General features: G+C 46.6%; 38 protein-coding genes (1 of these 38 only partly in view). 19 read left to right on the top strand and 19 right to left on the bottom strand.

Going from position 1 to position 50332, the window contains the following annotated elements:
- Nucleotides 1–320 precede the first annotated feature (320 nt).
- The gene (locus tag M3629_RS15655; protein ID WP_251508089.1) at nucleotides 321–1826 is read right to left on the bottom strand and encodes an alpha-N-arabinofuranosidase; all 1506 of its coding nucleotides are present in this window, start codon (nucleotides 1824–1826) and stop codon (nucleotides 321–323) included.
- A gap of 181 nt (nucleotides 1827–2007) precedes the next feature.
- Here M3629_RS15655 and M3629_RS15650 point away from each other — a divergent pair, with 181 nt between their 5' ends.
- Nucleotides 2008–2928, top strand: a complete 921-nt coding sequence (locus tag M3629_RS15650) for an ArsR/SmtB family transcription factor (RefSeq protein WP_373323223.1) — start codon at nucleotides 2008–2010, stop codon at nucleotides 2926–2928.
- Nucleotides 2929–3005: 77 nt separating this feature from the next.
- Here M3629_RS15650 and M3629_RS15645 read toward each other — a convergent pair whose 3' ends face one another.
- The 4 genes from M3629_RS15645 to M3629_RS15630 form a co-directional block, all read right to left on the bottom strand.
- Nucleotides 3006–3833 carry a C40 family peptidase gene (locus tag M3629_RS15645; RefSeq protein WP_251508087.1) on the bottom strand — a complete coding sequence of 276 codons (828 nt, stop codon included), beginning with the start codon at nucleotides 3831–3833 and terminating at the stop codon, nucleotides 3006–3008.
- A gap of 542 nt (nucleotides 3834–4375) precedes the next feature.
- Complete coding sequence (locus M3629_RS15640; protein WP_251508085.1) at nucleotides 4376–7651, bottom strand: glycoside hydrolase family 48 protein; 3276 nt, start codon at nucleotides 7649–7651, stop codon at nucleotides 4376–4378.
- Nucleotides 7652–7747: 96 nt separating this feature from the next.
- Nucleotides 7748–10669 carry a glycoside hydrolase family 9 protein gene (locus M3629_RS15635; protein WP_251508083.1) on the bottom strand — a complete coding sequence of 974 codons (2922 nt, stop codon included), beginning with the start codon at nucleotides 10667–10669 and terminating at the stop codon, nucleotides 7748–7750.
- 338 nt (nucleotides 10670–11007) lie between these two features.
- Nucleotides 11008–12744: a methyl-accepting chemotaxis protein gene (locus M3629_RS15630; protein WP_251508081.1), complete on the bottom strand. Its 1737-nt coding sequence runs from the start codon at nucleotides 12742–12744 to the stop codon at nucleotides 11008–11010.
- 367 nt (nucleotides 12745–13111) lie between these two features.
- Between M3629_RS15630 and M3629_RS15625 the strand changes: the two genes are divergently transcribed.
- Nucleotides 13112–14137: an LCP family protein gene (locus M3629_RS15625; RefSeq protein WP_251508079.1), complete on the top strand. Its 1026-nt coding sequence runs from the start codon at nucleotides 13112–13114 to the stop codon at nucleotides 14135–14137.
- A 116-nt stretch (nucleotides 14138–14253) separates the two neighbouring features.
- Nucleotides 14254–15495, top strand: a complete 1242-nt coding sequence (locus M3629_RS15620) for an acyltransferase (RefSeq protein ID WP_251508077.1) — start codon at nucleotides 14254–14256, stop codon at nucleotides 15493–15495.
- 95 nt (nucleotides 15496–15590) lie between these two features.
- Here M3629_RS15620 and M3629_RS15615 read toward each other — a convergent pair whose 3' ends face one another.
- Entirely contained in the window at nucleotides 15591–16325 is a 735-nt protein-coding gene (locus tag M3629_RS15615; protein ID WP_251508075.1) for a hypothetical protein, read from the bottom strand.
- A gap of 215 nt (nucleotides 16326–16540) precedes the next feature.
- Here M3629_RS15615 and M3629_RS15610 point away from each other — a divergent pair, with 215 nt between their 5' ends.
- Together M3629_RS15610 and M3629_RS15605 are read left to right on the top strand one after the other, a co-directional pair.
- On the top strand, nucleotides 16541–17518 hold the full coding sequence (locus M3629_RS15610; RefSeq protein ID WP_251508073.1) for a hypothetical protein: 978 nt from the start codon (nucleotides 16541–16543) through the stop codon (nucleotides 17516–17518).
- Between the two features lie 25 nt (nucleotides 17519–17543).
- A complete protein-coding gene (locus M3629_RS15605) occupies nucleotides 17544–17789 on the top strand; it encodes an NHLP leader peptide family RiPP precursor (RefSeq protein ID WP_251508071.1) in 246 nt (81 codons plus the stop codon).
- 58 nt (nucleotides 17790–17847) lie between these two features.
- On the opposite strand, the gene M3629_RS15600 is transcribed toward M3629_RS15605, so the two are convergent.
- Both M3629_RS15600 and M3629_RS15595 read right to left on the bottom strand, forming a co-directional pair.
- Nucleotides 17848–19749, bottom strand: a complete 1902-nt coding sequence (locus M3629_RS15600; RefSeq protein ID WP_251508069.1) for a sensor histidine kinase — start codon at nucleotides 19747–19749, stop codon at nucleotides 17848–17850.
- A 153-nt stretch (nucleotides 19750–19902) separates the two neighbouring features.
- Nucleotides 19903–20184 carry a hypothetical protein gene (locus M3629_RS15595; protein ID WP_251508067.1) on the bottom strand — a complete coding sequence of 94 codons (282 nt, stop codon included), beginning with the start codon at nucleotides 20182–20184 and terminating at the stop codon, nucleotides 19903–19905.
- Nucleotides 20185–20329: 145 nt separating this feature from the next.
- Here M3629_RS15595 and M3629_RS15590 point away from each other — a divergent pair, with 145 nt between their 5' ends.
- The 3 genes from M3629_RS15590 (at nucleotide 20330) to M3629_RS15580 (ending at nucleotide 21244) form a co-directional block, all read left to right on the top strand.
- Nucleotides 20330–20491 (top strand): hypothetical protein, encoded by a 162-nt coding sequence (locus M3629_RS15590; RefSeq protein WP_017690239.1) that lies wholly within the window; start codon nucleotides 20330–20332, stop codon nucleotides 20489–20491.
- 131 nt (nucleotides 20492–20622) lie between these two features.
- Nucleotides 20623–21003 carry a hypothetical protein gene (locus M3629_RS15585; protein ID WP_139168866.1) on the top strand — a complete coding sequence of 127 codons (381 nt, stop codon included), beginning with the start codon at nucleotides 20623–20625 and terminating at the stop codon, nucleotides 21001–21003.
- A 43-nt stretch (nucleotides 21004–21046) separates the two neighbouring features.
- Nucleotides 21047–21244 (top strand): hypothetical protein, encoded by a 198-nt coding sequence (locus tag M3629_RS15580; RefSeq protein WP_251508065.1) that lies wholly within the window; start codon nucleotides 21047–21049, stop codon nucleotides 21242–21244.
- A 201-nt stretch (nucleotides 21245–21445) separates the two neighbouring features.
- Here the strand turns inward: M3629_RS15580 and M3629_RS15575 are convergent, their stop codons facing one another.
- Nucleotides 21446–22657, bottom strand: a complete 1212-nt coding sequence (locus M3629_RS15575; protein WP_251508064.1) for an MFS transporter — start codon at nucleotides 22655–22657, stop codon at nucleotides 21446–21448.
- A gap of 257 nt (nucleotides 22658–22914) precedes the next feature.
- Here M3629_RS15575 and M3629_RS15570 point away from each other — a divergent pair, with 257 nt between their 5' ends.
- The 3 genes from M3629_RS15570 (at nucleotide 22915) to M3629_RS15560 (ending at nucleotide 25300) form a co-directional block, all read left to right on the top strand.
- A complete protein-coding gene (locus M3629_RS15570; protein ID WP_251508062.1) occupies nucleotides 22915–23574 on the top strand; it encodes a peptidylprolyl isomerase in 660 nt (219 codons plus the stop codon).
- A gap of 433 nt (nucleotides 23575–24007) precedes the next feature.
- Entirely contained in the window at nucleotides 24008–24268 is a 261-nt protein-coding gene (locus tag M3629_RS15565; protein WP_251508042.1) for a YqkE family protein, read from the top strand.
- A gap of 237 nt (nucleotides 24269–24505) precedes the next feature.
- Complete coding sequence (locus M3629_RS15560; protein WP_251508028.1) at nucleotides 24506–25300, top strand: SDR family oxidoreductase; 795 nt, start codon at nucleotides 24506–24508, stop codon at nucleotides 25298–25300.
- Between the two features lie 112 nt (nucleotides 25301–25412).
- Here M3629_RS15560 and M3629_RS15555 read toward each other — a convergent pair whose 3' ends face one another.
- A complete protein-coding gene (locus tag M3629_RS15555; RefSeq protein ID WP_251508026.1) occupies nucleotides 25413–26192 on the bottom strand; it encodes a YwaF family protein in 780 nt (259 codons plus the stop codon).
- 297 nt (nucleotides 26193–26489) lie between these two features.
- Here M3629_RS15555 and M3629_RS15550 point away from each other — a divergent pair, with 297 nt between their 5' ends.
- Entirely contained in the window at nucleotides 26490–27464 is a 975-nt protein-coding gene (locus tag M3629_RS15550; RefSeq protein ID WP_251508024.1) for a ring-cleaving dioxygenase, read from the top strand.
- Nucleotides 27465–27637: 173 nt separating this feature from the next.
- Here M3629_RS15550 and M3629_RS15545 read toward each other — a convergent pair whose 3' ends face one another.
- The 3 genes from M3629_RS15545 to M3629_RS15535 form a co-directional block, all read right to left on the bottom strand.
- Nucleotides 27638–28345 (bottom strand): stalk domain-containing protein, encoded by a 708-nt coding sequence (locus M3629_RS15545; RefSeq protein WP_251508021.1) that lies wholly within the window; start codon nucleotides 28343–28345, stop codon nucleotides 27638–27640.
- Nucleotides 28346–28588: 243 nt separating this feature from the next.
- Nucleotides 28589–29434 carry a hypothetical protein gene (locus M3629_RS15540; protein ID WP_251508018.1) on the bottom strand — a complete coding sequence of 282 codons (846 nt, stop codon included), beginning with the start codon at nucleotides 29432–29434 and terminating at the stop codon, nucleotides 28589–28591.
- A 222-nt stretch (nucleotides 29435–29656) separates the two neighbouring features.
- The gene (locus M3629_RS15535) at nucleotides 29657–30934 is read right to left on the bottom strand and encodes a methyl-accepting chemotaxis protein (protein WP_251508017.1); all 1278 of its coding nucleotides are present in this window, start codon (nucleotides 30932–30934) and stop codon (nucleotides 29657–29659) included.
- Nucleotides 30935–31268: 334 nt separating this feature from the next.
- Between M3629_RS15535 and M3629_RS15530 the strand changes: the two genes are divergently transcribed.
- Nucleotides 31269–32702, top strand: coding sequence for an aspartate ammonia-lyase (locus M3629_RS15530; RefSeq protein WP_154960566.1), 1434 nt, complete (start codon nucleotides 31269–31271; stop codon nucleotides 32700–32702).
- 155 nt (nucleotides 32703–32857) lie between these two features.
- Here the strand turns inward: M3629_RS15530 and rpoN are convergent, their stop codons facing one another.
- A complete protein-coding gene (rpoN, locus tag M3629_RS15525; protein ID WP_251508015.1) occupies nucleotides 32858–34162 on the bottom strand; it encodes an RNA polymerase factor sigma-54 in 1305 nt (434 codons plus the stop codon).
- A gap of 122 nt (nucleotides 34163–34284) precedes the next feature.
- On the bottom strand, nucleotides 34285–35832 hold the full coding sequence (gene pruA, locus M3629_RS15520) for an L-glutamate gamma-semialdehyde dehydrogenase (protein ID WP_251508013.1): 1548 nt from the start codon (nucleotides 35830–35832) through the stop codon (nucleotides 34285–34287).
- Nucleotides 35833–36271: 439 nt separating this feature from the next.
- Here pruA and M3629_RS15515 point away from each other — a divergent pair, with 439 nt between their 5' ends.
- On the top strand, nucleotides 36272–37195 hold the full coding sequence (locus M3629_RS15515) for a proline dehydrogenase family protein (RefSeq protein ID WP_090917839.1): 924 nt from the start codon (nucleotides 36272–36274) through the stop codon (nucleotides 37193–37195).
- A gap of 510 nt (nucleotides 37196–37705) precedes the next feature.
- Nucleotides 37706–39646: a sigma-54 interaction domain-containing protein gene (locus M3629_RS15510; protein WP_251508012.1), complete on the top strand. Its 1941-nt coding sequence runs from the start codon at nucleotides 37706–37708 to the stop codon at nucleotides 39644–39646.
- A gap of 601 nt (nucleotides 39647–40247) precedes the next feature.
- Here the strand turns inward: M3629_RS15510 and M3629_RS15505 are convergent.
- Entirely contained in the window at nucleotides 40248–42320 is a 2073-nt protein-coding gene (locus M3629_RS15505) for an ATP-binding protein (protein WP_251508010.1), read from the bottom strand.
- Nucleotides 42321–42622: 302 nt separating this feature from the next.
- Here M3629_RS15505 and M3629_RS15500 point away from each other — a divergent pair, with 302 nt between their 5' ends.
- Nucleotides 42623–42910 (top strand): hypothetical protein, encoded by a 288-nt coding sequence (locus tag M3629_RS15500; RefSeq protein ID WP_139168865.1) that lies wholly within the window; start codon nucleotides 42623–42625, stop codon nucleotides 42908–42910.
- Nucleotides 42911–42965: 55 nt separating this feature from the next.
- Here M3629_RS15500 and M3629_RS15495 read toward each other — a convergent pair whose 3' ends face one another.
- On the bottom strand, nucleotides 42966–44636 hold the full coding sequence (locus M3629_RS15495) for a PucR family transcriptional regulator (protein ID WP_251508008.1): 1671 nt from the start codon (nucleotides 44634–44636) through the stop codon (nucleotides 42966–42968).
- A 189-nt stretch (nucleotides 44637–44825) separates the two neighbouring features.
- On the opposite strand from M3629_RS15495, the gene ald reads away from it, so the two are divergent.
- Nucleotides 44826–45959, top strand: coding sequence for an alanine dehydrogenase (ald, locus tag M3629_RS15490; protein WP_251508006.1), 1134 nt, complete (start codon nucleotides 44826–44828; stop codon nucleotides 45957–45959).
- A gap of 157 nt (nucleotides 45960–46116) precedes the next feature.
- Here the strand turns inward: ald and M3629_RS15485 are convergent, their stop codons facing one another.
- Nucleotides 46117–47034 (bottom strand): RecB family exonuclease, encoded by a 918-nt coding sequence (locus M3629_RS15485; RefSeq protein WP_090917829.1) that lies wholly within the window; start codon nucleotides 47032–47034, stop codon nucleotides 46117–46119.
- A gap of 601 nt (nucleotides 47035–47635) precedes the next feature.
- Here M3629_RS15485 and M3629_RS15480 point away from each other — a divergent pair.
- On the top strand, nucleotides 47636–48319 hold the full coding sequence (locus M3629_RS15480; RefSeq protein WP_251508004.1) for a serine/threonine protein kinase: 684 nt from the start codon (nucleotides 47636–47638) through the stop codon (nucleotides 48317–48319).
- Nucleotides 48320–48470: 151 nt separating this feature from the next.
- On the opposite strand, the gene M3629_RS15475 is transcribed toward M3629_RS15480, so the two are convergent.
- Nucleotides 48471–49367, bottom strand: coding sequence for a helix-turn-helix transcriptional regulator (locus tag M3629_RS15475; protein WP_251508002.1), 897 nt, complete (start codon nucleotides 49365–49367; stop codon nucleotides 48471–48473).
- A gap of 129 nt (nucleotides 49368–49496) precedes the next feature.
- Between M3629_RS15475 and M3629_RS15470 the strand changes: the two genes are divergently transcribed.
- A protein-coding gene (locus M3629_RS15470; protein ID WP_251508000.1) for a sugar phosphate isomerase/epimerase family protein crosses the window boundary here: on the top strand, nucleotides 49497–50332 show its 5' portion. The gene runs 52 nt beyond the window's last position; only the first 836 of its 888 coding nucleotides appear in the window; its start codon is at nucleotides 49497–49499; its stop codon lies off the right edge, out of view.

Below are 50332 nucleotides of genomic sequence, written 5' to 3'. Positions count from 1 at the left end.
ACTGGGGCACTCTACTGGGGCACTCTACTGGGGCACTCTACTGGGGCACTCTACTGGGGCACTCTACTGGGGCACTCTACTGGGGCACTCTACTGGGGCACTCTACTGGGGCACTCTACTGGGGCACAAAAAAACGGTATGCGAGTAGTCGCATACCGTTTTTTATTAAACATCGGCCTTACTTACCAACTTTAAACTCACCCTATTTCAGGTTGAGCCTACTTAAACGCTCGTGTTACTCCAACCTTATCTCACCAATATCTTACGATCTCGAAGCGCTACAGTGGTTTCTATGGCCTCTCAAAGCCACCGCAAGCCTCTTATTGCACCTTTAAACGAATCACGTTCCAGGATGCTTTCGCCAGACTCGCGGTGATGAGCGTATCGGATACTACTGCTCCTCCGCGATTATGTGGAACAACATTGTTAGGCTGTGCAGCGGTATTGACTGCTTTGAGGTCATCTGCTTCCAGAACGATGTGCTCGATCAGGCTGCATTTGCCGAAACTGCGCAGATCCACTTCAAGCGGCAGAGACTCTTGCAAGTGACGATTCACTGCGAATACGGTTACTTCTTCCTGCTCCTCGTTATGCACCGCGATCCCTTCCAGATAAGGAACATCCGTAATTTGTTTCGTATCGTATTTCGGTGACTGAATCAAAGGTACAAGTGCCGTACCACGGCCATATACAGATGCATGCATGAATGGATAGAAGATCGTCTGTCTCCAAGATGCTCCGCCCGTTTCCGTCATAATCGGAGCAATGACGTTGACAAGTTGCGCCAGACAAGCCATTTTGACCCGATCCGCATGTTTGAGCATACTAATCAACATACAACCCACCAAGAGTGCATCTTCATGATTATAAATATCCTCCAGCTGCGGGGGAGCAATCTGCCATGCGTCCATTTTGGAGTCATTCTCATGGGAGTGATACCAGACATTCCACTCATCAAAGGACAGATACATCGTCTTTTTGCTACGTTTCTTCGCTTTGATATAATCACATGTCGCTTTCACCGTATCGATGAAACGATCCATCTCCAACGAGCGTGCCAGGAAGGTTGGCGTATCATTATCCGGATTACCGTAATACTGGTGCAGAGACAGATACTCCACATGATCATACGTATGATCCAGGACCGTTGCTTCCCAGTCCGGGAATGATGGCATGCCCAGGTTCGAGCTTCCGCACGCGACGAGTTCAATCGTTGGATCCGTCCATTTCATGACTTTGGCTGCCTCCACGGCTGTACGTCCATATTCTTCCGCGGTCTTATGCCCAATCTGCCAAGGGCCATCCATTTCGTTGCCCAGACACCATGTCTTGATACCATGTGGCTGCTTATATCCATGTTTAATCCGAAGGTCGCTGTAATACGAACCTTCCGGATGGTTGCTGTATTCCACGATATTACGGGCAGCATCCGCACCGCGTGTTCCCAGGTTAACCGCCATCATCACTTCGGAGTTAGCCTGTTTAGCCCAATCCACAAATTCGTTAAAACCAAATTCATTGGTTTCAATCGTTCTCCATGCCAGATCCAGCCTGCGCTTCCGCTCAGATACAGGCCCAACACTATCCTCCCAATTGTAACCGGATACAAAATTACCACCTGGATAACGTACAATCGGCACATGAAGCTCCTTCACCATTTCCAGTACATCTGTACGGAACCCCTGCTCATTGGCTGAAGCATGCCCTGGCTCATAAATTCCGCCATATACAGCACGTCCCAGATGCTCAATGAATGAGCCATACAAACGTTTATCCACTTCACCAATTGTAAAATCTTTATCCACCGTCATTTTCGCTTTTTCCATGAATGATCTCATCTCCCTAAGATTAATATAAAAATTAATTGATATTCTATGGATCAACGTTCATATTTATATTAAAATCGATAACAACACATATTTCAACCCGAAATTCGAAAAATATTATTCTTTTCATTGAATTTATGTTTAACTTAATTCTATAAACGAAATTGGAGGAACATCTGTGATCAGAGCAAATACCGATGCCGAATGGCTCCCTTTATATGAAGCACTTGCCAGTGAAGTTCGGCTACAGATTATCCGCCTTGTGGCTGAGACACCAATGAATGTGAAAGATATAGCGGCATCCCTCGGACTGAGTAGCGCAATTGTTACCATGCATGTCCGCAAACTTCAAGATGTCGGCATTATTCAGTCCAAAATGGTACGCAAGGATGGCGGCACACATAAAATGAACAGCCTGGCTGTCGATTGGATTGGCATCTCCATGCCTCAAGAAACCGGAACATCCCGCAAGTTTCACGAGGTTTCCATCCCTGTCGGGCACTACACGCATTTTGACGTATATCCTACCTGCGGTTTAGCGACATCTGACCATGTCATTGGACAATATGATGATCCTCGTTATTTTTTGGACCCGGACCGGATGCATGCTCATATCTTGTGGATGGGGCGCGGATTTGTCGAGTATAAAATTCCAAACTACGTGTTAACCGGGCAGCAGATTGACGCCATTGAGCTGTCACTGGAGATCGGATCAGAAGCCCCTTCCGTTAATCCAAACTGGCCTTCAGATATTACGTTCACATTGAACGGCATTCGTTTAGGGGAATGGACCAGCCCCGGTGACTCCGGCAATGGACGCGGCATATTCACGCCTGACTGGTGGAGTGATATCGTTAATCAGTATGGCATGCTTAAAGTGTTACGCATAACCCATGAAGGCACGTTCATCGATGGACAGCATCTGTCGAGTATCACACTCGCTGACATTCCAGTGGAACGCAATCAGTGGACGCTACGTCTCTCTGTAGAGGAAGATGCTCGGCATGTAGGCGGGATGACCCTGTATGGTGAAGGATTTGGTAACTACAATCAAGACATTTTGTTCCGATTGTTCTATCACGATGGAATAGCACCTTTGTAAACTAAAGCACAAAAAAACACCTTTCATTTGTCAAAATAACGGTCAAATGAAAGGTATTTTAATTTTATGTCACTGTCCTACAACGCACTGCCTCCGAACAGGAAGCGGGATTCCCAGTGCTTGCCGGCAATATCACTTACTGTCACACCGCCGCCAGCGTTGGAGTATGTATGCAATATTTTACCATTCCCCAAATAAATACCCGTATGTGTAATCGTCGCCCGAGATTTGTTCACGCCACTGTAGGCTGATGCAGAAGTGCCTTTGTAAGACATAAAGTACATGAGATCACCACGTTTCAGGTTCTTCCAATTCGTTGTGACCGTACCTTTCTTCTTCACATAATCTCCTTGTTGGCGTGAGTCTGCCGGAAGTGTAATGCCAAGTCCGTCAATAAAAGCTCGCCTTACAAAGCTGGAACAGTCAAACGTTGCCGTACTGTCGCGATCCGATGCATATTTATAGGGTGTCCCCATGTATTTCATTCCGGCCGCAATAACCTTCTCTACTGCAACACTTCCCTGACTTGTTGAGCCCTGACTAGAACCCGAGCCACTTGAACCGCTAGTCGTGCCCGTATTGCCTGTTGTTGATCCACCGCTTATCGCTTGTGTGTATTTGGATGAAGACGAGATATAACCTGTCCGATTAGAAGCATCTTTGATTTTATACCAATCCGATCCGGATTGCTCAAGCACAGTTAATGTTTCTCCTTTGGAAACCATACGAATGACTTTACCAGATGACGCTGGTGAGGTTCGAAGGTTTACACCCCAGATGACTTCTACTTTCGATTGATCTGCCGCTGCTGCGGATACCTGTCCTGTGAGCGCTGCCGTTGTTAGACTTCCCATCAGCATTGCTGCTGTTACACTTGCCGTAACAATGGTATTCTTCCAGTTCATGATGTCGTGTCCCTCCGGATATTACAAAATTTTAACCAAGAAGCCATCTTCCCGGCTCGCCTTATTGTAAACGGGCATTCTCTAACGTTCATCAGCCCAAAGTCCTGCAAGGGTTTAGACAAGTGTGAGCACTAAGGATCAGGGAAAACGTTCTTCGACTGGAAAAATAGAGCATACCCTACACGGAATGAACGGTTAATTTTTTGTAACTAATTGATACACCTTAGATTTCCACGTTTTGGTCAGGCAGACCTTTGCTGCACGCGCATGCAACCTATGCACTAGATTTTAATATTTCTCCTCATCTAACTGGAAAACATTACTACGTTTCATTTCGCTTCAATCTGGAATCCCTCTTTCACAAATGAAAATAAATGGATTTAAATCGTTGAACACGAGAAAAAACCGGGGATTTCTCCCCGGCCTTTCATCGGAAGTATACTCACCAGCAGATTGGAATAAAAGATCAGACTTTCCGTTCCCGGCCCCAATTCCTGAAACTAACCCTTTCCCTTCATTCCATGCTCCGCTTGCTGATTCAATTATGGCTCCATTCCCCATACCTTCACGCCATCCTGGTATGCTGTTACTTTTGTCCATGCACCAAATGCGGTTTGTGTAGCGTCGAAGGAGTAATCATTCGATTGATCAAAATTCGTCCAGTTGTTTTTGGACGAGCGTGTTTGAATGATTCCTGTCTCAGCCCCAGCAGCCAAACTACCTGCCCCAGCAGTGAAGCTGATCTCCAGATACGTATCTGCGGTTCCTTTTGCCGGCTCCACAGCTACGAATTTGCCCTGCACGTTGGCACTGCCAACCTGTGCATAGTCACACCAGAAGCTCAGATCAGCGGCACTATCTTTCGTAAAGTAATAACGAAGTTTCACTTTACTCAAATCAATGGCCGTCGTACCTGTATTCTTCACATTGAATTGTGGTGTAAGTGAGTTGCCTGAAGCCCCCGAGCCTCCATTGCGATACTGCACTTCAAGTGTTCCTGTTGAAATCGGAGCAGCCATTGGTGTCAACACAATCACATTCGAGTTCGTCTGTCCATCGGCATTGATGGCAACCACTCTGTAGTTGTAAGCCGTACCATTCACTGCTGTTGCATCGGTATACGTCAGTGCCGTCAGCCCTGTCGCAAGATTGGTATACGCACCTGTACCTATCGAACGCTGCACGTTATAGGTTGCCGCTCCGGTTGAAGCCGTCCAGTTCAGCACAGCTTTTGCATCCCCTGCTGTTCCACTCAGGGTAAAGGCTCCTGGTATAGCTACTCCGGCCTGCGGAGTTGCTGTAACCTGCGCAGATGGCGCGGACTCACCAGCACTATTTACAGCGGTAATGACATAATAGTATGCTTTTCCATTCGTCAGTCCGGTGTCTGTAAACGTAGAACCGCTAACGCCAGTTGCTACAGAAGTATACGGGCCACCGTTCACTTCGGCACGTTTTACGGTATAGGAAGTTGCTCTCGCCGCAGCATTCCAGTTCAAGACCACTTGTTTGTCACCGCCTGCAGCAGTTACACCTGCAGGAGCGGCAGGTGCTTCCACGCCTGGTGTTTCGCTGTCACCAAGGAGACGGTCGAACTCTCCATAAGCGGTAGCCATATCAACCTGTGACCAGAAACGGTGATACGTAAAGGTCGGTGCACCATTTTCCCACTGCTTCGTGGTCGGGTTGTAAGATGTTTTGTACTTGTTCTCCAGATAAGCCCAAGCCGGATCTTGCTTGATCGCAGGACGCAGATCGGAGTATCCGATGTACACGCCATTTCCGCCTTTTGCCGGATCGGAAGGTACACCTGCTGTGCCTGGGATGGTATTACCTTGACCGAACGTACCCGTCCAGTTCGCCGGGAGATAGATCTCTTTCGCGAAGTAACGGAAGTAATCTTTACGCTCTTCCTCTGTAACGATACCTACTCCGTCATTGTAATCCCAAGCTGTATCGAGCAACGTCTGAGCCAAGTCTTTGGCTTCCTGACCTTTCACACTGAGCGTACCGTTCTCTGCCTCCGTTCCAGCTGCGAAGAACGTCAATGCTTTGATATAACTTCCCAGTACCCCTGTATCCTGTACTGGATCTTTAGTAATGGCATGGAAGTTTGGATTATTCGTATAGGTGCTGAATCCATTCCATTTATCCGGCTGTCCTTGCCATTCCTGACCACCTGGAATCCAGAACTCGCCTGGAGCCGGAGTTGTTGCTACCTGAACATTTTTTCCACCGAGAATACGCTGTCCTGCAGCATTCAAATAGTAGCCTTGAGCATCCGTTACAGGGCGCTCACCAGCAAACACATAATCTTTGGTCCAGTCCACCCATTTTGTAATGACCTGTTTAGCCATTTTGAAGTTCTCAGAGGTCAAGTCACCGCTCTCTGCCAAGATGTAATACATCTCCGCCACACGCTCCAGCGGCCATGCCTGGAATCCGAACCACGTGTTGGAATCCGGGTCGCGATATACTGGTGCTTCCTGATAAGCCATATCATAGAACGTGCTCACACCTGCCGGGTAAGATGCGTAGGAACCACCAATGCTGTTGGTTGCCCCGCCGCCAACTGCACCTTCATGGGATTGCAGCCATGTGTAGAATTCGAGCTGACGTTTTAACGTCGCATTCCAGTCCGCTTTGGCTGTAGGTGACTCTGGAATCAAGCCGCCTGCCGGATCAGACAGGGCATATGCTGCAACCGGGTTTTGATAGGCTTGGTGCGTGTGACTTGCCCCAATACGCCATGCCCAATCCCCGCCTTGACCCAATCCACCGCCCCATGACGTATACCAAGCCATGAGATACATGTTGGAGTCTTTACCTGTACCTGGGGTTGGTGTACCGTTCTTCGCACTGCCGACCTTCTGGAAATACTTGTCGTACATCCCGTACCGCAGATAGTCACCCATCTTTTTCGCTTTATCAAGATACTCCGTATTGTTATAGCCCATCTCTTTCGCCCAGTACAGTACCTGTACTGCACGCGCATCCGCATCCGTTGCATTGGTATAACGCCACTGTGCCGATGGTGCCTGATTTTCCTTCGTAAACAGACTCATGAACCCTTCGCCTGCTTTACCAAATGATTTATCATCCTGGGATGGATGAGGAACAGCCTCCCACACGGACTCCTGCTCCCCACGCTGGAACGTATTCACATACGTTGTTGTATGAGAAGGATTCAGCAGATTTCCGTATCCATACCAGTCATCCACGTCGATCAGCCAGTGCATCAGATACGTCTGATTATTACCATAGGTTGCCTTGAGCTCGGCATCGAGTGGGTCCTTACCTGCTGCATACTGACCATTCAGATTGGAAGGATACTGGTCAGGGAATGGTTTTTCCGCTGCATATGTTGCAGGACTGTTCGGATTATAGAAACTCATCGTTGGTTGCTCTTCCTTGCCGTCCCCTTCATTCACCGGAATAATGTACTTCTCCATGTTATCCCAGGCTGCTTCCAGTTTGCTCCAATCGCCCGTGTAGTGACCATACATCGTTTCTAGCCACAACCAGTAACTGTACGCCTCCGACGTAGACATATGTCCATAATCCGGTGCCTCACTCAGCAACGTTTCAATGGAGTGATAAGGAATCCCTTCTGGAGAAAAGTATCCGTTCGCCGGGTCTTTTAATTGACCGTATAATTGCAAAAAGCGAGCTTCATTCACTCCATCGGCCTGAATTTCAATCGCCTGATCGGCAGCATGTGCCGTTTCAGGACCAGCCCAGAGTCCCGTGTATCCCGTCAGCATGACGGTTCCTGCCAGCATGGCAGTTAAACTCTTTTTTGCAGCTGTTTTCAACATGAATATATACCTCCCTGGAATAGTGGAAATTTAATATCGATGCTGCTGGTCTGCCCATGCTGTTCTTTGGCCTCTTGCCTGTCAAAGTTCTTTGATTTACGGCTCCAGCCCCCATACTTGGGTACTGCCTTGATACGCGGTCACTTTGTTCCATGCAGCAAAAGCAGTCTTGGAACCATCATAGGAGTAGTCATTGCTCTGATCGAAGTTACTCCAGTTATTTTTTGAAAAACGTCCCTGAATCACGCCCGTTTCTGCTCCGGCTGCCAAACTTCCCGCTCCAGAGGTAAAACTGATCTCCAGGTACGTATCCGCCGTTCCTTTTGCCGGATTCACGTTCACAAACTTGCCTTGCACATTGGCTGTACCCACCACGGCGTAATCACACCAGAAGGTCAGATCCTCTGTGCCATCTTTGGTAAAGTAGTACCGGATTTTCACCGTGCTCAAATCAATAGGCTGTGTGCCTGTGTTCTTCACATTAAACTGGGGGGTTACCGCATTGCTGGAATTCCCGGACCCTCCGCTTCGATACTGCACTTCCAGCGTACCCGTTGACACAGGCGGTCCCGAAGGTGTCAGTACAACCACGTTAGATAACGATTGCCCACTTGCGTTTACGGCAACAACCCGGTAACTATACGCAGTTCCGTTAAGCGCTGTGTTGTCCGTGTAGGTCAACACAGTCAGCCCAGTCGCTATATCCGCATACGTACCATTGACAGTAGCACGTTGTACCTTGTAGCTGGCAGCTCCAGATGCCGCTGTCCATGACAACACCGTTTGATTGTTGCCTGCTGTTCCACTTAAAGTAAGAGCCCCTGGCACACTTGAACCGGCCTGCGGCGTCCCAGGCACTTGAACAGAAGCTGGCGATTCCCCGGCTGTATTGACAGCGGTCACCACGTAATAATACGTCTTGCCATTCGTCAATCCTGTGTTGGTGTACGTCAATCCATTCACACCTGTCGCAACGGTTGTGTACGGGCCACCACTAACCTCGGCACGCTTCACCGTGTACGATACAGCCCCAGCGGAGGCAGTCCAGTTCAGCGTCACCTGATTGTTGCCAGGCGAAGCTTGCACTCCAGTAGGAGCGACTGGCACGGTCACGGGTGTAACACCCGGCTCCTGTCCATATACCTTCACTCCAGCATCATATACAGGAATGTGTGCACTTTTTACCGGAGTTCCTGTCGTCAGGTTCTGGTAGGAAGGATCATTCGCTGGATTCCATGCCCCTTGCGGTCCGGTAATCCGGAACTGAACTTCCTTGCGATAATTCCCCTCTCCGCCTGGATAAATTTTGGTATTACTGAAGTCTGCTGTAACGGCGTAGATCCGTTTGGCGGCATCCACGACGACAGGTTGAGAAACGGTTGCACCTTCAGTAGAGGATACTGTGACTTGAACATCGGATACGGTGCGTCCCGCAGCATACACTTCACTCAAATCGATGAAATATTTGAAGGAAAGCTTATCTCCCATCCGTGCAGGCCAACCTGAGCGGTTGTTAAGCAATGCGCGGATTTCCGTATAATTGGAGCCTGATGACCGCACAGCAGCTTCTACAAAGTACTCGTCACCTTTGACTTCAGGAGCAGGGAAATTCGCCAGAGGTTGATGATTCTGTCCATAGAGCAGATTCATCTTGGCGAGTGCACCCGTGAAGCCCGCATTATAATCCGTCGCCACCTCATTGCTCACATAGTCCGAGATATCGTCCGTATATTGATCTGACGCATTTGGTCCTCCCACCATGGCGCCGTATAAAATATGACGGTGATTTGCCGGAATATCTTCATTGTTCATCCATGAACTATGAGCGGTACGATGATGCGGATGCTGTGGCGGATTTTTTCCGTACCCCACAACATAACTGCTCTGACGAGGATTATCTCCTAAAATGTAATTCATCTGTGAAGTCGCAAAATTTTGATATCTGGATTTTTTCACAGGGTCACTAACCCAATCGGAGTACACGAATGCAATGAATGCTGCGTTCGCCGTATACCGGAGTGAACCCCACTGATCCAGCCACGCCAATCCGCCCGGGGTGTAGGTCACACGCCCTCCATTCGTGCCAACCGTCCAGTAATCGAGATTGCGCTCGGTTGATTGGATGAACTTTGTTGCCTCCGGCATATTTAAACTGGAGGTAATTCGGGCAAGCAGAATCTGGGCACCGTAATGTTTACTATCCCAGCCCTGTGTCCAGGTATAGGGCCAGTTCGCGGAATTTCCGCTTGTAGACCACCGATCTGCAGCTGCCATCGCCTTGGACAAGTAAGCGTTATCATTAGTAGCTAAGTAAAGCCATGCTCCGCCCCAGGCAAGCTCATCTTCATATCCCGTCCACGAATTATAAAATGCAGCAGCATCGGTAATACAATCGGTGTATTTTCCCCGATATGTATCTGCAAAGTTGTACAGTTCTTTCGCATGCTGAAGCATCTTCGCCGAGTAGGTTGGATCATCATCCGCAAATACGATGGACGCCGCCGCCAGTGCAGCAGCGGTTTCTGCCGCCAGATCACTTCCCGGACAGGAAGCATCGATCTTGAACGAAGGCCGGTTCATCTGCATTACCTCTGCAGGTCCCCACCAAGCATGATCGATATTGCCGCCTCCGACTTGTCCCCATAATTCATTTGGTTTGGTATGCGCTTTCATAAAATAGTCGGTTGCCCACCGAATATTGTCCTTGATCTCCTCTAATTGTCCAGCTTGCTCATAGCCATCGGCATACTCGACGACAGACCAAGCCAGCATCGTTGCAGAAGCTGCCATTGGAAAGCCGAATTTCACATGATCTCCGGCATCATACCAGCCGCCGGTCAGATCGACACCGACATCGGCGCCGTCCTGCAGTCCCGAGTCGCCCCGCCATTCAACCCGATTATTGGCAGGCAACGGGCCTGAGCGTTGCGCTTCATAGAAATAGATAGCCTTCTGTAGTGCTTCGGCATAGTTATGATCTCCGGCGGCCGCATCCGCCTGACGTAATCCTGTATTCATAGAAAAGCTCCCTGCGAGAAGTCCTGCCGATAACGTTACCATAGCAACGCGTCTCCACCAGCGCCCTTTCATAAATCATGTTCATCTCCTTTTCTCGAAAGTTCCAGATGAATGCTTCCCAATATTCTGAGTGACCTCGCTCCTCTCCATGGTGGTAACTCCATGTAATTTCCACCATTAATTACCATTATAGTCGTTTGTTTGACTTGAAATATCAACATTGGTGACTTCTGAAATAACATTGTTGTGACTTGATCAGCGTGATATGACAAAAAAGCTGTTTCTGCACCGGACATGCCGGGAAGAAACAGCTTTTTTTGACGATCTGCTTTTGCAATCTATACTTTGAATTTGTTCACTTGTCCCTGCAATTCCTCCGCCATTTTGGATAACAATCCAGCTGAGGAAGCAATCTCTTCCATCGAAGCTAGCTGCTCTTCGGTTGCAGCAGATACGTTGTGTACAGAACCCGCGGCTTCCGAAGCAATATTGGAGATTTGACCTACGTAACTTACAACCTCATTTGTGCTAGCTGACATCTCCTCAGAACCGGCAGATACTTCTTGAATCTCACCAGCGACCTTGTTGGCAGCGTCCGAAATCTGTTCGAAGGCTTGGCCAGCTGCAGCCACCAATTCAATGCCGGCTTCTGTTTCATTACTGTTTACTTTCACAGCTTGTACCGCATGATCCGTATCTTGCTGAATCAGTTGTACAATCTGTGTGATCTGCTGTGCAGAAGCGGAGGATTCTTCCGCCAGCTTGCGCACCTCTCCCGCAACGACAGCAAAACCTCTACCGTGCTCCCCTGCTCTTGCCGCTTCAATCGCCGCATTCAAAGCGAGCAAATTGGTTTGACGAGCAATGTTATTGATTACTTCAGTGATCGTACCAATCTCGGCAGAACGTTCGCCGAGTCCTGTAACCAGTTCTCTCAAGGAAGCGATGGAGTTACGAACCGATCCCATCTGTTCAACCGCTTGCTGAATGATTTTGTTTCCTTCCGATGATTGATTCGCCGCATCCACAGCGGATACGGATACACTTTGAGCCAGTTCGGCAATCTGTTCTGAACCCAAAGCCATCTCATTCATCGCCTGCGAAGAACGCTTCACAATATCAACCTGATTCGATGTTCCTACAGACAATTCTTCCACGGTTTCAGTAATTTGCTCTGAAGCTTTTGCGTTTTGCTCTGCACTTGCGAGAAGTTCTTCGGATGAAGCCGCAACTTGCTCCGATGTTTCCGATACGGATTGAATCATCGAACGCAGATTTTGACTCATTGTATTGAAGGATTCTGCCAGGACACCCAGCTCATCCCGGTTCTTCAATGTAATTGCCTCACCTGTCAGGTCACCTTCAGCAATCGCTGCGGCAGCTTCACTCATCTTTTTAACCGGACGAGAGATCATACTTGCGATGAAAAGTGCAATGAATAAGGATAGCAATGTTGCAACAATCGCTACAACTAAAATGATTGTAAATGCGTTCTCAGCAAGTTTAACAGATCCGGCAGAAATTTCTTTCGCTCCGTTATTGCCAAGGTCAATTAATTTCATAATATTATCGTTAGCTGTATACCACAATGGATAGGCTGCAGTATGTAGCTTGCTAGACGTTTCATAATCATTTTTGAGACCATATTCGATGAATTCAGGCATTTTTTGCAAATAAGAATCATAATTCGTAGAAAACTGTTCGTACAGTTGCTCTGCTTCAGGATTACCCTTTATTAAAGTAAGCAATTGTTTGCGCTCATCTTCCATTTTAGCAAGCAGTACTTTTAAAGCTTCATTCAGTTTCTCCGTTTCACTTGGGTTCTGTTCTACTATGATCGCTAGTCCCAGTCTTTCGACATCAGATATATCACCGTTCATAATTCCAAGCAAGGTTACACTTGGCATCCAAGTCTTATCAATCTGTCTTGATTTGTCAGCCATTGTAAACACTTGTGTTAGTGTGTACACGCTAACAAAGATAAGCAGTGCCAAAACAATCAAGAAACCAGTTAACAATTTGCTGCGAATCGAAAATTTCACTTTTCTCAATGCGTTCCCCCGCATTTTTCCCATATGCCCACTCCTCCAACTTCCTCCAATAAACTAGTACATCTATATAATATATCGACATAGATATTCTTCGAGTGAATATATGAAATCTTAATTTCGAGAAAGTTTCTCTTAACAATGAAATAAGTATATTTAATAGACTATATTTTCATTGAACTAACCGAAGTAGATATTCACTCCCTGCGGATAGTCACGAATTTCCCAAAAAGTAGAAAAACCCCTTAAATGAGTGTTACAACCTCAACCAACGAACTATTCGTAAAACAATATTGAATTTATATGTATTTTCGGAATCAAGGAGGACATTTTGCTTTCTTTTTGTTAAACTAGTTTGGGGTGTCTATCAGTTCTACATAAGAAAGGTGAGATTATGTTAAAAAAATGGTTATGGGGTACAGCCCTGACCTTGGCTCTTGTGGTAACAGGTGTCATTGTCTACTACGGATATTCAATCGTTCATTTTGCCAATAGCATTTCGACCGCAGCATCTAGCGATTCACCTGCTTCGAACCTTGATTCAAACCACACGGAAAGCTCGGATACACCCAAGGTCGTCATTCCGAAATGGGATGGCAAGGAGAGAGTAAATATCTTGTTAATTGGTGGTGACTCAAGAGGTGATGACGCAGGGCGTTCGGACTCGGTGATGGTCGCTTCAATTGACCCGGTTTCGAAGAAAGCTCACTTATTCTCTGTGCTTCGTGACACTTATGTTGCGATTCCAGGCCATGGGAAAAGCCGTCTTAACGCTGCCTTCTCCTATGGAGGAGCCGAATTAACCAAACAGACGGTTAGCGATCTGCTCGGTATACCGATTCAGCATTATGTCTACACGGACTTCACAGGCTTCATGGCTCTCGTTGATGCGCTGGATGGGATTGATATTGATGTGGAAAAAGATATGTATTACACGAGCAAAGCGGATAAACACATGTATGATATTGATTTGAAAAAAGGGCTGCAACATATGGATGGCAAGACAGCCCTCCAGTATGTCCGTTTCCGGCATGATGCAACCTCCGATTTCACACGTACAGAGCGTCAGCGCATCTTTATGACCGAACTTGCCAAGAAGATGCAGAGCACCACTTCGCTCTTTAAAATCCCTGAGATGCTGGAAGCCATTGCTCCTTATATCAAAACAGATCTGAGCCCGACCCAAATGCTGAAGCTCGCTTCACTCGGCTTTGATATTCGTGTGAACGAGATCGACCAGCAGCAGATTCCACCGAACAAGTTGCTTACAAATGAGCGGGCTGGATCTGCTCAGGTATTAGGTGTGAATGTGCCCAAGCTTCAAGCTTACATTCAGAAGTTATTTGAAGAAGATAACCAGTCTTCCTCTGATAGCTCAGTAACTGGAGAATCAAATGAGGAACTATCACATCATAACTAGTAAAAAGACGGCTTAGGCCGTCTTTTTTTGATTCCTTTTTTCGCCATTTAATGCAGCCTTAATGTTTGGAGGGTAGTCTTATATGATGACCCTGGCTACATAAGGGAGGAATGGAAATGAAAAAGCCGAAAATAGCCGAATGGACCGAACTTCGCGGATTAGCTTTTCTGGCTATCGTCATGCAGCATAACATTGCTGAATACATCTATCGGCCAGATATTGAGCAACCTGATTCCGTGATGCTGACCATGATTTATCATTTGACAAGGTTTGGCACACCTACTTTTGTATTTCTGTCGGGTGTGTTGTTGTTCTATCACCATCGCCATACGAAGCCGGATTATCCCCGCTTCATCGGGAAGCGATTTGGTGATATTTATATGCCTTTCTTCATATGGACGCTCATCTACTGGTTAGCTGTACGTGTGTTTACTCCTACGTTCTGGACTTCCGGTATGCCGGATCTGGGAAGCTTTGTACATGAGCTATTTATACCGCAGACAGGATATCACCTGTGGTTTGTGCTGATGGTGTTCCAATTTTATATCCTGTTTCCTTTATTTCTCGCGGGGGCTCATGCTGTTCGTAAAAGGCTCGATAACCTCAAGCGTTCTACGCCGAAACAGGTGACGTTAACCATCATACTCGTTGCAGCCCTATTTTATCTCTGGCTTATGAAATGGTCTTATTATGATATGGCTGACTGGACACAATGGTGGCCAGAGCCCTGGTCTAGCATGCTGGAATATCGTTCATATTCATGGCTCATGTATTGGTTCTACTTTTTCCTTGGCGCGGTATGCGCCTGGACGGTGGAAAGCTGGAGGAATTGGACGATGAGAATGCTCCCTTGCATGATTGCGGTCTTTGTCGCGATGTATATCTGGATGGGGTACGCTGTACTGCGCGGGTCAGAAGATACGATGAACCTCAATATCTCTACGTACCTAAAACCTAGTACGTTCATCAGTATTATGGCTCAGATGCTTATGCTCTACGGTTTCCTTGTTCTGCTACATGGTAAAAACCTATGGTTTCAGCGTCTTCTCACTTGGATTGGACGCTACTCCTTCGGCGGTTATCTAGTCCATGCCTTGGTGATTTATGCCATCGCATATGTTACCAGACCGTTGCACCTTAGCGGGTGGCATCTGCCTGTAACGATAATCTCATTCATGGTCACCGCCGTGACTGCACTTGGAATCAGTTGGACATTATCCAAACTGCCAGGCTCTCGTTTTTGGGTTGGATTAACACGTAGAAAGGCCCGTCAAGCTACTTTTTTTAGCAATTCATTGACGGGTTCTGGAAGACGTACTCAGAATCAAAATTCACCCCTTAGGCCCTCAGACATGTAAAAGCAGACAAAGAGCGTTCTCCCCTGCGGAGGACGCTCTTGAACATTCTTACTCATCTTGTGCAGTAGTTTATTTACCTCGTTCTATGAAGTCGATCATCTCACTTCGGTTGAGGTGGATCGACCGGGCACGAGTCCCGGATGAACTGGAACGGAATGACTATGGTGCTTTTGATGAACAAATCTTTGCAGATCACCCGTTAATTGTTCTTTTAACTGATTTACCAACTGCGTTTCACTGATGCCCTTCGCTTGCGCAATTTCAACCAAAGACTTGCCCGCATGCAGTTGTTCTTGCAATTGTTCAGGTGAAATCCCGATAAATTTCGCTATTGCCCCTTTGTCTACCATGGAATGATTCCCATGGTGCGTAAATTCACGCCGTAATTCGGTAAGCGGGGTATTCACTACCTTTTTTAACTTCCCATCCATATTGGCTTTCGCTGCCGCAGCTTGTTCCTTGGTAAGGCAACCTTCTTTAACGGCCAGATCCAAGCGCTCTGACAGCGTGGGTTTTAGTTTTTGGAGTAACTGTTCTTCACTGAGTCCTTTGCGTTCCTTCGCGATCTGAGCCAAGGTTTTGCCAAGTTGCATCTGCTGCTTCAAATCACGGAGTCCAATTCCGAGCAAATCGGCTGTTTCTCCGATCATAAACAGACCATGGCCTGCATGCATACAAGGCTTTTTGTTTCCTCCGACAGACTCAATCAGGTTTTCATCTTGCCGCTCCACAGGAGAAGCGGGATCAGCTAATACGATTTGACCTGGTGCAACAGCGAACATGATAACAGCTGCGCTGGCGGCCAGCCACGATTTCCAATGTATCCTCATTGTTTATCCACCTTTCCTGTCTCTATATCCTCTTTCTTCTTAGTCTCAGCCCAAATTACAACTTTTTATGCTATAAAATCCAAAATGTCATCAATTTTCTCACAAATGATCACAAAAAAACCTATTTTTTTCAGAATACTTGAGATATACTGTATGTAACTTCTTGATCTGACTGCATATTCCAACTTTTAATGCAGGAAGGACGTTTTCATATCATGCATCGAGATTGGTTAGATCCGTATATGCTTGACGTGAAGGCCGTGTTTGATTCCGTTGAAGAGCGCCTTCGGCAATACCCTGACTCACTGGCAGAGCATGCGCTTAAACAACTCCGTTTGCTTAACCCGCTCAGGGGAGATTCGGGACACAGTTGCATCGGTTACATTACTCCGCTATGGATGCAGCACACAGAAGGACTTCCGCCGGATCAAGCTCATCAGCTTAGCACAGCTTGCCTGTTACACATGATGTATTTTCTTAATCTGGATGATGTCATGGATGAGCCAACGGAGGATGCGGTGCTGAAATTATCTTTGGGGAATCTCTGCTACGTGGATGCCCTTCAAGTCTACAACGCATTATTTGAATCCTCTTCTTTCTTCTGGGATCAATTTAGACAAGTTCTTCAGGACTGGGCAGTAAGCGTAAATGGTGAATTACACGTAGATTACTTTCAGTGTAACCCTCTTCTCATCGCCCAGAAAGCTTCACCGACACAAATAGGAGTCATTGGTTCCCTGCTTTTACTAGGGCAACCTGATCGAATCTCTTCGGTCTGCGGTGCACTGGATATCGTTCTCATGACTCTACAGATGACAGATGACTTTACAGACACGAAAATGGATGCTGTACACGGCAACTACAACAGCTACCTCTCTCACCTATCCAGAGCTCTCCAACAGGAATATCCGACGAGTCATGTGCTTAATGAATCTATACACCATAATGTATATAACTCACAATTGATGAACAGTTACGCAGACATAGCTCAACACTTCAATGACATCATTGCATCTTCTAACTTGGCGCTGCCACAATTCATCGCCCTGAATTCTTATCTGTGCAACTCATTGGTACAAGCTATTCAGGAAGTAGAACAGCATAAAAAACGACTTTACCGAGGTGGGTTTCACTACTGGATCAGCGAACCACAATCCGGGCCTTCTCTTACGGGACAAGCCGATTCAGTTTAATTTAAATACGAAGGGAATGTTGACGATGATGGTGTCAGAAAAAACGTTGCATGAGGATATTATTGAGAAAGCTTGGACAGACGAACACTTCAGACAACAACTCCATTCCAATCCTAAGCAGGCACTTCGCGAAGCGTTTGGTATTACGATTCCTGATCATATCCGGATTCGCACAGTCGAGGAGCAGCAAAATGATTATGTTCTGGTCATTCCACCCAACCCTTCCAAAGTCAATTATGACGTCAATTGTGGACCGTGGAGATCGTTTTAATCTTAGCTAAATAAAAATCAGGGGTAGAACATTATACTGGATATCCACCCCGAGTCCGTCATTTAACGAACTCGGGAAAAGATACAACAGCTTCTGTTCCTACCCCTTTTGTGCTTGTAAAACTGATCTGTCCATTCATCGCTTCCACGATGCGGAAGGTAACCATCATACCTAGCCCAGTGCCTTTGATTTTATTGGAGAAGTACGGTTCTCCCAATCGGGACAAAGCTTCCTCACTCATGCCTTCACCATTATCTCTGACATGCACTTTAACTTTGCCATCCTGTGAGTATGCCCAGATATCAATCTGGCCTTGTCCTCCCTGAAACGCCTCAATACTATTTTTAATAATGTTGATAAAGGCCTGTTTGAACTTGGAAGAGTTTCCACGAATATAGATATTCGGCGGGATATCGGTAGTGATTTTTCCGCCTTCCAGATTAGCCATAGGCACAAGTATACCTTCGATGTGATCAAATTCATCCGATATATTTAATGAAACAATGTGATCAAATTCCGGTTTTGCAAAGGTCAGAAAATCCGTAATAATGCCGGAAGCCCGGTCGAGTTCCTCTAAAGCAATGCGTACATATCCTTTATTTTTGTTATCCTCTTGCTCTGTCATAAGTTGCAGAAACCCTCGCGTCACCTGAAGGGGGTTACGCACCTCATGTGCAACCGAAGCGGCAAGTTCGCTAATGATCTCCATCTTTTCGGATCGCTGTAACTCGTTGTTGAATAGCTCCAATTCCTTGGAGTACTCTAACACTTTGGTATGTTTTTCTGCAAACCGGCTACCAAGAATAGCAATCAATGAGATGACAAATGCAACCATGGACCACTTCCACCAGAGCAGATGGTATGCCCCGTTGCGCTGATAGTACCAAAGAAGTTCCAGGACACTAATTAGTGAAAATGTACCGAAACCAACAGCTAACAGGATCGCTTCACGGTTACGTTGCAGTGCCCGGGCGATCGTGCCAGCGAGCAGGATGGTCAGTACAATAACCAGTATAATGCCCACGACATGCTGTACAAGCAGACTGTACAATAGATCCCATTGTCCACCCGATATCACGTATACAAACAATGAAAACACAGAAACGATGGAATAGGCCCATTGCGCCTTTCTCAATTTGGTGAATACCCCGTGTATACCGGGACCAATAACTTGCTCAAAGAAATAACACAGTGCAGGCATCCCAAGCAACATGGCTAGGTCAAACAGAATGGAATACATGTCACCATACACTTGATAAAAAGTGTACAAGAACTGAGAGTAAGTAATCACCATTGTCCCGATGGAGCCCATCACGATACATAGCGATATCCATAGCCCTTTATGAAACTGACCCAGAAAAAATGTGCAACTCAGCATAATGAGCGAGGTAAATACAAAAGTCGAACCCAAAATGATATCCATTAACCCATTATGGAGATATTTCTCCTGCAACATGGCGTATGGCCCGACCTGGACATCACCTTGAATGCCCAACCATCCTCTCTCATTTTGCGCCCAAACATAAAGTCTATTCCCCGAATTTTCTGCAGATAGCGGTAAAAAAACGGCATTATTGTCGTAATTATAGTGGTAATTCTCATATACTTTCCGATCTTCAAGATAGATGACAATATGAGTACCTTTAATATTTTCGAAACGAATCGCTGAACTTCCGTCAGTCAAATGAGGAATTGTCAAACGTGTCCACAACGAACCGGATGGTTCTTTAGTACTGTCTACAATCCGCTCAGCACTCCGTTTCTCCCATATCTCGTCCTGGCCCATGACCTCACTAATGAAGCCCTGGTCTCCAGCGTCCCCCCATTTCACTTCCCATCCTGTAATGGATACAGGCTGCTGAATCTCTTCTGGTGCGGCAAGTACAAGTCCATGTGGCATACACAGAATCGCCCATATCGTCATCCACAAGATGATAATAGCTTTGGGCACATTTCTCATTCACAGCACCTCAAAGTTGTTATTTTGGCTTCTTCATTTCTCCCTCATCCTATCAATTCGCCACCGTTTATCATGTCACCTTCTTACGTAAATTTAAAATTCACATATAAGTAGATTTATAGTCTTTTTACCATTTAATTGTTATAATAACTGCTAATTTCGCAAGTCCTCAAACTGATTTTCGATCATTTCACGTTCTTTCTGTTCCACTCGCGTTCGAAATTCCAGCCACTGCTCTGTTTCTTCATCATCGTAGATGGTCCATATATCAGAGAACAAAAAATCACGTAACTGAACAACTTGACCTGACCATATGCCACCAACCCAGAACAATCCATCCGGACGACGAATGACGGTACGAGAAAATCCGGGTGTGGACGCTTTCTGTCCGATCCGAATACGTGTGATCATATTGCCTAATGTATACCAGTCCACGCGGCACCCCTCCTAGTGTAGTCAACCTTCATCATATCATAGGCAAAACAAGAAATGCTGTAAAAACGGCTGGCACGATTCAATCCAGCGGATCATGTGTAATGGTTTTTCAAAGCAAAACTCACTAAACAAGGAGATGATTATCATGAATGAGCCTCATCGCACGGTAGAAGTTGAACATAAGGATGTACAACACAAATCGGATTCAAGTATGGTCGCTTCTACATTTATTAAATACGCTGCATATATCATAATCTTCTTTGGATTTCTCTACTTCCTCGTGAAATATGTATTCCCGAAATTTTAACGAATTCCTGACATAATCTGGTCTGTTTACGGGGACAATATCATGCTTGGAATGACGATAAAATGCTGAAATGATGGCATTACCTTGTTTGAATTCGTTGTACTATAAACAAATTATGAAAGGAAGTGCTGATGATGTCTGATAAACCCATTAGCAACGTGGAAAGTGAACGCTATTATGACCGTTACCAGAGGTCCCGTGATATTCCGCCTGAAACCGAAGTACCCGAAGGCGACATGGATACCTTTGATGAAGTTTCTGGGCGCCGCATTGAAATTGAAATGGAAGAATCGGAGCTTCCACCCGTTGCTACATCTGCTGTAGACGAAGAAGGTTTGGAATCCCGTTTGGCGGAAACTCCACTGGAATCCGTACCCGATGCAGATCTGGTGCAACCGGGCAGCCCGGTTGATCCTGCCGCACCCGACCCCGATGCCCTGCATGGTACAGATCTGTTAAACGGGGCTGGAGCTGACGCTAAACCACAGCAGAATATTCTGCCTCCGCGTTAGTAGATGTCTTGTTTTGCGTATTCTGACAATAGGAGGTGCTGACATGACCAAAAACAATGAGGAAGAACAGGTTAAAGAAAATAAGAACCTTGTTACCGAGCGGGATATCGATCCTGATTTTGGCCTCTTTACAGAAGATTCTTTCCCTGATGCACTGGAAGATGAAGATCAGCGCGATGCGGTCAAACATGCCATTCCCGACGAACAGACCTCAGATAAACCCTCTTCGGGTCATAAATGAAGTAAATAAGTTTAAAAGTAAATGTCGTCACCTTATGTACAGATGTGTATGTATAGACTCCGTGCTGAATTTGATCATGTGATACTAGAGAACTCCTAACAAGGGGTTCTCTTCATTTCACTTCAAAGCTTGCTCCGGATGCTATAGAAAAGAAGATGACTGTTACAAACCAGGGTCATCTTCTTCCTATTATTATAAAGATTACTTCTCCACAGGCTTAACCACTCCTGGGAGCTTATGCTCCAGCCTGGACCACTTGACCACTATCGCAGTAGTCAGAAGTGCAAGACCGTTAATGATAAATATCCAGCGAATCGGCAGCCAGCCGCCAAGGACACCGCCGATAATCGGTCCTGCCATCGTTCCGATCTGGGCCGCAGACTGGTTCAGACTAAATGCACGTCCCCGAAATGCCGGTTCAGTCACCTGTACAATCATCGCATTGATGGCAGGAAACACGGCCGCAAAAAAGAGTCCGTAGACAAATCTCAGGATGCCAAATGCAATATAACCTGTAGTGAAAAACTGCAGCAGATTGCCCACTCCCCCGCCAATCAGTCCGATCACTAACACTTTTCCAAAACCGATCTTTGACCCAAGCTTGCCCCAGCGCGGAGCCATAATGACCGTTGCAACCCCTACCGCCGAGAAAATAATCCCTGAGCTTAAGGAAGCCCGATCAGGCTGAATGCCCATCTCCATGACATACACGGTTAATAGCGGCTCGAGAATCATCACCGAAAAGGTACAGATGCCCATCATGCCAAGCACGGTGACAAACACACGATTCGCTCTCGCTTCACGAATATCATCCATAACATGCGAACGTGCCTTGTTACGATTAAAATTTTCTTCCTTGACCCAGAAGGTTGCAATGATTGCAGACACCAGCACGACTATCGCCGAAAATAGAAACGCACTCCGGTTGCCATAATAATGACTGACAAGTCCACCAATCAGTGGACCGATAATCCCCCCTGTAGCTCCAGCAGTGGACATAATCCCCAAAGCATATCCGGTCTTCTCTTCAGGTGTGTTCGTGCCCACAAGAGCAATCGCCGCAGGAACAAATCCGGCAAGCAATCCTTGGAACAGTCGAACCACAATCAGTGAATACGGATCTTGTACAAAAAAATTAATCAGATACAGGACAGCCAAGCTGTACCCTGAACGAATTAACATCGGCTTGCGTCCATATTTATCGGCTAATGATCCCCAGAAGGGTGATACAAGAGCGCTTGCAAGAAACGTAATGCCAAACGAAAGGCCTGACCAGAATTCTAGATGATTGCGAACGCCTAGATCACTGCTTAGAAATAAGGGAAGAAACGGAATCGAAATGGAATACGCCGTACTGCAAAAAAAGACACCGATCCATAAAATGATCAGATTACGCTTCCACGAGAAGTTCATATACCCGCCCGTCCTTTCCGTAACTGACGCCGGGACTGCCGTGTTTGGAGCGGACGGAACAGACCCGTACGTCCCCCTGATGCGGAAGCATTTTCCTTATTTTACACCCATGCTCTTATGATGACCATCCCCAGTTCACTGAATTAACACGGCTTGCATTGCCATTCAGAGCCTAGAAACGGTATGATAGTTGAAGAATTAATCAAACTATATTGGATAAAATTCGTTATAACAACGAACCAAGGAGGAACATATTCATGTCTTTACGGTGGAAAAAAACAACCGCAGTCTCGCTTGTGTTTGCGATGCTGTTGATCGTTATGAGCGGATGTGTACGCCCCGCAAGCAATGCTACGCAAACTCCGGTTCCAGCCGCACCAGAAGGTCCTAATCCTGTAGCCACGATTGAGATGCAGGACGGGCAGAAGATCGTCATTGAGCTGTATCCGGAAATTGCACCAAATACGGTGTATAATTTCATCTCCCTGGCGAACAAAGGCTTTTATGATGGCCTGATCTTCCATCGGGTTATTCCGGGCTTTATGATTCAAGGCGGTGATCCTGATGGCAGAGGTACAGGTGGACCAGGTTATGCGATCAAAGGTGAATTCACCTCTAACGGTCACAAAAATCATCTGAAGCATACGCGCGGAGTGATTTCCATGGCACGTGGAGACAATTTGGATTCAGCTGGTTCCCAGTTCTTTATTATGTTGGCTGACGCAGACCATCTGGATAACGCCTACGCTTCTTTTGGTAAAGTGACCGAAGGAATGGACGTGGTTGACGGAATTGCAGCACAACAAATCGGCGAAGGAGACAAGCCGGTTACGGACCAAGTCATGAAAAAAGTAACCGTTGATACACACGGACTGGAATATCCAGAACCTGTGAAGATTACGGAGGAGAAAAAGTAACCTCTCTTCTAAGAACAAACAAAAGCTCTGTTCTGTGCATGTGTCACAGAGCAGAGCTTATTTAATGATAACGTTTACATAAGTAACTAACCCAAACCTCTTTTTTGGGATGTGATAACCCCTTAATTCATCCATCCCAATAAATGTAGCCACCCGATAACCGCAATCCATAGTGGGAAACTAAAGGCCATCCCCCATGCAAGCCCTTTCAACAAACTACGGTTTGCTTCCATGAACAACGACTCCTTTCTTCAGGGAATAGTCGTAGTATCGGTACCATTATATGGTTTTATACCTGTCTTCATTCGTCATGACATGCCCTATTTCCTGCATCTGCTCTGTAACTTTATGGAATGAACAACATGAACCTGATATACTATGACTACAAAAATGATATGGATGATGATTCATGTTTTGAAAGGAGATTTTCCAAGTGGCAAAATCCAAAAGACATACACCAGCTCCCAAGACTCAGAATCAGGACAAACCGACTACGCTGAAAGATCTGCTGAGCAGTGATGTGCTCGAGAAGCTTAAAGCGCAGGCTGACGAAGCCAAAGCTGCCGAAGCACAGCGCAAAGAACAGGAACGTTTACAAGCTGAGGAGGCTCGCAAGGCGGAGCAGAAGCGCCGGGACAATGACTTTGAATATCTGCTGAATAACAGCTCCATGGACTGGAAAAAACATAAGTAATCAGGGAATTAAGTGGTCACACCAAGTTGTCTATACATCCTATGATCCAAGTTATACGAATGAAACGTATGAATTTAATGTTACTTCATGAGATTATTTTCATACTATAATTTCTGAACAAAACAGGGCCCAGCTGGGGCCCTGTTTTTAATATGAGCACATATGATTCACCTCCCCCATGTCGGGTATTTAGAAGTAGAGTGTTCAAGGACAATTCATACATGGAGGGATCAATGAATGGCTGAACAACGTTTGGAAGGCAAGGTCGCAATTGTTACTGGGGGCGGCTCCGGTATCGGTCAGGCTTCTGCAATTCGATTCGCCGAGCAAGGAGCCAAGGTATATATGCTAGATCGTACACCCGAGAACGCAGAGGAAACGAAACAGATTATTGAAAAAGCCGGTGGCGAAGCTTACGTGATCGAATGTGATATCTCCAAGCCGGAAGATGTAGAGAAAGCCATCAACCAGGCGGCAACCGAAGCAGGCAAGCTGGATATCGTTTTTGCTAATGCAGGAATTAATGGCGCCATGGCTCCAATTGAAACGATGAAAATCGAAGATTGGGATCAGACGATGGAGATTAACATGCGTGGCACGTTTGCAACCGTGAAGTATGCCATCCCTCATCTGAAAGAGCGCGGCGGCAGTATTATCATAACGAGTTCCATTAACGGCAACCGGGTATTCTCCGGCATCGGATTTTCTGCATACGCTTCCAGCAAAGCAGGTCAAACGGCTTTCACCAAAATGGCGGCACTGGAGCTGGCTCGTTACAAGATTCGTGTCAACGCCGTTTGTCCAGGAGCGATTGATACCAATATCGATGACAATACGTATCCATCAGATGATCTGAAAGATGTTCAGATTCCAGTTGAGTTTCCTGAGGGACATGAGCATCCGCTCAAAGGTGAACCAGGAACATCGGAGCAAGTCGCCAATCTGGTGCTCTTCCTCGCTTCAGATGAAGCCTCACATGTAACAGGCACACGAATCTACGTGGATGGTGCCGAATCCCTTCTACGTGGATGAGCTTATTTATTTACACGCCCACTCCGATGACAGAAATATAACAAACCCGCAAATTTTCTGGATGATCAGAATGTTTGCGGGTTATCTTAATTAAAACTCGGATTCAGGAAAGTTAGTTTTTGGAATACGTCTGCGGCTGGTGCTTTTCCTTTTTGCCACTAATTCGTTTCAGCCACTCGGGAATCGCAAAGAGCATCAGGTGTAACAATGAAAATAACACCAGAGCCAGTACCTCTTCCCCAAGTATATATACGGGATAAGGCCCGAGCATATCTAGGACGGACGGTGTGCCCGGTTTATCTCTCAGGAACATATAATTCGCATCGAGCAATACATCCAAACCGTATACCACGAGCGCCGCGATATTTACAAATATCATGGAGCCGGCAACAGATCTCCATCCAGGACGAAGTTGTTCCACCCAGGTCATATAGAGAAGAGCAAGAATGATCATCGCATGTGCAACAAAGAATTGAATGAAACGGAAATGAGCAAAAGCATAACCAAGATTTGGCGTAACAATAGCCATCAAAGCACCAGCAATTCCTGAAAAAAGCAAGGCAGAGAATAACCATTTTTTACGCGTCAGTAATAAAAGCGTTGATAATAATAACGACAGGCTGCACAGTTCCAGCGGTAGTGAAGTCTGTAAACTCCAAACTCCTCCGTACACATACCAGATTTGCAGTACAATCTCACAACTGATCATGAACCCTGCCAAACTGATGCGTACAAGCCGCCTTAAGCGTTCAGACATGGAACGAAGCCGATGCCTAAAAAGAAATAACAGGATAACAAGTGAAAAAATGATGATCATCACTACAATATGTGAAGTCGAGAATGCCGCAAAAGGCTCTGCATCGTACGGGTCAAGCCAAGGTGGATAGGCCATGCCTTTCTTCTCTCCTTTTGTTCTGGCTAACAGTGGCAACTTCTTATAACGCGAATGGTAACTTTTCTCATTTTGCCACCGATCTCTAAACCTGTCCAGCCTCGTTGCAAATAAGTATTGTATTTTAAATATCTTTATGTTAAGATAAAACCAAGAAAAAACATACTAAAAGTTAGTAACTGAATTTATAATATTTAACCTTTGTGATTCAATGGATTCTTTCTTGCTTTGCACAAACAAGCACTCGATTTAAAACTTATGCTATCTACTAAACCTTATTTTCAGGAGGAATATACTATGTTAATTAAAGGACTTCACCACGTATCCGCGCTTACCGCACATGCCGATCAGAACTACCGCTTCTATACGGAGATCATGGGTCTGCGCCTAATCAAAAAAACGGTCAATCAGGATGACGTTTCGGTCTATCACCTGTTTTATGGAGATGAGAAAGGCAATCCAGGTACCGAGCTTACCTTCTTCGAAATTCCGATGGCTGGACGTACACGCGAAGGTGTGAACAGCATCTCTGCCACTTCCCTTCGTGTGCCAAGCGATGCAGCGCTTGCCTATTGGGCACAGCGATTTGACGAATATGAAGTACCTCACGGCGAGATTGTACAACGCGGAGGTCGAGCGACGCTGGCATTTACAGACTTTGAAGGTATGCGGCTGATCCTCGTTTCCGATGAACATAACTCCGGAGTTGCCGGGGGTAAACCTTGGGATCGAAGCCCCGTGCCAGCGGAGTATGGCATCATTGGACTCGGCCCAATTCATCTGACTGTGCGGGATGCTTCCCTCACTACACCTGTGCTCACCGAACTGCTTGGATTTAGAGCAAAAGGCAGCTATCCTGCATTTACTCCAGGTCAGCCTGATGTGCTTGTGTATGAATCTGGCGAAGGCGGTAGCGGTTCGGAAGTTCACTTGGAGGAGCGCAATGACTTGGAGCAGGAGCGCCCAGGACGTGGGAGTGTGCACCATGTCGCTTTCCGTGTAGACAATGAGGAAGAATTAAGACAATGGGTTGACCGAGTTCATCAGTTCCAATTCCCAAGCTCCGGTTTTGTAGACCGCTTCTACTTCCGTTCCCTGTACTTCCGTGAAGCTAACGGTATTCTGTTTGAGCTTGCGACAGATGGACCTGGATTCGATACGGACGAGGACTTCGCCTCTCTTGGAGAATCACTCGCGTTACCTCCGTTCCTGGAAGGACGCCGCGCTGAGATCGAAGCAAACCTGAAACCGCTGGATACCATGATCCGCTAATATTCATAACTGCCGGGTACGTCCACATTGATTCTCAATGAAATAAAAATAAAACGATGATCGCTAGGCAAGCCCAATACGAACTCGGTTCATGGATTACCTGGTGAGTCATCGCTTTTTTTATGTTTATGATTGCCTTGCCCCTATAAGGTAGCAAACGGATACATTCTGTTTTACTTGGTCAAATACGATGTTGTAAGTGGTACAAACAGGGCTGAACCCGGATCTTCAGATACGATCTCGACATAGACAGCTTCTGTACCTTTCACATCTACATCTAGACTCATCATACCGTTTTCCGGAGTGATATTGAATTTTTTGAGTGTCGCGAGATCCTGATCATAGATATGAATCTCCTGATTTCCCTTCAGCGCGGCAAGTTCCAAGTGCAGAGAAGAATACTTTTTACCTGTATTGATCTGAATATCTTTTCCCTGCTTCGTAGGGTCATTATGCAGATAAACATCTTTGTAATCCTTGCCTTTGTACGTGGTATCCTTAGGGTCTTTGGTGTGCCAAGCAGTAGATCCCAGTACGGAAGTTCCAAGTGCACTCAGCGTTACTTTTGTGTTGGTTACTGGCGCAGACCCATTTGTTCCACCGATAAGAACGGATGAAGTTGCACCGTCATAATTGATCTCTGTTCCAAGCAACGTACCCACTGCACGAACCGGCAGATAAGTGGTTCCGTTATATGTGATCGGCAGCACCGTCTTACCATTCGCATCCTTGGCTGTCACTGTCTCGCCATTTAATTTCAACGTAATTTTGCTGTTTAGATATGCCTTAATTTGTTCCAAGCCTGTAGCTGCCAGAGCACCTGTTCCAATACCAAGCGTCAACGTTCCCACCATCAAACCAAGTACGACTTTTTTCTTCATCAAATTCCCTCCCAGACGTTTAAATGAGTTGTCCTTTATACATTTAAACGACTAAAGCGTGAATGTCAATTGTTTTCAGCATTTTTCCGCAACTTTTTTTATTTCAAGACAGCACAAAATGAGGCTGTAGTCACTCCTTTTTTTTCAGCCCCATCCAATGGTCACGCTTGGCATGGCATGTCCTATATTTTATTAGGTATTTACATCTAAGATCTCGTGCTGCAGCACAATCTCATAAAATACTCAATCAAATGATTCGTAATATTCCTCTTCATATACTTCCATACTATATTTCAAGTCGTTTGCCTTCCATTGCCCATCCTGAAACACATAAGAAAACGTTAAATCGCCAGCATACAATCCATCGCCATATGCACCCGATGTGGAAACAACAAGCTTGCCACTCTCAATACTAAAATAAGTCACACGACCAAATTGTAACTCATCATTGTAGAGGCCATGACCGGCCCCCTTCTCCAAGTTGGAAGACTCGGCCGGAACCCCATCCACGGTAATATCGATCTTAATCTGATCAGCGGCTGCAGTCACTTTGGACTGTACATGTTCTTTCACAATATCATCCAGAGACTGCATCTTCATCAGTTCCAGGGAAACCGAATCAAGGATGTGAGCTTGGCCCAAATAAATCCCCGTACCGTGTCCCTCTGAATACAACACCACAATCTCTTTTTTACCGTCACCGTTCAAATCCAGTTCATGCACTTCAGGTTTGTACGATCCACCCTCTGCTCTCCAATCACTAAATTCACGTTTCTTGCCGTCTGCCTCAACCACAAGGCCATTATATATATATCCCGAGCCTTCAACGCTCATCGGGTACACTCGAACATCGTTATTCTCTGGTGCCACGGAAACATCATCTGCTTGAACTGGCATCATTTCATTGTTTCTGTTCACTGCATCGTTCATTCGATCTATATGGGAAGCCTCGACCGCTGCGGTCTGGCTGGATGATTCGTCTATATTAAGCTGTTGTTGCGACTCATTTGTCGTTCTGGCAGTTGAAGTCACTGAAAGTGTAGCCACCGCCAAAATAATCATCAGCAGGATACCTGTCCAAGTTTTCAATATACTGGGCTCCTTCTTTGTTGTGATAATCCTATTATATCTTCATTTATCGCCCGCGCGTTGCATTTTTGTTAATCTTTCTTAAAAAATCTTTACAAATCTTCAATCACACGAAAAAACGTTCGTCTTTTACCATAATAAGCTAGGGCGTGTCTGAAAACTGAGCAGGTTTCAAGACAAGCCCTAATTTGATCGGAAAATAAAAAACACTCCGGAAGCAGCTCAAGGCTGCATCCGGAATGCTTTGGTTTTGTCGAGTAACCGATCTGTTAACTGTCTCAATTCTTCTGCTGAAGAGGATATTTCCTCCATGATTGCAGTCTCCTCATGCGCGGCATCCATGATGCGCTTCGCTTCATCAGAGAAGGAACCAGCTTTTCCCTGGATCTTCTTCACATGACCATGCGTTTGCTCTACGCGCCCTGTCTGCTCAGCAATTTTGGAACCAATATCATGAGCGCCTTGCATAAACACTTCAACCGTGCCTGTCAATTCAAGCAACGTCTGATCAACGGAAACCGTTCGTTCTGATTCGTTGACAACAAGTCCATGCTGTTCATGGCTCAGCTCCACCGTTTCCCGAATTCGTTGTTGTACACGACTGATCAGTTCATTAATGCGATGAACGGAATCTTTACTCTCATCAGCAAGTTTGCGAATCTGCTGCGCTACAACGGCAAATCCTGCGCCCTCTTCTCCTGCACGCGCCGCTTCAATAGAAGCATTCAATGCGAGTAACCCTGTTTCTTCAGCAATATTTTTGACCGATTGCGTAATCGCTTCAATATCGGAAGCTTCCTTCTCCAAGAGCAACATAATATCACGGGAACGATTGTGAGACTCGGCCAGTTCATCCATGCCTTTCATCAATGATGAGAAGGTTTCTTTGGTATGATCCACCGAACGTTCCATCTTACCGGACAATTCGGTCATACCTAAAGACTGATGTTGCATTTTCTGAAAATCATTCAACATCTCATCAGCGGTAATCAGGGAATGCTGGGAAGTCACTTTCTGATCCTCTACGCCAACCGCAATATGATCCACGGCCTCAGACATCATCTCGATCTGTTCTGCAGCCTGCGTAATGGCTTCACTTAATGACTGTGCGTTCTGAGAGGTTGTCCGCGTACTATCCGCAATATCATTCACGATACTTCTCAGATTAGAAACCATTACGTTGAACGCATCATATAATACGGTAAGCTCATCTTGTGAACGGCGCTGCGGAATCTCCGTGGTGAGATCACCGGAAGATACCTGCTGCGCTGCACGAGACAGCTGAACAATCGGACGAGTCAGATAGCGGGAAGCAATCCAGCCGAGAATTCCGTTCCAACATACTCCCATAAGCAGAATGATAGATATGTACAGCCAGTTTGGCATATCAAGCGAAATCCAATCTTTTACAAAGAAAATAAAAAAGCCGCTAGTTCCGTAAGTAATAATTGAAATTAGTACCAGTCCTGCGACAGTCTTCGCCCCTAAAGTCCATTTCATGTTCGCACCCCGTAGTTCTTTTTTCCTATTTTACCAATCTTGTACCAAATTTCATGTGACATATATCACTGAAAACGCTCTATTTAGCTTTTGCATATCGTTCATGCATGACTTTCATACCATAAAGCTCATAATGAATAAGACAAGCTTTGGTATCCCTCCCTTGTAGCTGTAATTCATGATATGAAATTTTAAATTCCCCAATTTAAATTATTATCGGTTTCAATGAAAGAATCATTTAGCTTGGCATCTATTTTGCTTAAATGATATACTGAGTGCGCTTCAGCAACGCTGGAGCCGAACTATTTTTATGATGCCACTGGAGGCGAACGAGATGTCTACTATGTCCACACGGACGGAGAAAGATTTTATCGGCGAAAAAGAAATTCCAGCTTATGCGTACTATGGAATTCAGACGGTGCGGGCTGTAGAGAACTTCCCGATTACCGGTGTTCCGGTTCACCGCGAACTGATTACAGCACTGGCTGCTGTTAAAAAGGCGGCAGCGATGGCGAACATGGAACTGAAAATGCTCCCAAACAAGATTGGGGAAGTCATCATCATGGCAGCGGATGAAATGATGAAAGGCCATCATCTCGATCATTTTATTGTAGACTCCATTCAGGGTGGTGCAGGCACCTCCATGAATATGAATATCAACGAAATTTTGGCCAATCGCGGACTTGAACTGTTAACGAAAAACAAGGGAGACTACTTCCACTGTAATCCGAACAACCACGTAAACATGTCCCAGTCTACCAATGACGTTGTGCCAACAGCCTTACGTATTGCGGCGTATCAGCTCTCCGAGACCCTGCTAGGCACGATGAAAAAACTACAGGAAGCCTTCCACAAAAAAGAAATTGAGTTCAACGATGTTGTCAAAGTAGGACGTACACATCTACAGGATGCCGTGCCTATCCGACTTGGACAAGAGTTCGGTGCTTATGCGCGCGTGATTGGACGGGATATTGAACGTCTTCAATTCGCCAATAAACGTATGCTTATGATTAACATGGGGGCAACAGCTGTAGGTACAGGACTCAATGCCAAACCGGAATATATCGTCAAGGTTACCGAGTATCTGTCAGAGGTGACTGGCCTGCCGCTACAGACCGCGGATGATTTGGTTGACGCGACACAGAATACAGACGCGTACCTGGAACTCTCAGCTGCACTGAAAGTATGTGCCGTCAGCCTGTCCAAAATCTGTAATGACATCCGCATGATGGCTTCAGGCCCGCGTGCCGGACTTAATGAACTGCTTCTGCCGCCACGTCAGCCGGGATCTTCCATTATGCCCGGGAAAGTCAATCCGGTCATGGCAGAGGTAATCAACCAGGTATCCTTCCAAGTTATGGGGAATGATCACACGATTTGCATGGCTTGTGAAGCCGGACAATTCGAGCTGAATGTGATGGGACCGGTTATTGCATTCAACCTGTTACAATCACTGAAAATCATGAATAATGGTATTGACGTCTTCACACGGTATGCTGTGGAAGAGATGGAGGCCAATCGTGAGCGCTGCGAGTTGATTATGAAACAAAGCTTCAGTGTCGTGACTGCGCTGAACCCGCATCTTGGTTATAACGTAGCGGCTTCGATTGTAAAAGAAGCATTGAAAACCGGGATGACCCTGCAGGAAATCATCTTGGAGCGAGGTTTGCTGACTCCAGAAGAATTGGAAGAGATTCTACATCCCGAACAGATGACCACGCCGGGGATTGCCGGAGAACATTTCCTGCGTAACATGGAGCGCATGTAAACACACTGATCTTATGAATTCAGATTGAAAATTCTAAAGAAGCCCCGTTATCCGTTAGTCAACGGATAACGGGGCTATTTGAAGTATAATTCGATGCGATAAATTTCAGATTTATACAGAGTCGTTCAGACTTAACGTGATAAGACGTATATACTTCAAGCCCAGCGTTTTCGTTCCAGGGAGGACAGAATTCGAAGCTCCTCCCTGTATTTCGCAACGGTTCTTCGAGAAATGATGATGCCCTCGCCCTCAAGGAGAGCAGATAATTGGCTATCTGAGTAAGGCTTGTTTAGTTGCTCGGTTCGAATGATTTCCTTCAGCCGCCGTTTGACAGCCGATGCAGACGTCTGCTCTCCAGACACGGTCGTAATACCGGAATCGAAAAAAGCCTTAACCTCGTAAACCCCATACGGAGTGTATATATATTTTCCGTTCACGGCCCGGCTAACTGTTGATTCATGCATCTGTACTTTCTCAGCAATCGCAGCCAGATTAAGCGGCACCAGTGCAGCGGGGCCCTCACTTAAAAAGCGCTTTTGCTCTTCCATAATGGCCGTCATCACACGTAACAATGTCCTGCGCCGCTGTTGTACACTGCGTATAACGGCTCTCGCCTCAGCTGCCCGAGTCACCCAGATCTCACCGGGAGACGACTCTTGTATCCAGTTGTTGCAAGCTTCATTTACGGTTACGCGCGGATTACCTGTTGCAAGCAGCTTGAGCACCATTTCTCCATGAACCATATCTACAGTAGCATCAGGGACGATATAATGAGCACGTTCATTACAGCCTATCGATCGACAAGGCTTAGGGTCAAGACGAGTAATATACTCGTATGCTGCTTGTGCTTCCCGCGAAGTTATACCATACTTGCCTGCTGTCCGCCCGGGATGAAAAGGAACCAACGCCTCCAGCCCTGCCCGCACAATACGCTCGGCATAAGGAATCGCTGCTGGGTCACGCTGAATCTGCAACAGCAAACATTCTTGCAGATTTCGCGCCCCTACACCCGAAGGGTCCAGGGACTGCAACAAATCAATTCCTGCGTTCAGTTCGCTCATGGACAATCCGAGTTCAACCTGCACTTCAGATAGCTCAACCTTCAAGTAACCATCAGCATTCACACATCCAGCCAAATAGACCGCCACTTTCTCCAGCCTATGTGGAATTTTCATCGTGCGAATTTGCGAAGCAAGGATTTGTTCCAGCGTAGGCGCTGTTCCTTTGGCTTGAAGCAGAGGGTCATAGGAAGGATACACCTGCTGATTGTTTCTTCTTAATGGCTTAAAAGAATAAACCGACTGCTCTTCCAGTTCAAGAAGCGGATTATCCGCTGCGACATCCTGCAAATAACGAATCAGTTCCTGACCGGACAAGGTCAGCAAATGAAAGGACTGCTTCATTTCCGGCGTGATGGACAGCCGGAAGCGCTGTTCCTGCACCAACTGAACACCTAACATCCGATGCCCTCCTTATGTCAAGCTGGATACTATTCATTGCAACACTGGGATTTGCAGGAATAATACCATACAGTTCAGCCCTTGTCAGCATGTCAATACATACATGCGGTCTCAAACGTCATTTAATATTTTTCAGACACCAGCTTCGCTTGGGTAAACAACAACAGATAATCCCTGCCTCCTGCTTTGGAATCGGTACCCGACATATTAAATCCACCAAATGGATGTGTCCCTACCAAAGCTCCCGTACACTTGCGGTTGAAATACAGATTACCTGCAAAATACTCATGTCTTGCCTGCTCCAGATGAGCCCGATTGCGCGAGATAACCGCACCTGTCAGACCATAATCTGTATTGTTGGCAATCTCCAGCGCATCCTGGAATGAATCGGCTTTGATGAAAGCCAGCACCGGGCCAAAAATCTCCTCTTGCGAAATCCGGGCATGCGGTTCCACATCTGCAATAATGGTCGGCTCGATGAAGAATCCTGCCGGATCTCCGGTACCTCCCCCATGAACCAGACGTCCTTCCCCTTTGCCAATCTCGATATATTCGGTGATCTTTGCATACGCCTTATCGTCAATGACAGGTCCCATGTAATTTCCCACTTCAAGCGGACTGCCCATCGTCAGCTTCTTCGTACGCTCCAGCACCTTTTGTAATACTTCATCATATACATCCTTATGGATAATGGCACGGGAACACGCTGAACATTTTTGTCCCGAGAAACCAAAAGCCGAAGCTGTGATCGACTCGGCTGCCAGTTCCAGATCACTGTCACTGTCAACCACAATGGAATCCTTGCCGCCCATCTCGGCGATCACACGTTTGATCCACTTCTGACCCGGAGCGGTGCGTGCAGCACGTTCGTTGATCCGCAGACCGACATCGCGGGAACCTGTGAAACTGATAAAACGTGTCAGTGCATGATCGACAAGATAATCACCCACCTCACTGCCTGGCCCTGGCAAGAAGTTGACTACCCCATCTGGCAGACCCACTTCTTCCAGCAATTCCACGAACTTTGCAGCGATGACCGGTGTAGTGCTTGCCGGTTTTAGCACCACCGTGTTGCCCGAAACTAACGCAGCCGAGGTCATGCCTGCCATAATCGCCAGCGGGAAATTCCACGGCGGAATCACCACGCCAACACCAAGCGGAATGTAAGTCAGTTCATTATCTTCACCAGCAATCCGTACAAGCGGCTGCGGCTCACTGAGACGCTGCATTTCCCTTGCATAGAACTCCATAAAATCAATCGCTTCAGCCGTATCTGCATCTGCTTCAGGCCAGGTTTTGCCCGCCTCATAGACCATCCAGGCGGAGAATTCATGCTTGCGGCGGCGCATGATTGCAGCTGCTTTGTAGAGATAACGGGCCCGTTCATTCGGGTCCGTATGTTTCCAGGTATGGAACGTTTCCGCAGCCGTTTGGATGGCCTTCTCGGCCAGCTCCCGATCCGCTTGATGAATCGTTCCAATCACCTGATCCTTAGCAGCCGGGTTCACGGAGGTTAACGTGCGGTTGCCGGTTATTTTTTCCCCACCGATAATCATCGGATATTCCTGTCCCAGTTCGGATTTCACCTTATGGAGCGCTTCCTCAAAGGCTTCCCGGTTCGCTTGCACCGTAAAAGCTGTAAATGGTTCGTTAACAAAAGGGATATTCATCAATGATTCCTCCTTCAGGATGTGGGTTCTGTTTGCTGGATCGCTGCTCGGATTCACGCAGCACTTACGTCTCATTCAAATATATGAAGCAAGAAGCATGCCAACTCCGCTTGAGAATGAAATATTTTCAAAAAATGTTTAACTGTTGAACTATTCATTTACACAAAAACGGAGAGGGAAGAAAAAACCTGGAAAAGCGGAGCGCTCGCCTTTATCACCGGATTTTCCCTTTTAAAAAGGGAATTCAAAAAAATCTGGGGATAACAGCGATTGGAAGGTTATTCTGCCATCGGAGTGCTCGTGTAAATTATCTTTGTTCGTCTTATATCAAAATTTTCACAAAATAATTAGGGCATCAGCAATCGCATTCAACAGATTTTGGCACGATTTTTGCTAGATATGTAAATATACAATCATGAATGTTTAGGGAGGAACCACGATGAGTGTCGGAACGGAACTATATCGCAAAACGTTGTTAACCGTAGCTGGCAATAAAGCCGTAGAGAACCTGTCTCTCAAATACGGCAAAAAGCTGGCTGGCAAGTTCATAGCTGGTAATACGCTGGAAGAGGCGCTGGAAGAAATTCGCGTTTTAAATAGCAAAGGCATTATGGCAACACTGGATCATCTGGGAGAGGGGATCACCCATCTGCGCGAGGCGGCACTTTACAGGGATGAATACGTGAGGTTAGTTGAAGGTATAGCGCATAGCGGTGTGGACTCCAATGTTTCACTGAAACCGACCCAGATGGGGCTGGCACTTGATCCGGAAGAAGGGTACCAGAATATTCGTGCGGTCGCCGCCCGAGCGAAGGAACATGAACTGTTCGTCCGGATTGATATGGAGGACAGTCCGTTCACCCAAGCAACCATTGATATCGTACGTAGACTGCATGCGGAAGGGCTGGATAACTCAGGTACCGTATTGCAGGCTTATCTGCATCGAACGGAAGAGGATACCCGCGATATGATTCGGGAAGGTATTCGGCTGCGTTTGGTCAAAGGAGCGTATAAAGAACCTGCAAGCGTCGCATATCAAAATACGTCCGAGGTCATTCACCAGTTCAAAACGATGATTCGTCATCATCTGGATCAAGGTGTTTATACCGCTGTGGCCTCCCATGATGATCACATCATTAACTGGACGAAACAATACGCGAAGGACCGGGATATCTCTCCTGAAGCCTTTGAATTCCAGATGTTATATGGTCTACGCATGAGTGAACAGGAGCGTCTGGCACAAGAAGGTTATCGCATTCGTTGTTATGTCCCTTATGGCACGATGTGGTATCCCTACTATACCCGCCGTCTGGCAGAGAAACCTGCGAATCTCTGGATGGTTGTGAAGAACATGTTTCGCTAGAATTGATGTAAGAGATAGCCCTTCACGCCATGCAACCCAGTCATTCTGGAGTGCATGGTTTTTCCTTTTTCCGATGATGCAGCACTGCCAAACTTAAACGTTCACTCTAAACAAGAATATATGTCTAAAAAATAAGAATACACAAAATTTAATGTACAAAATTTTAGACAAATTCTACACTAATAATCTTGTATCTTACCCTCACATTGATCTCCATCTTTACATATTTTCTTATATTTATACATTTTCACAAATAATGAGCGTTATATAAATTGACACAAAATAAATAAAAAAACCTGAAATAAGTTAAAAGCTGTAGCTAAATCAACATTTTTTCCTATCTTCACCTAAAGAAAACGTATACATAAAAACAACAAAATGGGTGAGCGTTATTAAAACAAAACAATCGAACAATCGATGTCAAAAAATATATACACAACTCTGTTGGAGCGATATAATAGTACTAATTCCTATCACTTTAATCCGTATGTTGTAATCGAGGTGATCCTGATGAGACATTTACTACCTACTCTAAAAGAACTGACACGAACAGACATGCACATTTACGATGAATCCTCCGTTCAGGAAAAGCTTCTTCCACTCCCGTATGCGGATTCAGATATCAACGTAACTCGACCTGTTTTTGTACGTTCTGGTACAGGAAGCGCTTATCTCTATTGCTCCTTCCTGGATCAACCAAACTTGCCTGGTGAAAAAGGCCTGCCTTCCACATCTTCTGCTAAATCAACAGAACCCGACCCTTTTCCGGTTACCCCATCGTTCTTAGTCCCTGTCCCTTTGATCTCACTTTCTATGGAACTGGCACAAGTGATTCCTTTGTTTGCCAAGAGCTCTATTCTCATCGTCAAAAATGATCGTGACGAATGGACCGGCTATATCACGGCATCCGATGTCATGAACTCATTTTATCAATCCTACCGACTGATGGAAGCATATCTGGAAACTACGCTTGAGACAGCTGGTTCCGCACTATCTTTAATCGATGAAGAAGCCAAGGTGGCGTACTGGACATCCGGTGCGGAGAATATATTTTCTATTCGCAAAACCGATATTATCGGTCAGCCTGCCGCCAACTTTTTCCCACCCGAAAGACTTCAATCACTCAAAACGTTATACACCGGTGAATCGGTCTACCGCAAACAGCATCAACCCAGGTCTGATCTGTTCGCCCTAATCAATGCCCGCCCTGTCAGGCTGGATGGTCGTATTGTTGGTGCAGTCGCTGCGGAGGTCGATATCACAACTGAAATTCGTCTGCACCAGGAATTATTGCATATGTCCTCCAAAATTCAGCATTTGGAAAAAGCCGTTGCCAGGCTTCATCCCGAGACCGATCCTTTTGCGCGTATCAAAGGTAGCAGTCCAATTATCCGGCAATGTCTGGAGACTATTCGCAAGATCAGCACCACCCCTGCTACGGTACTCATTATGGGGGAAAGTGGCACGGGCAAGGAACTCTTCGCAAAAGCCATCCATGATCTTCGTGAACCGGAGACTGCTCCTTTTATCGCGATTAACTGCGGGGCCATTCCCGCTTCATTGTTTGAGAGCGAGTTGTTTGGCTACGAGAAAGGCGCTTTCTCCGGGGCAGACCCTAAGGGGAAAAAGGGGAAAATCGAGCTGGCGGAGGGTGGCACTCTTTTTCTGGATGAGATTGGGGAGATGCCTTTTGAACTGCAAGTCAAGCTGCTTCGTGTGTTGCAGGAACGAAGTTATTTTCCGGTTGGGGGTACCCGCACCAAACAAGCTAACTGCCGAATCATTGCTGCAACCAATCAAGACCTTCCTGCCATGATTACGCGTAATCAATTCCGGGAGGATCTCTACTATCGACTGAATGTCATCAATCTGATTATTCCGCCGCTCCGGCTGCGTAAAGAAGATATCTATGAGCTCACCCAGACTTTTCTGCAAGAATTCTCGCTACTCTACAATCGTCATATTGAAGTGATTCCTCCAGAATTGTTCAAACGTTTATTCGAGTACGATTGGCCGGGGAATGTCCGGGAACTGCGCAACGTGATTGAGCGCCTGACCATTCTAACGATGGATGGTGAGATCAAGCCGGAATACTTGCCTGATTCGCTGACATCAGCGAAAGTAAACGTACCTTCTGAGCCGGAACATACAGTAGCCAACCTCAAGTCTGCGGGAAAAGAAGTAGCGCATGACCCCAATGTGACAGACTCCCAACAAGAGAGTCACGGACCTGACCATCTTGCAGCGGTTGCTCGGGAAGCGGCTAACCCAAGTGTTACATTCCCCGAACAAAGTTCCGGCTCCTCTTATCAGCAACAGATGGATGCGTATGAGGCCCGGCTTTTGCTTCAATACCTGAAGGCCGCAGGCGGCAACAAACGAACACTCGCCAAACAACTTGGCATCTCCAGAGCTACACTCTACAACCGTATGAATCGGCTTGGTATATAACCTATAACTTCCGCGGTGATTACCGCTTGCTTTTACAGTTGAACATAATGCACGGCTAGCAAACGAAGAACATTCCACCCTTGCCGTTGCAGGCGATAGAATACAGAGAATTTGAGGAAAAATCAGAGAAAGCTCAGCGCCGAGAGCAGAAACCAGCAAATAAGGTTTCTGGCGACTCTAACGATCACCACAAGCCTTATTTGCCCATTTAGGCGTGGTTTCAAAATCTAACGATCTCCAGTGACGCTATTCAGCTAATATCCTGCTGAAAATGGGATGAAATGGGCAAATTGCTCGAAATAGCGTCCGTACGGATCGTTAGAATTTCAACATGGCGATTTTGGGCAAAATAAGGTTTCTCCTGATCGTTAGAGTTTGCGGGGATGCTACTTATGAACAGCTAGATGAATCAGCTAGAAAAACCCGCAGTTACGGATCTTTCCCGTTTTACTGCGGGTTTATTGGTTGTTGCTTTTCATTTTTGTTTTGGTTTTCATTTTTGTTTTGGTTTTCATTTTTGTTTTGGTTTTCATTTTTGCCTTGTTCTTGTTATTTCAACGATGGCTTCTGCTATTTCTGTGCGACCATCTTTCTTCCCCCTTTACAATATTCTCGCTAAACGAATCAGTGCCGTTCGAATATGGCGATAAAAGGTAGCCCTGCTCATTGAACACTCCTGCGCTGCGGCAGTCGGATTGCCAGCGTGGGCCCAGTAAGCCGCATGTAACAGCTTCTGATCCTGAGGAGACACCCCATGTATTCTGCCTTCCAGTAGATCCAGAATATATAATTGTAACTGAATGCCGTCCCTCACACCTGTAATTCTATCTGCGTATTCTTGCAGCTCTCCGGGTGAGCGAAGGTGTCCGAGCATTTTACGCACTTCCTGCTCGGACCAAACCCTGTTATTCGAATCCGTTGCCTGGGGTCGTATTACACTAGCCGAGAGGTCTGGATGCAAAAGGGACATCACCCATGCACCGAATTGCCCGCTACGCAGATCGAGTTCCAGCACATCTGCCTGATCTTCATACCGATCACACGCACGAGTGGACGTTCTCCTCATCTGAAAGCCAATACTCCGCAGAAACAGCTTCAGATGTGGATTGGTCGCAACAAGAATGGCTCTCGCCCCATCTCCCAGGAGCGACAAACGATCCAGTGTCATATATCCGACAAGTTCCTCACGTGTATATCCAGGCACATCATCTCTCGCCGCAGCCAGCAATGCGAAGTGTGTATCACTCTCATCCGGATCATTCTGTAATTCCTCTGGCGTAAAGCACTCTTTCATCTCATTTGGAAAATATTTTAAAAGCAAATCACTGATCTCCCGATGCACCAGCACGGTAATAAACATCGCAATCGTTTCACCTTTCATATCCCGCTTTATTACGATGCCTTCAGGACAACGATGAGCCAGTTCATCCAGAAAAGGGCCGTAGTTCACGGCCTGCCAAGGCTCAACGCTGTATTCACACCATTGCCCTAGCAACTTGTGAAGATAGGGTAGGTCAGCCTGCTTCATTGGTTCAAGCGGCGTGAACAAAGAATCGCGTGAGACATCAGCATACTTGCGAAACTGGAGCATAGATTCCTGACAGAGTAACAGCATCTTTCTCGCAATTTGACGCTTCCCAAGTGCACATGCCTGTTCATGGAGTGGTTTCAGCAACTCTGCAATCCGAATCCGCATAGACTGCATACGATGCGGCTCACGTTGCCGGAAATCCCGCATCAAATGTACCCGGGCCATATCGTGCAAGGCCAGACCGTCCGGCGCGGAACGAATGAAAGACATCCGTCTCAGCATGTGATATTCTTCCTGTTTAACGGGTACATTCAGTACCGTGGATAAGAGTTCCTGGTTTGCTGTCTCCAGCAAGGTTAACACCTCCACCATCGGATGCAGACGTGGCGTGGTGAGTTCAAGTAACAGCCGGGCACTGATCATATGTGACAGTTCAGCCCACTCGGCATGAGGAAGATTCCGCTCCTGATCAGCCGCTTCCACTGCAAGAGCAAGTCCCAGCGGATGTCCATCCGTCATTCTCGTAATGACTCCAGCCATACTCGGCTTTAATGAACCTGCGGTTGCAATATACTCCGTAATCTCATCCGCGGTAAAATGTTGCAGCTGCAATTGAACCAGATGCTGATACAGCCTGGGATGCGTTCGCCATGTTGCTGAAAGCTCTGAACGAGATGCAAGTATGATGAGTATCCCACTTAGATGAAGTTTCGCTATGAAAACTTCCATAAACCAGCTCTCGAGCAATGCAAGTTCCTCGTAGTTATCTACTGCAATAACGAGCCGTTTCTCTCTGGGCATGCTTTTCAACAACGATAGCAGAATGTTGCCCTGGCTATTCAACAGCCCAAGTTCCAGTCCCAGTGTTGAACTAAAATAATCCATAAACACGGAGGGCGTTGTGCCACATGCCCGTCCATCCATCCATATAGCGGTTGCTTCCTGCTCTCTAGCGATGGACAGCATTTCTGAAAGTAACGAAGACTTCCCAATACCACCCATACCCGTAACTGAAAATATAGTCATAGGCGCTTCATCATTTTCAAACCACTGCTCCAGGATCATCAGCTCTCTGGCTCGACCAACGAAACGCTTTTCGTCCCTAGCAACCTTCTGCTTTCGAGATTCACTTCCGTTCCCCATATATATCCTCCGTACTAGATACTGGTACTTTTACTGTAGCTTACTTTTATATAAAAATGAGACTATATTGAGACGCGCAATCGCTTCCGAAATGTTAGAATCTTGATAAAAGCCAATTTATAGAAAAAGGCAAATCTGTGCCTCTTCTACATTTATCGAACCACGCCGTTTATGGATATCACAAAACGCAACACTCCGCCAAACACCCTGAGCAAGCCTGCACACACGATTTTACCGACTTGGTTTCATGCTTTCCTTTCGTATCCTACTCCAGCCCGATAATTCAGGAAAGGCGGATTTGTGTGAAAAAACATCTCGACATTTCTCATTTGAGCGGACAACTTGGCATCCATTCCAGTAAGCTTCAGGCATGGTTAAACCTTACCGGTTTAACTGTTGCTGATCCACAAGACAGACGGGAACGAAGGTCTGAGCGTATGACATTTCCATATCGCCTTGTAACATCTACCTCACCACTTCAGGCTACATCTTCCCGTGCATTCGAACGCTATCGGAGCCGTTTCTCCAATACAGGGTCCCGTCGCCGGTCTCGTGCCTTACGAGGTATACGACGGATCAACAAGCTGTAAATGAGCAAAAAAACACCTTCTATTCAAGCAATGCCCATATCCAAAAACGTTACTGTCATGACAATTGTCCATCTCCACCTTCAATCATGGCATTAGCTAACAATGCCATCTCCAAGCACACACGTTTTCCCTGTTGCATATAACCTGGTCCCAGCAGTTCTTCCAGTTTCTCCAGTCGGTTATACAAAGTCTGCCGATGAACGAACAGCTGGGCGGCCGCATCCCTTTTGCACCCGAAATTCGCCAGATAGGCATCCAATGTTTCGACCAATCGCAACTGATGGCTTCGATCATGCTCTATAAGCACACCCAGATGATCGTTCGCAAAGGATTGCAGGAATGAAAGCGGCATGGCTTTTAACATTTGATATACACCCATACGATCGTAAAAGTGAACATGTTTCATTAATTTGACAGACCTCGCCACTTCAATAACCTGGACCGCTTCCTGAAGGCTATCCTTCAGAAGAGTTAGTTGATTTCGAAGTTTGCCGAAGCCCGCATGAATTTCGACTTGTTTCAGATTCGAGCGAGCGAACCGTTTCATATCCTGAGTGATGCTCTCTAACATTTGGATCAGTGGCTGTTCAGAGACAATTTGTGTTTCTTCCTTGGCACAACAGAGGTAGATTTGATTATTTTTCAGCATGATGAGGCTGGTTAGATGATTTTTCTTCAGAAGTGAGCGAAGCAATACGAGAATGTCCTGATGATTCGCCTCCATTCGCTCCCGGCCCGTCCCCTTCATGCGATGTTCAATCTGCAATAGACCTCCCGCGAACCAGTATTGTCCCTTCACTAACAAGCGAAGCCCCATACGTGTTCTAGCCTGTTCCTCCTGCTGAATGTGGCCATTCATCAAATCCTGAATCAATTCATTCTGGTTGCGTACCATCTTCTCTTCAAGAAATTGTGAACGAAGCGTAAGCGTAGCTGCAGCTTTGGCTGTGTAATCAAGCAACAGCTTGAGATATTCTACCGTTGCCGACGGGTGCACAATCATACCTATGGCTGAAAATACTTGGCCAAAACAAACCACGGGATAACAGAGCAAAGCCCTCTCCTCATCCATATGAAACCACAGCTCCGTATCGGAGTCGTTCAGGTTTAGCCGTTCCACTTCCTGGCTGTACCAGCTATAGATGGCCTGCTCCATGTCTGGAGCGAGTTCTGGCACAAAACTCCCGGCCTCCATCGACGAGATGTATACCACAGGTTTTGCCGCATAGGCATGTAGCAGGTCGAGAACCGCCGACATATCTGTACGCTGCAACGTGCGTTGCTGAAGCTCACGGGAATACGTCTCCAGGCTCTTTAATAGCTGGTGTTGGTGGTTAATAAGTAGAGAATGGATATCTTGCGTAATCTCAACAAAACGCACGGGTTGTTCAAATACGATGAGCGGAAACTGATACTGGTTTGCCAGTTCGATCAATGACTCTGGTATCGCATGTATGCTGGTGCCAAACTCGACACATAATCCAGCTGCATCACGGTTGATCAGCTGCATCAGATAAGCTTCACGCCCTTCTTCAGACTGAAGCCATAGACCCGTGGATAAAATAAGATCATGTGGGCTTACAAAAGGGGACACATTGGTAATTTCCAGCACATGAACCCAGCCTACCTGACGTTCCAACCCTTCTCTCCCTGCCGCGAGCCGTGCTTGACTAAATACCGGCCGTTGCAGGATATCTCTGACAGTAAACACACGGTCATTTCGCAAAGTCGATCCCTCTTAGTGTTATTTTTTCTTACATTATAATCCAAAGACATGTGTCCTGAACAGTCTATTTCGACGAATTGTTGAGTCTTGATCCTAAAAATTAGACATTGTGTAAGGTGCAAAACGACGCATGGAGTCATAAACTTGTAGTATAAGCTAACAACCAAAAAATGGACGAGGTGCATGGCTATGAGAATCGGGATTCCCAAAGAAATCAAAAACAATGAAAATCGTGTAGCGATGACTCCTGCCGGGACAGCTGATTTTGTGACAGCCGGGCATCAGGTCTTTATCGAACAAGGTGCGGGACTTGGCAGTGGATTTACGGATAAAGAATATGTTAAAGCTGGCGCCCTGATTGTTGAAGAAGCCGCTCAGGTATGGCAGGATGCCGAGCTCATCCTTAAAGTGAAAGAACCTCTTGCCAGTGAATATGGTTATTTTCGCCCCGGGCTGATTTTGTTCACCTACCTGCACCTCGCCGCAGAGCCGGCTCTCGCCAAAGCACTGGTCGAAAAACAGGTGACTGCCCTTGCGTATGAAACCTTGGAAGTCGGTGGCTCTCTCCCGCTGCTCACACCTATGAGTGAGGTGGCAGGTCGGATGGCTGCGCAGATCGGTGCGCAGCTTCTGGAGAAAACAGAAGGCGGCAAAGGCATTCTGTTATCCGGCGTGCCTGGCGTAAGCCGCGGCAAGGTTGTCATTATTGGCGGCGGTACGGTAGGTACCAATGCGGCCAAAATTGCACTTGGCCTGGGGGCGGATGTCACGATTCTGGATCTGAATCTGAGTCGGCTGCGCCAGCTGGACGATATTTTTGGCAATCAGATCCAGACGCTGGTATCCAGCCCTTCCAATATTGCGTCCGCCGTCACCGGGGCGGACCTGCTGATCTGTGCGGTGCTGATTCCAGGCGCCAAAGCGCCAACACTTGTCAGCGAGCAGGTTGTGAAGACCATGGCACCCGGGTCGGTCATTGTGGATGTGGCGATTGATCAAGGCGGGATCGTCGAGACCATTGATCATATCACCACCCACGATGAACCCACCTATGTGAAACATGGTGTCGTGCATTATGCGGTGGCGAACATGCCTGGCGCCGTACCGCGTACGTCCACGGTGGCGCTGACCAATGCCACCATGCCTTATGCGCTGCAACTGGCGAACCATGGTGCAGCCACCGCGATTCGCGGTAGTTCGTCCATTCGCAGCGCGGTGAATGCGCTGAATGGACATATCACGTATGAGGCGGTTGCCCGTGACCTCGGGCACGCCTACGTACCTGCAGGACAGGCGCTGGAAGATGCCGCAGCTGTCCAATAAATCTTCTGGCCGTTCCACCTGGAAGCAAATTGTCCAGCCTGTGGAACGCACACAAGCGCAGTGCCCATGGAGGATTCCTCCGGGCACTGCGCTTCTTTTTTTGACATATAGGACGCATATTAGGATGGATTATAGTACAGGTTACGCGCCAAGCTCATTAAACCACTCGTTCACTGCATACCTCACGAAAGTTGCAATCCCGGCATGCACGGTGCGAAGGCATTGGGGTGAAATAGGACATGTCCTTTGGACGGTTGTAATACTCATCGGCCACACAGGAGCGCATCTCCTCGATGTAACGCCCGACATTCTCCTCTACTTTGCGAATGTCCTCTTCGGTTGCAGCAAACTCTTTGTGTTTGCCCGTCAACAGATACTCCACCCGAATCTCAATCTGCTCCAGTGGAACCTGGTAGTGCTCTCTTACATAGGAAGCATATAAAATTAACTGATCGGAGAAGTCATCCTCCTTGCCCGTCTTCCAGTCCACAATGACAATATTGCCGTTGCTGCGTCGATATAATAAGTCCATTTTCACATACACACGCGTATCATGCAGCTGCATCGTATCCCATTTCTCAATCTCCAGAATCGTTGTACTTGCACGGGACAAATCTTCCCATGTCAGCGTCTGATACAAGTTGCCTACACAGGCTCCTGCGCGTTCTTTAATGGTTGCGACCCGGTCGTTCAGTGTATCATCGCCATAATAAATTTCCGACAACATCGTATGATTTTTCGGATTGAGTCGCCATTGCTCCGGATTCATCGACTCTTTGTATGCCTGGTTCAGCAAATCACGTATCGTCTTCTCCAAAAAAACTTCCCGTGGCTTCGGTTTTCCTTCTTCTCTGCTTCGTACTGCCGACTCACACATCCGGTGTGCAAGATCACCAAATACCAGATATAGATTACTCAGTTGCTTCAGACGATACAAGCGTACCTGCATCTCATCCGCTGATTCTGTTTTCCAGCCGTTATGGGCACCATAATAATGATAATAATATTTGCGCAGGCACTCATCGAACATACTCGCCCGCGACTGCGAATAAGACCACTGCGGGTATTGTGCCATATGATAATCTGCCTTTCTGTATATCGGATCTACTCATACCAATGCTGCGTGCCGTACTGTAGGGACGTATCGTAGGACTGATCTGTAAAACATAACATCCGAACTCACTCTATATATCTACCTTTAGCATACATCTGGCTGAAAGATCCTTTTATTGCTCACAGTATAAAGCCCTGGCCGTCATGCCGCAACCCGGCTTCCGTTATTTTCTTGTGTACGCAACCGTTTGAGGAACGATACGTATCGTTTATATAGTTACATCAGGATGATGAGAAGTCCATTTCACTTATCATCTGCACGTTCTCCATCCGAGGCTAACGATCACCACAGACCTTATTTGCCCATTTTGACGGCTTTTAAAAATCTAACGATCTCCAGCGGCGCTATTTACATGAATTTCACCTGAAAATGGGTTAAAACAGACGAATTTCGCAAAATAGCGTTCCTACGGATCGTTAGAATTTGAACGTGGCTGTTTGGGGCGAAATAAGCTTTCTCGTGATCGTTAGAAAAAGTTGAATTTGAGCACGAACGGTATTAACCTATTACGTAAATAACTACGGAAAATATGTACGGGCATATCCAAAAGGAGGCGCCACCCATGAAGCAGCCGGATTGGTTCCAGGCAGAAGCAGCATTACAACAAATTCAAGTCATCGGAAGCGATCGGAATGAGCTGGTGAATATCATCGGCGAGGCAGCAGGATTGAACTGCATTGGTATCGGAACGGATGCGGCTGTATTTACGTATGACCAGCTACCACAGTATGCCTTCAAAATGTATTCGGATCATGCTTTAGATAAATTAAATAACGAAAAACAGGTCTACGCCCAGCTTCAGGGCCTGCCTTACTTCCCAACGTATTATGGTAGCGGCCGAAATATACTTGTTATCAGTTACGAACCTGGAGACACCTTGCTGGAATGTTTGGAAAAAGGAATCCCCGTCCCCGAGCAGGTCATGCTCGATGTAGACGCAGCGCGAGAAGCAGTTCGTCGCCTTGGACTGAATCCACGCGACATCCATCTCAAAAATGTGCTTCTCCAGAATGGACGCGGCAAAGTGCTCGACGTATCGGAGTATATTCAAGAGGGAGACGACCATCGCTGGGAGCATCTCGTGTGGGCCTATCACAACATCTATCCACGTATCAAAGGTACGCCCATCTCCCCCCGCATGCTGCAAACGATTAAATGGGCATATAATCAGCTGGATCAGGCTAATCTCAAAATGGAAGATCTCTCAAAGAAAGCTAATCGACTGTTCTCCAGATTTCTGAAATAGACCGCACTGCAGCAAGCGATGAATCCAACCCTTCCCCCAACCACCCGGATTTAGCCAATAGTGGGCTAGATCAGGGTGGTTTTTTGCCTTCACATTCCTTCCTTCTCTTCAAGCCTTCTCCCCTTTCAACCGCATCTTCCCGCCCTTCCCCTCACCCTTCCTTCATTCCCCTTGCCTGCGAAGGCGTCATGCCTTTGTACTGCTTGAATAATTTTGTAAAATAGTTCGCATTGTCACATCCCACCTGAGCTGCGATTTCCGTGACTGTGAGGTTGCTGCCTTGCAGTAAGCGCTCAGCCTCACTCATTCTGCATCCGTTTACGTATTCTACGAGCGTACGTCCGGTCAGCTTTTTGAACATTTTGCAGAAATGATATACGTTCAACCCCACTTGGCTTGCCGCTTCACCAACCGACAATTTCTCCTGCGGATCAGCCTCAATCTGTGCAATCAACTGTTTGAACCGCTCGCGGTTAGGAAAATACACTGCACCCGCTCGATCCCGCAACTGATGCGGCATAAACGTCCGGGCCATGAGCGTAAATAACGCATGTAGCTTGGACTTCACTACAAGCTGGTACGCCGGAGGTTGCATCGCCATTTCTTCCACAGCTTCATTTAATAAAGAATAATACCCGGCACAGGCTGCATTCTCTGCGGCTGGTTTGACCGGAAACCGCACACTGCCTTCCAGATAAGGCGCAACATACTGCTCATGAACTGGATCGCTCGTAAAATCCTGAAATAACGCACGATTGACCACAACCGAGTCATAATGCACATCTCCTTCATCCAACGCGTATCCAACATGCAGGGCACCACCCGGAATGATAATAACCTCTCCAGCCTCAATTTCATAAGGTCGGCTATCAATATGAAATACCGCTCTCCCCTTACGCATAATGATCCATTCAAAGTGCTCATGCCAGTGCAAATATAAAATGCATTCTTCCATTTTTTTCGCAGAACAGCGATTTTGGAATAACTGAAACGGATGAGATTTATGATCAATTCGCGTATCTTCGTGAAGCGCTTTCAAGTCCAGCATGGTTTTTTCCCCCTTACCACAAAATCCGACTAATAAAGCACAAAATTGTTTAGAGCCTTCCCTTAGATCCAAGGCTATAATGAGTGTGTCACGAAGTACTATAAGCCAATATTGGAGTGAATTACAACCATGAATCCATCCATTCGTATCGGAACCCTTGTAGGCGGCCATGATGCCGTTCGGGTCATTCCGCAGATTATGCAACATGGCTTCGAATCCTTTAACCTGACGTTCTGGCAAAGCACGGGCAACCTTGATCTGGCAGAAACCGCCAAGCGTGTCCGCGATATCGTTGACGAACAAGGCATCACCATTTCGGCTGTAAGTGTATTTGGTAATCCGCTCACCGGCACAGGGGATAACGCTGACACCTTGGCAAGCTGGGAGCGAGTCATTGACCACGCACAGCTTTTTGGGGCAGATATCGTCTCCGGCTTTACCGGACGTCTGACCAATCAACCGATTGACGAATCGATTCCACGGTTCAAGGAAGTGTTCGGTGAACTGGCACGACGGGCGGCAGACCGAGGTGTACGCATTGCTTTTGAAAATTGTGATATGGGTGGAACGTGGCAGACCGGCGACTGGAATATCGCCCATAACCCGACCGCTTGGGAAATGATGTTTAATGCCGTTCCTGATGAAAATGTGGGGCTGGAATGGGAACCCTGTCACCAGATGGTCAGCTTGATTGACCCGATTCCACAGCTTCGCAAATGGGCTCCGAAAGTGTTCCACGTGCATGGCAAAGACGCAACCATTGCCTGGGATATTGTCAAAGAACACGGCGTACATGGACCGAATGAATTTGTCTGGCATCGCACCCCAGGATTTGGAGACAGCAATTGGGCAGATATCATCACCATTTTGCGCCAGAACGGTTACCAGGGCACCATCGACATTGAAGGCTGGCATGATCCGGTGTACCGGGACGAACTTGAGATGACCGGGCAAGTACATGCGTT

Origin of the sequence: Paenibacillus polysaccharolyticus, from assembly GCF_023714295.1 — a bacterium.
Lineage (GTDB): Bacteria > Bacillota > Bacilli > Paenibacillales > Paenibacillaceae > Paenibacillus > Paenibacillus polysaccharolyticus_A.
Note: the sequence above shows the minus strand (reverse complement) of the source record. Positions and strands in the feature narration are given on the sequence as shown.

What these genes read in the sequence shown, in the direction of transcription:
- M3629_RS15655 (WP_251508089.1), bottom strand. Translation starts at nt 1,826, where the DNA reads ATGGAAAAAGCGAAAATGACGGTGGATAAAGATTTTACAATTGGTGAA.
- M3629_RS15645 (WP_251508087.1), bottom strand. Translation starts at nt 3,833, where the DNA reads ATGAACTGGAAGAATACCATTGTTACGGCAAGTGTAACAGCAGCAATG.
- M3629_RS15640 (WP_251508085.1), bottom strand. Translation starts at nt 7,651, where the DNA reads ATGTTGAAAACAGCTGCAAAAAAGAGTTTAACTGCCATGCTGGCAGGA.
- M3629_RS15635 (WP_251508083.1), bottom strand. Translation starts at nt 10,669, where the DNA reads ATGAATACAGGATTACGTCAGGCGGATGCGGCCGCCGGAGATCATAAC.
- M3629_RS15630 (WP_251508081.1), bottom strand. Translation starts at nt 12,744, where the DNA reads ATGGGAAAAATGCGGGGGAACGCATTGAGAAAAGTGAAATTTTCGATT.
- M3629_RS15625 (WP_251508079.1), top strand. Translation starts at nt 13,112, where the DNA reads ATGTTAAAAAAATGGTTATGGGGTACAGCCCTGACCTTGGCTCTTGTG.
- M3629_RS15620 (WP_251508077.1), top strand. Translation starts at nt 14,254, where the DNA reads ATGAAAAAGCCGAAAATAGCCGAATGGACCGAACTTCGCGGATTAGCT.
- M3629_RS15615 (WP_251508075.1), bottom strand. Translation starts at nt 16,325, where the DNA reads ATGAGGATACATTGGAAATCGTGGCTGGCCGCCAGCGCAGCTGTTATC.
- M3629_RS15610 (WP_251508073.1), top strand. Translation starts at nt 16,541, where the DNA reads ATGCATCGAGATTGGTTAGATCCGTATATGCTTGACGTGAAGGCCGTG.
- M3629_RS15605 (WP_251508071.1), top strand. Translation starts at nt 17,544, where the DNA reads ATGATGGTGTCAGAAAAAACGTTGCATGAGGATATTATTGAGAAAGCT.
- M3629_RS15600 (WP_251508069.1), bottom strand. Translation starts at nt 19,749, where the DNA reads ATGAGAAATGTGCCCAAAGCTATTATCATCTTGTGGATGACGATATGG.
- M3629_RS15590 (WP_017690239.1), top strand. Translation starts at nt 20,330, where the DNA reads ATGAATGAGCCTCATCGCACGGTAGAAGTTGAACATAAGGATGTACAA.
- M3629_RS15585 (WP_139168866.1), top strand. Translation starts at nt 20,623, where the DNA reads ATGATGTCTGATAAACCCATTAGCAACGTGGAAAGTGAACGCTATTAT.
- M3629_RS15580 (WP_251508065.1), top strand. Translation starts at nt 21,047, where the DNA reads ATGACCAAAAACAATGAGGAAGAACAGGTTAAAGAAAATAAGAACCTT.
- M3629_RS15575 (WP_251508064.1), bottom strand. Translation starts at nt 22,657, where the DNA reads ATGAACTTCTCGTGGAAGCGTAATCTGATCATTTTATGGATCGGTGTC.
- M3629_RS15570 (WP_251508062.1), top strand. Translation starts at nt 22,915, where the DNA reads ATGTCTTTACGGTGGAAAAAAACAACCGCAGTCTCGCTTGTGTTTGCG.
- M3629_RS15560 (WP_251508028.1), top strand. Translation starts at nt 24,506, where the DNA reads ATGGCTGAACAACGTTTGGAAGGCAAGGTCGCAATTGTTACTGGGGGC.
- M3629_RS15555 (WP_251508026.1), bottom strand. Translation starts at nt 26,192, where the DNA reads ATGGCCTATCCACCTTGGCTTGACCCGTACGATGCAGAGCCTTTTGCG.
- M3629_RS15550 (WP_251508024.1), top strand. Translation starts at nt 26,490, where the DNA reads ATGTTAATTAAAGGACTTCACCACGTATCCGCGCTTACCGCACATGCC.
- M3629_RS15545 (WP_251508021.1), bottom strand. Translation starts at nt 28,345, where the DNA reads ATGAAGAAAAAAGTCGTACTTGGTTTGATGGTGGGAACGTTGACGCTT.
- M3629_RS15535 (WP_251508017.1), bottom strand. Translation starts at nt 30,934, where the DNA reads ATGAAATGGACTTTAGGGGCGAAGACTGTCGCAGGACTGGTACTAATT.
- M3629_RS15530 (WP_154960566.1), top strand. Translation starts at nt 31,269, where the DNA reads ATGTCTACTATGTCCACACGGACGGAGAAAGATTTTATCGGCGAAAAA.
- rpoN (WP_251508015.1), bottom strand. Translation starts at nt 34,162, where the DNA reads ATGTTAGGTGTTCAGTTGGTGCAGGAACAGCGCTTCCGGCTGTCCATC.
- pruA (WP_251508013.1), bottom strand. Translation starts at nt 35,832, where the DNA reads ATGAATATCCCTTTTGTTAACGAACCATTTACAGCTTTTACGGTGCAA.
- M3629_RS15515 (WP_090917839.1), top strand. Translation starts at nt 36,272, where the DNA reads ATGAGTGTCGGAACGGAACTATATCGCAAAACGTTGTTAACCGTAGCT.
- M3629_RS15510 (WP_251508012.1), top strand. Translation starts at nt 37,706, where the DNA reads ATGAGACATTTACTACCTACTCTAAAAGAACTGACACGAACAGACATG.
- M3629_RS15505 (WP_251508010.1), bottom strand. Translation starts at nt 42,320, where the DNA reads ATGGGGAACGGAAGTGAATCTCGAAAGCAGAAGGTTGCTAGGGACGAA.
- ald (WP_251508006.1), top strand. Translation starts at nt 44,826, where the DNA reads ATGAGAATCGGGATTCCCAAAGAAATCAAAAACAATGAAAATCGTGTA.
- M3629_RS15485 (WP_090917829.1), bottom strand. Translation starts at nt 47,034, where the DNA reads ATGGCACAATACCCGCAGTGGTCTTATTCGCAGTCGCGGGCGAGTATG.
- M3629_RS15480 (WP_251508004.1), top strand. Translation starts at nt 47,636, where the DNA reads ATGAAGCAGCCGGATTGGTTCCAGGCAGAAGCAGCATTACAACAAATT.
- M3629_RS15475 (WP_251508002.1), bottom strand. Translation starts at nt 49,367, where the DNA reads ATGCTGGACTTGAAAGCGCTTCACGAAGATACGCGAATTGATCATAAA.